At 64.9% G+C, this 56,749-nt stretch carries 51 protein-coding genes and 1 pseudogene (2 of these 52 only partly in view); 32 read left to right on the forward strand and 20 right to left on the reverse strand.

Features of this window, described 5'->3' with window-relative positions:
• The 3 genes from APT59_RS12230 to APT59_RS12240 all read right to left on the reverse strand — a co-directional run.
• On the reverse strand, positions 1 to 200 hold the start of the coding sequence (locus tag APT59_RS12230) for a CitMHS family transporter (protein WP_059315092.1). The gene continues 1,114 nt to the left of window position 1, outside the view; only the first 200 of its 1,314 coding nucleotides appear in the window; the start codon lies at positions 198 to 200; its stop codon lies off the left edge, out of view.
• A gap of 114 nt (positions 201 to 314) precedes the next feature.
• Positions 315 to 1,628: a C4-dicarboxylate transporter DctA gene (gene dctA / locus APT59_RS12235; RefSeq protein WP_059315093.1), complete on the reverse strand. Its 1,314-nt coding sequence runs from the start codon at positions 1,626 to 1,628 to the stop codon at positions 315 to 317.
• 57 nt (positions 1,629 to 1,685) lie between these two features.
• Positions 1,686 to 2,765, reverse strand: a complete 1,080-nt coding sequence (locus APT59_RS12240; RefSeq protein WP_082696343.1) for a 4-oxalomesaconate tautomerase — start codon at positions 2,763 to 2,765, stop codon at positions 1,686 to 1,688.
• A gap of 146 nt (positions 2,766 to 2,911) precedes the next feature.
• On the opposite strand from APT59_RS12240, the gene APT59_RS12245 reads away from it, so the two are divergent.
• From APT59_RS12245 to APT59_RS12265, 5 genes are all read left to right on the forward strand, one after another.
• A complete protein-coding gene (locus APT59_RS12245; protein WP_059315095.1) occupies positions 2,912 to 3,811 on the forward strand; it encodes a LysR family transcriptional regulator in 900 nt (299 codons plus the stop codon).
• A 120-nt stretch (positions 3,812 to 3,931) separates the two neighbouring features.
• On the forward strand, positions 3,932 to 4,873 hold the full coding sequence (locus APT59_RS12250) for a hypothetical protein (protein WP_059315096.1): 942 nt from the start codon (positions 3,932 to 3,934) through the stop codon (positions 4,871 to 4,873).
• On the forward strand, positions 4,866 to 6,929 hold the full coding sequence (locus APT59_RS12255; RefSeq protein WP_082696344.1) for a cbb3-type cytochrome c oxidase subunit I: 2,064 nt from the start codon (positions 4,866 to 4,868) through the stop codon (positions 6,927 to 6,929). Before APT59_RS12250 ends, APT59_RS12255 begins: the two co-directional genes overlap by 8 nt.
• Positions 6,926 to 7,555, forward strand: a complete 630-nt coding sequence (locus APT59_RS12260; protein ID WP_059315097.1) for a cytochrome c oxidase subunit 3 — start codon at positions 6,926 to 6,928, stop codon at positions 7,553 to 7,555. Before APT59_RS12255 ends, APT59_RS12260 begins: the two co-directional genes overlap by 4 nt.
• Positions 7,552 to 7,860, forward strand: coding sequence for a cytochrome o ubiquinol oxidase subunit IV (locus APT59_RS12265; RefSeq protein WP_059315098.1), 309 nt, complete (start codon positions 7,552 to 7,554; stop codon positions 7,858 to 7,860). The genes APT59_RS12260 and APT59_RS12265 overlap by 4 nt, the downstream gene beginning before the upstream one ends.
• A gap of 53 nt (positions 7,861 to 7,913) precedes the next feature.
• On the opposite strand, the gene APT59_RS12270 is transcribed toward APT59_RS12265, so the two are convergent.
• Both APT59_RS12270 and APT59_RS12275 read right to left on the reverse strand, forming a co-directional pair.
• Positions 7,914 to 9,209 carry a PQQ-dependent sugar dehydrogenase gene (locus tag APT59_RS12270; protein ID WP_059315099.1) on the reverse strand — a complete coding sequence of 432 codons (1,296 nt, stop codon included), beginning with the start codon at positions 9,207 to 9,209 and terminating at the stop codon, positions 7,914 to 7,916.
• Positions 9,206 to 9,634 (reverse strand): DUF2231 domain-containing protein, encoded by a 429-nt coding sequence (locus APT59_RS12275; protein WP_059315100.1) that lies wholly within the window; start codon positions 9,632 to 9,634, stop codon positions 9,206 to 9,208. The genes APT59_RS12270 and APT59_RS12275 overlap by 4 nt, the downstream gene beginning before the upstream one ends.
• A gap of 263 nt (positions 9,635 to 9,897) precedes the next feature.
• Between APT59_RS12275 and APT59_RS12280 the strand changes: the two genes are divergently transcribed.
• Positions 9,898 to 11,022: an MFS transporter gene (locus APT59_RS12280; RefSeq protein WP_059315101.1), complete on the forward strand. Its 1,125-nt coding sequence runs from the start codon at positions 9,898 to 9,900 to the stop codon at positions 11,020 to 11,022.
• A gap of 47 nt (positions 11,023 to 11,069) precedes the next feature.
• Here the strand turns inward: APT59_RS12280 and APT59_RS12285 are convergent, their stop codons facing one another.
• From APT59_RS12285 to APT59_RS12320, 8 genes are all read right to left on the reverse strand, one after another.
• Entirely contained in the window at positions 11,070 to 12,395 is a 1,326-nt protein-coding gene (locus APT59_RS12285) for a M20/M25/M40 family metallo-hydrolase (RefSeq protein WP_059315102.1), read from the reverse strand.
• 149 nt (positions 12,396 to 12,544) lie between these two features.
• Entirely contained in the window at positions 12,545 to 14,626 is a 2,082-nt protein-coding gene (locus tag APT59_RS12290; RefSeq protein ID WP_059315103.1) for a 3-hydroxyacyl-CoA dehydrogenase NAD-binding domain-containing protein, read from the reverse strand.
• 18 nt (positions 14,627 to 14,644) lie between these two features.
• Entirely contained in the window at positions 14,645 to 15,895 is a 1,251-nt protein-coding gene (locus tag APT59_RS12295; RefSeq protein ID WP_059315104.1) for an OprD family porin, read from the reverse strand.
• 64 nt (positions 15,896 to 15,959) lie between these two features.
• Complete coding sequence (locus APT59_RS12300) at positions 15,960 to 16,958, reverse strand: ABC transporter substrate-binding protein (RefSeq protein ID WP_059315105.1); 999 nt, start codon at positions 16,956 to 16,958, stop codon at positions 15,960 to 15,962.
• Between the two features lie 42 nt (positions 16,959 to 17,000).
• Complete coding sequence (locus APT59_RS12305; RefSeq protein ID WP_059315106.1) at positions 17,001 to 17,768, reverse strand: ABC transporter permease; 768 nt, start codon at positions 17,766 to 17,768, stop codon at positions 17,001 to 17,003.
• Between the two features lie 26 nt (positions 17,769 to 17,794).
• Positions 17,795 to 18,622 (reverse strand): ABC transporter ATP-binding protein, encoded by an 828-nt coding sequence (locus APT59_RS12310; RefSeq protein WP_017641234.1) that lies wholly within the window; start codon positions 18,620 to 18,622, stop codon positions 17,795 to 17,797.
• Positions 18,623 to 18,839: 217 nt separating this feature from the next.
• Complete coding sequence (locus tag APT59_RS12315) at positions 18,840 to 20,927, reverse strand: acetate--CoA ligase family protein (RefSeq protein WP_059315107.1); 2,088 nt, start codon at positions 20,925 to 20,927, stop codon at positions 18,840 to 18,842.
• Complete coding sequence (locus APT59_RS12320; RefSeq protein ID WP_059315108.1) at positions 20,924 to 21,736, reverse strand: enoyl-CoA hydratase/isomerase family protein; 813 nt, start codon at positions 21,734 to 21,736, stop codon at positions 20,924 to 20,926. The genes APT59_RS12315 and APT59_RS12320 overlap by 4 nt, the downstream gene beginning before the upstream one ends.
• A gap of 84 nt (positions 21,737 to 21,820) precedes the next feature.
• Here APT59_RS12320 and APT59_RS12325 point away from each other — a divergent pair, with 84 nt between their 5' ends.
• The 3 genes from APT59_RS12325 (at position 21,821) to APT59_RS12330 (ending at position 24,170) form a co-directional block, all read left to right on the forward strand.
• Positions 21,821 to 22,654, forward strand: coding sequence for an IclR family transcriptional regulator (locus tag APT59_RS12325; protein WP_059315109.1), 834 nt, complete (start codon positions 21,821 to 21,823; stop codon positions 22,652 to 22,654).
• An 84-nt stretch (positions 22,655 to 22,738) separates the two neighbouring features.
• Positions 22,739 to 23,179 carry a hypothetical protein gene (locus APT59_RS22445; protein ID WP_156428954.1) on the forward strand — a complete coding sequence of 147 codons (441 nt, stop codon included), beginning with the start codon at positions 22,739 to 22,741 and terminating at the stop codon, positions 23,177 to 23,179.
• A 367-nt stretch (positions 23,180 to 23,546) separates the two neighbouring features.
• Entirely contained in the window at positions 23,547 to 24,170 is a 624-nt protein-coding gene (locus APT59_RS12330) for a VOC family protein (RefSeq protein WP_059315110.1), read from the forward strand.
• Between the two features lie 54 nt (positions 24,171 to 24,224).
• Here the strand turns inward: APT59_RS12330 and APT59_RS12335 are convergent, their stop codons facing one another.
• Positions 24,225 to 25,151: a LysR family transcriptional regulator gene (locus tag APT59_RS12335; protein WP_059315111.1), complete on the reverse strand. Its 927-nt coding sequence runs from the start codon at positions 25,149 to 25,151 to the stop codon at positions 24,225 to 24,227.
• A gap of 160 nt (positions 25,152 to 25,311) precedes the next feature.
• On the opposite strand from APT59_RS12335, the gene APT59_RS12340 reads away from it, so the two are divergent.
• From APT59_RS12340 to APT59_RS22450, 9 genes and pseudogenes are all read left to right on the forward strand, one after another.
• Positions 25,312 to 26,661 carry a cation:dicarboxylate symporter family transporter gene (locus APT59_RS12340; protein WP_059315112.1) on the forward strand — a complete coding sequence of 450 codons (1,350 nt, stop codon included), beginning with the start codon at positions 25,312 to 25,314 and terminating at the stop codon, positions 26,659 to 26,661.
• Positions 26,662 to 26,673: 12 nt separating this feature from the next.
• Positions 26,674 to 27,234, forward strand: a complete 561-nt coding sequence (locus tag APT59_RS12345) for a carboxymuconolactone decarboxylase family protein (RefSeq protein WP_059315113.1) — start codon at positions 26,674 to 26,676, stop codon at positions 27,232 to 27,234.
• Positions 27,235 to 27,244: 10 nt separating this feature from the next.
• Positions 27,245 to 28,063 (forward strand): SDR family NAD(P)-dependent oxidoreductase, encoded by an 819-nt coding sequence (locus tag APT59_RS12350; protein ID WP_059315114.1) that lies wholly within the window; start codon positions 27,245 to 27,247, stop codon positions 28,061 to 28,063.
• 57 nt (positions 28,064 to 28,120) lie between these two features.
• Positions 28,121 to 28,210 (forward strand): annotated as a pseudogene (locus tag APT59_RS22970) (twin-arginine translocation signal domain-containing protein); the annotation flags it as partial.
• 24 nt (positions 28,211 to 28,234) lie between these two features.
• Positions 28,235 to 29,062, forward strand: coding sequence for an amidohydrolase family protein (locus tag APT59_RS12355; protein ID WP_059316894.1), 828 nt, complete (start codon positions 28,235 to 28,237; stop codon positions 29,060 to 29,062).
• Positions 29,063 to 29,088: 26 nt separating this feature from the next.
• The gene (locus APT59_RS12360) at positions 29,089 to 30,024 is read left to right on the forward strand and encodes an SMP-30/gluconolactonase/LRE family protein (protein WP_059315115.1); all 936 of its coding nucleotides are present in this window, start codon (positions 29,089 to 29,091) and stop codon (positions 30,022 to 30,024) included.
• Positions 30,025 to 30,049: 25 nt separating this feature from the next.
• Positions 30,050 to 30,847, forward strand: coding sequence for a substrate-binding domain-containing protein (locus tag APT59_RS12365; RefSeq protein ID WP_059315116.1), 798 nt, complete (start codon positions 30,050 to 30,052; stop codon positions 30,845 to 30,847).
• Positions 30,844 to 31,743, forward strand: a complete 900-nt coding sequence (locus APT59_RS12370) for an alpha/beta fold hydrolase (RefSeq protein WP_059315117.1) — start codon at positions 30,844 to 30,846, stop codon at positions 31,741 to 31,743. Before APT59_RS12365 ends, APT59_RS12370 begins: the two co-directional genes overlap by 4 nt.
• Before the next feature lie 1,482 nt (positions 31,744 to 33,225).
• Entirely contained in the window at positions 33,226 to 34,050 is an 825-nt protein-coding gene (locus APT59_RS22450; RefSeq protein WP_167348564.1) for a hypothetical protein, read from the forward strand.
• A 66-nt stretch (positions 34,051 to 34,116) separates the two neighbouring features.
• Here the strand turns inward: APT59_RS22450 and APT59_RS22975 are convergent, their stop codons facing one another.
• Positions 34,117 to 34,533 (reverse strand): DUF2845 domain-containing protein, encoded by a 417-nt coding sequence (locus APT59_RS22975; RefSeq protein WP_082696346.1) that lies wholly within the window; start codon positions 34,531 to 34,533, stop codon positions 34,117 to 34,119.
• Between the two features lie 284 nt (positions 34,534 to 34,817).
• On the opposite strand from APT59_RS22975, the gene APT59_RS22455 reads away from it, so the two are divergent.
• Positions 34,818 to 35,456 (forward strand): hypothetical protein, encoded by a 639-nt coding sequence (locus tag APT59_RS22455; protein WP_156428956.1) that lies wholly within the window; start codon positions 34,818 to 34,820, stop codon positions 35,454 to 35,456.
• Here the strand turns inward: APT59_RS22455 and APT59_RS22735 are convergent.
• Together APT59_RS22735 and APT59_RS12380 are read right to left on the reverse strand one after the other, a co-directional pair.
• Entirely contained in the window at positions 35,442 to 37,124 is a 1,683-nt protein-coding gene (locus tag APT59_RS22735; protein ID WP_237140514.1) for a hypothetical protein, read from the reverse strand. The genes APT59_RS22455 and APT59_RS22735 overlap by 15 nt on opposite strands.
• 431 nt (positions 37,125 to 37,555) lie before the next feature.
• A complete protein-coding gene (locus APT59_RS12380) occupies positions 37,556 to 38,431 on the reverse strand; it encodes an alpha/beta fold hydrolase (protein WP_059315118.1) in 876 nt (291 codons plus the stop codon).
• 228 nt (positions 38,432 to 38,659) lie between these two features.
• On the opposite strand from APT59_RS12380, the gene APT59_RS12385 reads away from it, so the two are divergent.
• On the forward strand, positions 38,660 to 40,003 hold the full coding sequence (locus APT59_RS12385; protein ID WP_059315119.1) for an MFS transporter: 1,344 nt from the start codon (positions 38,660 to 38,662) through the stop codon (positions 40,001 to 40,003).
• Positions 40,004 to 40,078: 75 nt separating this feature from the next.
• Here the strand turns inward: APT59_RS12385 and APT59_RS12390 are convergent, their stop codons facing one another.
• Both APT59_RS12390 and APT59_RS12395 read right to left on the reverse strand, forming a co-directional pair.
• Positions 40,079 to 41,293 (reverse strand): HD-GYP domain-containing protein, encoded by a 1,215-nt coding sequence (locus tag APT59_RS12390; protein WP_059315120.1) that lies wholly within the window; start codon positions 41,291 to 41,293, stop codon positions 40,079 to 40,081.
• Positions 41,294 to 41,644: 351 nt separating this feature from the next.
• Positions 41,645 to 43,273 carry a methyl-accepting chemotaxis protein gene (locus APT59_RS12395; protein WP_059315121.1) on the reverse strand — a complete coding sequence of 543 codons (1,629 nt, stop codon included), beginning with the start codon at positions 43,271 to 43,273 and terminating at the stop codon, positions 41,645 to 41,647.
• A gap of 276 nt (positions 43,274 to 43,549) precedes the next feature.
• Between APT59_RS12395 and APT59_RS12400 the strand changes: the two genes are divergently transcribed.
• The 12 genes from APT59_RS12400 (at position 43,550) to APT59_RS12455 (ending at position 55,091) form a co-directional block, all read left to right on the forward strand.
• The gene (locus APT59_RS12400) at positions 43,550 to 44,551 is read left to right on the forward strand and encodes a substrate-binding domain-containing protein (protein ID WP_059315122.1); all 1,002 of its coding nucleotides are present in this window, start codon (positions 43,550 to 43,552) and stop codon (positions 44,549 to 44,551) included.
• Positions 44,548 to 45,561 carry an ABC transporter substrate-binding protein gene (locus APT59_RS12405; RefSeq protein ID WP_059315123.1) on the forward strand — a complete coding sequence of 338 codons (1,014 nt, stop codon included), beginning with the start codon at positions 44,548 to 44,550 and terminating at the stop codon, positions 45,559 to 45,561. Before APT59_RS12400 ends, APT59_RS12405 begins: the two co-directional genes overlap by 4 nt.
• Position 45,562: 1 nt before the next feature.
• Positions 45,563 to 46,420 carry an ABC transporter permease gene (locus APT59_RS12410; RefSeq protein ID WP_059315124.1) on the forward strand — a complete coding sequence of 286 codons (858 nt, stop codon included), beginning with the start codon at positions 45,563 to 45,565 and terminating at the stop codon, positions 46,418 to 46,420.
• Positions 46,417 to 47,211: an ABC transporter permease gene (locus APT59_RS12415; RefSeq protein WP_059315125.1), complete on the forward strand. Its 795-nt coding sequence runs from the start codon at positions 46,417 to 46,419 to the stop codon at positions 47,209 to 47,211. The genes APT59_RS12410 and APT59_RS12415 overlap by 4 nt, the downstream gene beginning before the upstream one ends.
• A complete protein-coding gene (locus APT59_RS12420; protein ID WP_059315126.1) occupies positions 47,208 to 48,239 on the forward strand; it encodes an ABC transporter ATP-binding protein in 1,032 nt (343 codons plus the stop codon). The genes APT59_RS12415 and APT59_RS12420 overlap by 4 nt, the downstream gene beginning before the upstream one ends.
• A 12-nt stretch (positions 48,240 to 48,251) precedes the next feature.
• Positions 48,252 to 49,079 carry a phosphodiesterase gene (locus APT59_RS12425; RefSeq protein WP_059315127.1) on the forward strand — a complete coding sequence of 276 codons (828 nt, stop codon included), beginning with the start codon at positions 48,252 to 48,254 and terminating at the stop codon, positions 49,077 to 49,079.
• Positions 49,080 to 49,263: 184 nt separating this feature from the next.
• Positions 49,264 to 49,950, forward strand: coding sequence for a GntR family transcriptional regulator (locus APT59_RS12430; protein ID WP_059315128.1), 687 nt, complete (start codon positions 49,264 to 49,266; stop codon positions 49,948 to 49,950).
• A 40-nt stretch (positions 49,951 to 49,990) separates the two neighbouring features.
• Positions 49,991 to 50,797 carry an ABC transporter substrate-binding protein gene (locus APT59_RS12435; RefSeq protein WP_059315129.1) on the forward strand — a complete coding sequence of 269 codons (807 nt, stop codon included), beginning with the start codon at positions 49,991 to 49,993 and terminating at the stop codon, positions 50,795 to 50,797.
• Positions 50,798 to 50,809: 12 nt separating this feature from the next.
• On the forward strand, positions 50,810 to 51,577 hold the full coding sequence (locus APT59_RS12440; RefSeq protein ID WP_059315130.1) for an amino acid ABC transporter permease: 768 nt from the start codon (positions 50,810 to 50,812) through the stop codon (positions 51,575 to 51,577).
• A 2-nt stretch (positions 51,578 to 51,579) separates the two neighbouring features.
• A complete protein-coding gene (locus APT59_RS12445) occupies positions 51,580 to 52,356 on the forward strand; it encodes an amino acid ABC transporter ATP-binding protein (protein WP_059315131.1) in 777 nt (258 codons plus the stop codon).
• A 13-nt stretch (positions 52,357 to 52,369) separates the two neighbouring features.
• Positions 52,370 to 53,458 carry a polyamine ABC transporter substrate-binding protein gene (locus APT59_RS12450; protein WP_059315132.1) on the forward strand — a complete coding sequence of 363 codons (1,089 nt, stop codon included), beginning with the start codon at positions 52,370 to 52,372 and terminating at the stop codon, positions 53,456 to 53,458.
• Positions 53,459 to 53,474: 16 nt separating this feature from the next.
• Entirely contained in the window at positions 53,475 to 55,091 is a 1,617-nt protein-coding gene (locus APT59_RS12455) for a gamma-glutamyltransferase family protein (RefSeq protein ID WP_059315133.1), read from the forward strand.
• Between the two features lie 40 nt (positions 55,092 to 55,131).
• On the opposite strand, the gene APT59_RS12460 is transcribed toward APT59_RS12455, so the two are convergent.
• Positions 55,132 to 56,749, reverse strand: the 3' portion of a protein-coding gene (locus APT59_RS12460; RefSeq protein WP_059315134.1) for an OsmC domain/YcaO domain-containing protein. The gene runs 584 nt beyond the window's last position; the window shows 1,618 of its 2,202 coding nt (coding positions 585–2,202); the start codon falls outside the window, past its right edge — the gene reads right to left on this strand; it ends in the stop codon at positions 55,132 to 55,134.

Here is a 56,749-nt window from a genome sequence, read left to right on the forward strand (position 1 = left end):
ATGGCGAACAGCAGCAGCGCCGCCGAGGGCGCCACCATCTTGAGGCCGTCGAGCATCATCTTGCCGGTGGTGGGGGCGAAGCCACCGATGAGGGCGAAAACGATGGGCACCACGGTGAGCGCCACGATGGGCGACAAACGTTTGCTCATGATCAGGTAGGTGAAGGTCACCACCATGATCAGACCGAGAAGCGCGAGCATAGGCATATCCCTTGTTCTTGTTGTGTGCCTGGCCAAACGCAGGCCAGCCGATCCCCTCCTCCGGCCAGCTGACGACGCGGAGGTGGGGCTACAGCAGGAGAGGCGTTGGCGCGATCAGGCGTGGGGACGGACGTCCGGTACGGTCCACTCGACGGCGTCGGGCATTGCCTGGGGTTCGGCCTTGCCGCTGGCCAGGGCGCGTAACAGCCGCTCCCGATCGCAGGCACCTTCGGACAGCGAGATCACCACGGTGGCCACGGCGTTACTCGCCAGGCTGGTCAGCGCGCGGGCTTCGGACATGAATCTGTCGATCCCGATGAGCAGCGCGAGTCCCGCCAGGGGGATGTCATGGATCACGGTGAGGGTCGAGGCCAGGGCGACGAAGCCGCTGCCGGTCACGCCGGCTGCGCCCTTGGAGGACAGCAGCATGATCGCCAGCATGGTCAGGGTCTGGCCGATGGTCAGGTCGATGTTGCAGGCCTGGGCGATGAAGACGGCGGCCAGCGACAGGTAGATGGCGGTGCCGTCCAGGTTGAAGGAATAGCCAGTGGGCAGCACCAGACCGACCACGCCCTTCTTGCAGCCCAGACCTTCGAGCTTCTGCAGCATGCGCGGCAGCACCGGCTCAGTGGACGAGGTGCCCAGCACCACCAGGAATTCCTCCCGGAAGTAACGCAGGAGTTTCCACAGGCTGAAGCCCCGCGAGCGGCACAGGGCGCCCAGCACCACGAAGACGAAGAAGGCGCAGGCGATATAGAGGGTGGCGATCAACTTGGCCAGGGAGCCCAGCGAGGTGATGCCGTACTGGCCGACGGTAAAGGCCAGGGCGCCGAAGGCGCCGATCGGGGCGAAGCGCATCAGGTAGCCGAAGATCCTGAAGACCATCTGGGAGGCCGACTCCAGCACGTTCAGCACCGGCCGGCCGCGGTCCCCCATGGAGGACAGGGCGAAACCGCAGAGCACGGCGATGAACAGCACCGGCAGTACCTCACCCTTGTTGAACGCCCCCATGAAGGTGTCCGGGATGATGTGCATGAAGAAGTCCACCACGCTGAGCTTGGCCGCCGACGCCGTGTACTGGGCGATGCTGGCGGTGCTCAGGGTCGCGGGATCGATGTTCATGCCCACACCGGGCTGGAACAGATAGACCGCGCCGAGGCCGATGAACAGGCTGATGACGGTGAGCACCAGGAACAGCAGGAGCGTCTTGCCCATCAGCCGACCCAGGCTGCTCTTGTCGGTCATGCCGGCGATGCCGGTGACGATGGTGCAGAACACCACCGGGGCGATCATCATCTTGATCAGCTTGATGAAGGCGTCACCCAGAGGCTTGAGCGCAACGGCCTGTTGCGCCCAGAAGTGACCGACCAGCACCCCGAGGACCACGGCGCAGAGGATCTGGAAGTACAGCGATTTGGCAAGTTTCATGGGGCATCACCGTTTATTGAAGTTGTGCGGATGCGCTGGTGGTTGGGGGATATCGCGTTAGCCGGCGAGCCTCCGCGCGACGGGCGCGTAGACATGGCCGGCGAACAGGCGGCGCGCGGTCCGGACGACCGAGGCCTGGATGGTAGTGCCGTCAGCGCCGCCGCGCGACAGCACCACGTCGATACCGCCGCTGGGATGCTCCAGGCGAACGTCGGTGAGGGTTTCGGCGCCGGCTCCGAGCAGCGCCATCACCACCGTTTCCGGGGTGACGCAGGCGGTGGCCAGGCCGATGGAGCCGGTGATGGCCAGCGCCCGGTGGCAGCTGTGCGGCATGAAGTAGCGGACCTGCAGGGTGCCGCTGTGCTGAGGCAGGGAAATCAGCACCGGCTTGGGGATCACCTTGCCGCTGACATCGCCCAGGCCCATGGCCCGGCCGGCCTGCAGCCGCAGGGCTTCCAGCCGCGCCAGCAGCCCGGTGTCGGCGTCCAGCTCGGCCGGGCGCTCGCTGCCGGTCACACCCAGGTGGCGGGCGTCGACGATCATCATCGGCATGGCCATATCGATGCAGGTCACCGGCACCCCGTCGAAGACATCGGTGGCCTGGCCCGTGGGAAACAGCTTGCCGGTCTTGCTGCCCACGGCGTCGAGAAAGGTCAGTTGGACCGGTGCCGCGGTGCCGGGCACGCCGTCGATGGCGGTATCGCCTTCGTAGCGCACCACGCCGCCGGGCGTGTGCACCAGGGCGTCGACGAAGCTGTCGGTGTTGAGGTTGCGGATACGCACCAGGGTCTTGCCGTCTCTGGCGGCGACCAGGCCCTGCTCCACGGCGAAAGGACCCACGGCGCAGAGCATGTTGCCGCAGTTAGGCGCGGTATCGACACGGCGGTCGGCGACCATCACCTGAACGAAGAGGTAATCCACGTCGGCATCGGCATGGCTGGACGGGCTGATGATGGCGACCTTGCTGGTCTGGGGACTGCCACCCCCGATGCCGTCGATTTCCAGCTCGTGGCCGGCGCCCATGAGGTCGATCAGCATCTCGTCGCGTAGCGCGGGATCGCTGGGCAGGTCGCTGGCGTGGAAGAAGGGCCCCTTGGAGGTGCCACCGCGCATGAGAACGCAGGGAATACGTTGCATGACTGCTGTCTCTTGTTGATCAATAGCGTTTATTGATGTTCTAGGGGCAAGATTGGCAGCCGCAGATAAATCTATCCAATGCAAATATCGTCGCTATTATTCCACTTGGATAATCAATAAAGCCGGATTCGAGAGACAGGTAATTCATGGACTACGAGCTGCAAGACATTCGATCTTTCGTGAAGATCGCCGAACTGGGCAGCTTCCATGAAGCGGCCGATGCCCTGCACCTGTCGCAGCCAGCCCTGAGTCGGCGCATCAAGAAGCTGGAAGACGGTCTGGGCACGCCCCTGCTCGAACGCACCACTCGTCGCGTCGGCCTCACCAGTGTCGGACGGGATTTCCTGCCCAAGGCGCGCCGGCTGCTGGATGATTTCGAAGATTCCATCCTCAGCATCCGCGAACTGGCCGAACGCCAGACCGGCCAGGTCACCCTGGCCTGCATCCCCACCGCGGCCTTCTACTTCCTGCCCTCGGTGATCCGCCAATACAACGCGCAATACCCCAAGATCCGCATCCGCCTACTGGACCTCAGTGCCAACGATGGTCTGGAAGCCGTGCTGCGTGGCGAGGCGGACTTCGGCATCAACATGCTCAGCGGCCAGCACCCGGACATCGAGTTCGTGCCTCTGGTGCAGGAGCAGTTCGTGCTGGCCTGCCGGCGCGACCACGAACTGGCCGGGCGCCCGTCGATCAGCTGGGGCGAACTGGTCGAGCACCGGCTGATCGGCGTAGGTCGCCTGAGCGGCAACCGGGTGCTACTCGACCATGCCCTCTCCGCCCGTGGCATCCGTCCCAAGTGGTTCTATGAGGTACAGCACCTGTCCACCTCCCTGGGCATGGTGGAAGCCGGGCTGGGCGTCTCGGCCATGCCCAGCCTGGCCATGCCAGCCGCCGACCACCCGACGCTGGTCAGCGTGCCCCTTACCGATCCGGAGGTAACCCGGACCCTGGGCCTGGTGTCCCGGCGCGGCGCCTCCCTGTCCCCCGCCGCGGAAAAATTCGTCGCCATCCTGCTTGGCCAGTGGAAGACCGAACAGCCCTAGCGCGGGTCCTGTATGCCATCGCGTCCCGAGCCGAGGCGGCCAAGCGCCAGTATCCAGTGAACGCCGCCCCTGATCGGATGGTCTGTTGGCTGCAATAACTGGTTACGGTCGAGTCCGCTCATGTCCCTCGCGCGATTACCGCGTCCCGCTCTGCGCCTGCCGACCCTCAAGGGTGGGCAGCCCCTGCCATTCCGGTTGGCTGCCACTCTGGTCGTGGCCACCCTGCTGGCCGGCTGCTCGCCCCTCCAGCATGGTTTCCTCGTGCCCGCAGGGCTCGCCGCCAGTGGCGAGCGGGACCTGCTGCAGTGGATCGTCGGCCTGGCGCTGGTGGTAGTGCTGCCGGTGATCCTGCTGACCCCGCTCATCGTCTGGCGCTATCGCCACGGCAACGATCGCGCTGCCTACCGGCCGCGCTGGGAGTTCTCCTGGCTGCTGGACATCTTCGCCTGGGGCGTGCCGGCGCTGATCGTGGTAGCCCTGGCCTTCCTGGTCTGGACCCGGACCCATAGCCTGGACCCCTATCGCTCGCCAACGCCCAGCGTGGCGCCGCTGGAGGTCCAGGTGATCGGCCTGGACTGGAAGTGGCTGTTCCTCTACCCCGAGCAGGGCATCGCCAGTGTCAACGAACTGGTCCTGCCGGCGGGCCGTCCGGTACAGCTCAAGCTCACCAGCGATACGGTGATGCAGTCGCTGCTGTTGCCGCGCCTGGGCGGCCAGATCTATGCCATGGCCGGCATGCAGACGCAGCGCTATCTGCAGATTCCCGCGCCCGGCCAGTTCGAGGGACGCAATGCTCAGTACAGCGGTAAGGGCTTCCAGGACCAGCACTTCCCGATCCGGGTGTTGGGCGAGGCCGACTTTCAAGCCTGGATCCAAAGGGTGGGTCAGGCTCGCGAGGCGCTGGACTGCGCTCATTACCAGGTGCTGGCCCGCCCCGGCACCCTGGAGCAGGCCGCCGAGCTGCGCCTGACCCAACCCGCTCTCTTCGCCTGGGTGCTGGCGCGCTATCGCCAGGATCCGGTACCCGCCTGCGACACCTTCACCGGAGCCGCCCATGACTGACTCCTCGGCCCTCTGGCACCTGCTGTTCGGCCGCCTGGGCTACGACGCCCTGCCCTTCTACAGCTTGGTCGCCACCTGCGGCGCCAGCGTGGTGATCCTCGGCGCCCTCGCCACGGCCGGGGTGATCACCTGGCTCGGCAAATGGCGCTATCTCTGGCAGGAGTGGTTCACCAGCCTGGACCACAAGCGCATCGGCATCATGTATGTGGTGCTGGCCCTGGCGATGTTCAGCCGTGGCGTGGTGGAAGGGGTGATGATGCGCACCCAGCAGGCCCTGGCCATCGACGCGCCGGGCTATCTGCCGCCGGAACACTTCGGGCAGCTGTTCAGCACCCATGGCACCATCATGGTGTTCTTCGTCGCCATGCCCTTCCTGACGGGGCTGATCAACTTCGTCATGCCGCTGCAGATCGGCGCCCGCGACGTGCGCTTTCCGCTGCTCAATGCCATCAGCCTCTGGCTGACGGTAGCCGGCGCGGCGCTGGTGATGGTCTCACTGGTGCTGGGGCGCTTCTCCACTGGCGGCTGGAGCGGCTACCCGCCCTATACCGGCATCGAATACCAGCCCGGCGTCGGCCCGGACTACTGGATCTGGGCGCTGACCCTTAGCTCCCTGGGCAGCACCCTCACCGGCCTCAACTTCGCGGTGACTCTCTACAAGGAGCGGGCGCCGGGCATGCGCCTGTTCCACATGTCGCTGTTCAGCTGGACGGCGCTGTGCACCAGCATCCTGATGATCTTCGCCATGCCGCCGCTGACCGTGGCCACCCTGCTGCTGGCCCTGGACCGCTACCTGGACTTCCACTTCTTCACCAATACCCAGGGCGGCAACCTGATGAATTACATCAACCTGTTCTGGCTGTTCGGCCACCCGGAGGTGTACATCCTCATCCTGCCGGCCTTCGGGGTGTTTTCCGAGGTCTTCGCCACCTTTTCCACCAAGCGTCTCTATGGCTATCACTCGCTGGTCTGGGCCACCCTGGTGATCGCCGTGTTGTCCTTTACCGTCTGGCTGCACCACTTCTTCACCATGGGCCAGAGCCCCAGGATCAACGCCGCCTTCGGCATCGCCACCATGCTCATCGGCATTCCCACCGGGGTGAAGATCTACGACTGGATGGCAACCATGTTCCGCGGTCGCATCCGCCTGACCACGCCGCTGATCTACGCGGTGATGTTCATCATGCTGTTCGTGATCGGCGGCCTCACCGGCATCACCCTGGCCACACCGCCGGTGGACTACCAGGTGCACAACACCGTCTACCTGGTCGCCCACTTCCACAACATGCTGATCCCGGGAATGCTGTTCGGCATGCTGGCCGGCTACCACTTCTGGTTTCCCAAGGCCTTCGGCTTCCGCCTCGACGAACGCTGGGGCCGCATCGCCGCGCTGAATTTCGGCCTGGGCTTCATCCTCGCCTTCATGCCCCTGTATGTGCTGGGCGTCTCCGGTCTGCCGCGGCGCAGCCAAGCCATCCACAACCCCGATTTCGCCCCGCTGCTGTGGGTCGCCGAACTCGGCGCGGTGGTGCTGCTGGCCGCCCTGGGCAGCCTGGTGATTCAGCTGGTGGTGAGCATTCGTCGCCGCGACAGTGCGCGGGTGCCGGCGGGTGATCCCTGGAACGGCCGCACCCTGGAATGGGCGGTCGCCGCGCCGCCGCCGGAGTACAACTTCGCCGTGCCGCTGCCGATCAACGACCGGGATCCCTTCACCTGGCTCAAGGAACAAGGCCTGGCCTACGACCGGCCGCGGACCTATGCCGATCTGGTGCTTCCCAAGAACAGTGCCGTCCCGGCCATCGTCGGCGCGGCGGGCTTCGCCTGTGCCTTCGGCCTGGTGTGGCACATCGGCTGGATGGCCGTACTGGGGCTGCTGGTGGCCTGGGGGGCGGTCATCGCCCGCAGCTTCCAGCGCGATACCGAGCGACTGATCTCGGCGGCGGACGTTCGGCGCGAACATGAAGCCTGGCTGGATGAGGTCGCCGCGACCCGCCCGGTCACGCGCGACGAGGAAACCAGCCCGGGCAATCGTGGCCTGGCGGAGATGGGGCCATGAGTTCGCGTGACATGAACCACGCTGGTCTCAACGTCGGCGCCACCGATCACGCGACCCACGCCGAGGCTGAGTACTCGCTGTTCGGTTTCTGGATTTTCCTGATGAGCGACGCCCTGGTGTTCGCGCTGCTGTTCGCCATCTATGCGACGCTGCAGCACGCCACCGCCGGGGGGCCAGTCGCTCGCGACGTCTTCGAACTGGGCAGCGTGACCCTGCAGACCCTGGTGCTGCTGGCCAGCAGCTTCACCTATGGCCTCGCCTCGCTGGCGATGAAATACCACGAGGGCCGCCTGCGTCCCCTGGTGACCTGGCTGCTGGTGACCCTGGCGCTGGGCCTGGTCTTTCTCGGCCTGGAGCTGCACGACTTCCTGGGTATGGCGGACAAAGGTGCCCTGCCCCAGCGCAGTGCCTTCCTGTCGGCGTTCTTCGCCCTGGTGGGCATGCACGGGGTGCACGTCGCCTGTGGCTGCCTGTGGCTGGTGGTGATGCTGGTGCAACTGAGGGTGTTCGGCCTGGATACGTCCGTGAAGACCCGGCTGATGCGCCTGGGGCTGTTCTGGCACTTTCTCGATATCGTCTGGGTCGCCATCCTGTCGGTGGTCTACCTGCAGGGGCTGTTGCCATGAAGCGTGACGACTATCGCCGCGAATTGGCGAGCTATGTGACTGGCCTGACGCTGGCCGTGCTGTTGAGCCTGATACCCATCGCCCTCATCCAGTTTCCCAGCCTGCCGCGCGGAACCACCCTTGGCGTCATCTTTGGCCTGGGCTTGCTGCAGATCCTGGTGCACCTGCGTTGCTTCCTGCATATCAGCCTGGGTCGTTCGCACCGCCACGACCTCTATCTGCTGCTGTTCACCAGCCTGATCCTGGTGCTGATGGTGGTGGGCAGCCTGGTGGTGCTGGGGGATCTGCATCACCGCATGGGTTGAGCGCAGTTGCCGCCCCTCCAGGGGCGGCAACGCGATCGTCTCTCGGCAGGGCCTTACTGGGTGCGAGTCACGCGCCAGATGGTGTTGGCCAGGTCGTCGGCGATGATGACGCCACCCCGCTGATCCACCGCCACCCCGACCGGTCGGCCACGGGTCTTGCCGTCTTCGCCATAGAAGCCGGTGGCGAAATCGACAGGCTCGCCGGCGGGACGGCCATCCTTGAAGGGCACGAACACCACCCGGTAACCCACCGGCTTGTCGCGGTTCCAGCTGCCGTGTTCGCCAACGAAGACACCGTCGGTGAACTGCCCGCCCACCGCCGCGGTGGAAAAGCTCAGGCCCAGGGCGGCAACGTGAGAGCCCAGGCTGTAATCGGGCTTGATGGCCGCCGCCACCTTGGCTGGATCCTGCGGCTTGACCCGCGGATCGGCGTTCTGGCCCCAGTAGCTGTAAGGCCAGCCATAGAAGCCGCCCTCACGAATCGAGGTCAGGTAGTCGGGCACCAGGTCCGGGCCGAGTTCGTCACGCTCGTTGGCCACTGCCCAGAGCTGGCCGTTGCCGGGCTGCATGGCCAGCGCCGTGGGATTGCGCACCCCGGTGGCATAGGCCTTGTGGGCGCCACTCTCGGCATCGATCTGCCAGATCTCCGCGCGATTCACCTCGACGTCCAGGCCACGTTCGCCGACGTTGCTGTTGGAGCCGATGCCGACATAGAGGTAGCGGCCATCAGGACTCGCGGCGAGCGACTTGGTCCAGTGGTGATTGATCGCCGCCGGCAGGTCCACCACCTTGGTCGGCGCGGCACCGGCCTGGGTCTGGCCGTCCTGGTAGGGAAAGCTCACCAGGGCATCCTGGTTGGCCACATAGATGCGGCCATTCGCGAAGGCCAGGCCGTAGGGGGCGTTGAGATTCTCCGCGAATACCGTCTTGAGTTCGTAGGTGCCGTCGCCGTCGGCGTCGCGCAGCAGGGTCAGGCGATTGCCACCCTTCACCTGGGTGTTGCCCTTGGCCTTGATGTAGCCGGCGATGACGTCCTTGGGCTTGAGCTTGGGCGCATTGCCGCCCCGGCCTTCGGCTACCAGGATGTCGCCGTTGGGCAGCACCAGCATCTGCCGGGGAATGCGCAGGTCGGTGGCGATGGCGGTGATCTTGTAGCCTTGGGGAACGGCAGGCGTGCGGTCGCCCCAGGCCGCCGGCTCGGCGATCTTCATGCTCGGCAGGAGGCCGCGCTGGGGTTCAGGCAGCTTGGGATCGGGACCTCGGGCCTGGGTATCGGCGCCACCCTCGCCACCGCACGCGGCGAGCAACATGGCCAGACTGAGGGCGCTCAGGGCTCTTGGCGTGCTCATCGGGTCACCTCCGAACGCAGATTGGACAGGCCGATCCAGGCAGCCGCCAGGCTCAGCACCGTGACGACCACCGAGAGGATCAGCCCGTTAGGCATCACCGCCCAGGCATCCTTGGCGTGTTCGAAGGCATTGACCAGCCCGAGCACCCAGGCCAGCAACAGCAGGAGGAAGTAGATCGCCGGCCGGCCACCCTTGCGTTCGGCGCGGATCAGATTGACCAGCGCGAACAGCAGCGCCAGCCCCGACAGCAGCAGGGCGCCAGCGATCAGCCAGGCCGCGAAGTTGGCCCACTGGATGTGATAGGTCTGGTAATAGGCGATATCGCTGAGCAGACCGCCGATAAACAGCGGCACAGAGCCGCCCAACAGCAGCGCATGCAGCGGGCCGGGCCGGACGGGATGGTAATGATGGGCAGCTACGGTCACTGACGACTCCTTTTCATGACGGGACGCCGTGGGCCGAATGGCCACCACGACGGGAAGGACGCACTGAAAAGGATTGCTGGCGCGCGAGGTTAGTTCAGCCGTATCGCTTGGCGGACACCTCTTGAAAAAGAAGAGATAATGACAGGCTCGTTGCAGCCGCAGCGTCTACCAGGCGCCTGCGCGGACGGGCCGTCCCTGCAATCCGCTGTCCAGCCGCCGACCATCGGGCTGGATGTCACCTCGTCTACAGGAATTCCTCGCGCATGACCTCTTCCCGGTCCGTCGACCAGGCCTCCCGGCGCGCGGCCATCGCCCTCGCCTTCTGCCTGCCCAGCGACGTGCTGCTCTACCTCGTCCTGCCCATGTACGCCTCGGTCTTCGGCATCACCCTGATCGAAGCCGGCATCCTGCTGGCCGCCAACCGGGTGATCCGCATCGTCGGCTATCGCTACGTGGTGCAGCTCTATGCCCGTTTCGGCGATCGGCGCAGCCTGGTGGTGGCCGCCGCGGTGGCCGCGCTCTGCGCCCTGGGCAATGCCAACCTCTCGGGCTTCTGGGCGTTGCTGGGACTCCGCCTGGCCTGGGGCCTGAGTTTCGCCACCTTCAACCTGTCTACCCAGGTGCTGGCCACCGCCGATCCGGCCGGTGCTGCCCGGCGCACCGGTACGTCCCGGTCGCTGATCGCCATCGGTCCCATGCTCGCCCTATCCGCGGGTGCCTGGCTCACCCTGCAATACGGGCCGCGCGCGGTGCTGCTGCTCTGCAGCGGCCTCTGCCTGATCGGCCTGCTGCTGGCGCTGGGGCTGCCCAGCGCCGGGCACCAGTTACCGGCACCCGGGCGCCGCCTGCGCTGGCCGGATCGCATCGTCACCTGGTCCTTCATCGAAGGAGTGACCCTGGACGGTCTGTTCATCTTTGGCCTGTCGGCCTTTTCCCAGGCGGTGCTGGGCGGCGACGCGGTGCTGGTGGCCGGGCTGCTGATGGCGCTGCGTTATGTGTCCGACATGCTGCTCAGCCCGCTCGGCGGCCGGGCGGCGGATCGCTATGGCGCAGCGCCCATGCTGGTGGCCTGCTCGACGTTGACGGCGCTATCGCTGACCGCCTTCGGCTTCCATTGGCTGATCCTCGGCGCCGGCGGGGTGCTCATCCTGCGCGCCCTGCAGATCCCCCTGGTGGTGACCCTGGTCGCCACCCGCCATCCGGGTCAGGCACGGCTACCGGCGCTAGCGTCCAACGCCATGTGGCGCGACGTGGGTGCCAGCGTGGGGCCGCTGCTGGCGGGCGTGCTCATCCCGCTGGTGCCTTCGACCCTGCTGTACCCGCTGTCCGGCCTGGCCATCCTGGTCAGCTCCCTGGCGTGCCTGAAATTGAAACCGGCTTCCGAGTAGCTATCCCCACCCTGGCGTCTATTGCGGACGCCAGGGTCTGCCTGCCGCTACTTGCCGTGGGCCTGCAGCACCGGCTCGCTGACGCCCTTGACGCCCACCAGGGTCAGGCTGGTCAGCAGCACGTTCTGCGGGCCCTGGTAGGCGTCCACCGGCTTGTACCACTCCGCCAGCGAGTGGGCACTGCCGCCCTCCCCGCCGCCGCTGATGGTCATGGCCGGCACACCCAGGGACATGGCGGTGTTGGAGTCGGTGCTGCCACCGCTCAAGGTGACCTTGGCGCCATTGGTTACCGCCGCGATGGAGCGCTGCGCCGTCTGTACCATGGGCGAATCCTCCGCCGTGCCACCGGCTGGACGATCACCGATCAGCTTGATGTCGACCGAGATCTGATCGGTGTCCCAGCGCTTGTTCTCCTCCTTCACCGCGTCCTGCACCAGGGCCAGGATCTCCTTCTCTTCGGCCAGCAGCGCGGCCTCCTCGTTGGATCTCATGTCCAGGGTCAGGCGCGCTTCGCCGGCGATGGCGTTGACCGAGGTGCCGCCCTGCACCGTGCCCACGGTAAAGGTGGTCTTGGGCTCCTTGGGCGGACGCACCTCGGCGATCTTGGCAATGGCGCGACCCATGGCGTGGATGGCGCTGGGTCGACCGAATTCGGCGAAGCTGTGGCCACCCGGGCCCTTGAAGGTCATCTCGTAGCGGTGGCTGCCGGTGCCGCGATTGACGATCCGCCGCACGTCGATGCCGTCCACCGAGATGAAGCCATCAATGCCCTGGCGATCCTTGAACAGGGCCTTCACCCCGCGCAGGTTGCCCAGCTCCTCCTCGCCCACGGTGCCGACGAACACCAGATCACCCACCGTCTCGATGCCGCTCTTGTTCAGGGCGTCGATCACCGACAGCAGCGCCGCCAGGCCCCGGGCGTCATCGCCGATACCGGGGCCGTAGGTCTTGCCGTCCTTTTCCTTGAGGGTCAGGTCGGTGCCCTCGGGGAACACCGTATCCAGGTGCGCCGAGACCACCAGCTGCGGACCCTGGCCGCTGCCCTTGCGGGTGGCGATCACATAGCCTTCCGGGGCGATGCTGGCGTCCTTCAGGCCCAGCTCCTGGAAACGCTTGAGGTAATACTCGGCGCGCACCTTTTCCTTGAACGGCGGCGAGGGAATCTGGGCGATGTGCTTCTGTTCCGTGAAGGTGCGACCATCATCGGCGCGCAGCGCGTCCAGCGCCTTGGTGACCCGGGCATCGCCCTGCACCGAGGACAGGGCGCCCTCGACGGTGGGTGCCGCAGCCAGGGGTAGCGACAGGGTGGCGGTCGCCGCCGTAATAATCATTGCGGAAAAGCGATTGGCCAAAGCCGAACGAGCAAAAGACATCTGACACTCCCATTGCCTGAATTGGTATTCCGATCGGGCGAAATCGTCTGACGAATACACCCTTGCCTGACCCTAGGGGTGCGCGAACGAAAGGTCAAAGAACGGGGCGCTATCGGATATGTAGCGTCGCTCAGGGTGCTGCTTTCGACTCATAGGTCCAGAAATGTCCGGCCTTCGGCCGCCAGCTGCCTGAGCCGCGGCGAGATTCGCGTCCCGCGCTCGGCCAGGGCGGCGGACCAGCCTTCCAGGGTGGTGACGATCCGCTCCAGCCCACACTCGTCGGCGTGGTACAGCAGCCCGCCGCGATAGCGCGGAAAGCCGTAGCCGTGCAGCCAGACCAGATCGATGTCCACTGCTTGCTCGACGATGCCCTCCTCCAGCAGCCAGGCCGCCTCGTTGATCATCACGAACAGGCAGCGTTCGAGGATCTCCGTATCACTGTAGCTGCGTGGGGTGACGCCCCGGCGCTCACGGTGGGCGGCGAGCAGCTCTGCGACCAGGGGATCCGCCTGGCCCCGGCGCTGACCCGGTTCATAGCGGTAGTAGCCGGCGCCGGACTTCTGGCCAAGACGACCGAGGGCGTGCAGCTGCTCGATCAGGTCGCAGGCCCGCTCGGCAGGGCTGAGGGATTCACCCCGCCCCTGGCGATTGCGCCAGGCGATGTCGATCCCGGCCAGGTCACGCAGCTCGAAGGGACCCATGGGAAAGCCGAATTCACGCAGCACCTGGTCGACCTGTTCGGGGGCGGCGCCCTCTTCCACCAGCAGGGTCGCCTCGCGCTCACGCACCGCGAGCAGGCGATTGCCGACGAAGCCATGGCAGTTGCCCACCGCCACCGTGGTCTTGCCCAGACGCTCGCCCAGTTGCAGGGTACTGGCCAGGACGGCGGGCGCGACCGCGCGGGTCCGAACCACCTCCAGGAGCGTCATCACCTGGGCCGGGCTGAAGAAGTGCATGCCGATCACCGCCTCCGGTCGGCCGGTCACTCCGGCGATGGCATCGATGTCGAGATAGGAGGTGTTGGTGGCCAGGATGGCGCCGGGCTTGGCCAAGCGATCGAGCTGGCGAAAGACCTCCTGCTTGACCGCCAGATCCTCGAACACCGCCTCGATGATCAGATCGGCGTCGGCTACCGCGTCCAGGGTCGCTTCACAGCGGATCAGGGCGGCGCGCGCGTTGGCCTGATCGGCCGTCAGGCGGCCCTTGGCCAGGGCCCCGGAGAAATAGCTGTCGATAGTGGCGCGGCCTCGCTCCAAGGCCTGGGGCTGGGTATCGATCAGGACGGTGGCCAAGCCGGCGTTGGCCAGGCAAAGGGCGATACCGCTGCCCATCAGCCCCGCGCCGATCACCGCCACCTGCCGCAACGCTACGGGAGGCGCCGCCTTGGCCAGGGCGCGGTTACGACCCGCCAGGGCGCGCTCGGCGAAGAACACATGGCGCAGGGCTCGGGCCTGGGCGGACTCGCGCCGGGCAACGAACAGCTCACGCTCGCGCTGCAGGGCGGCGGACAGCGGCAGCTGCCAGGCACCGCACAAGGCATCCAGCGCCAGCACGGGTGCCTCCTGGCCCGGCAGCTTGCGCAGCAAGGTATGCGCCTGGACCTCGAAGGCGTCGGGGTCGAACGGAGATACCGTCTGCGCCGCCGTCGGCCGTGGCGACAAGGGGGGATGTTCACGCAGAAAGCCCTGGGCCAGGGCCAGCGGCGCACCCTCGCCCAGACCATCGATCAGCCCCGCGCCAAGCGCCGCGCTGGCATCCAGGCGCGTGCCGCCCACGATCATGTCCAGCGCCAGGGGTGCGCCAACCAGGCGCGGCAGGCGCTGGGTGCCGCCCGCGCCCGGGATCAAGCCCAGGCTGACTTCCGGCAAGGCGAAGGTGGTGCCGGTCGCCGCGACCCGGTAATGACAGGCCAATGCCAGTTCCAGCCCACCGCCCAATACCGTGCCATGCAGCGCGGCGAGCACCGGCTTGGGCGAGGCTTCGAGGGCCGCCAGCACCTCCGGCAGATGGGGCTCCTGCAGCGGCAGGTCGAATTCGCGGATGTCGGCGCCGGCGACGAAGGTCCGTCCGGCGCAGGTGATCACCAGGGTCTGGATCCCGTCATCGGCCAAGCCCTCCTGCAGCCGTGCCAGGAGCCCCGCACGCACCTCGCGGGACAGGGCATTGACCGGTGGATGGTCCAGGGTGATGACGCCCAGGGCGTCGATCCGTTGCAGGGTTACGGTGGTCATATGAGGTCTCCCGAAGGGTCAGAGCAGCGACAGCGGATAGCTGGCGATGACGCGGACGTCATTGGCGTCCCGCGAGAAATCGGAACGGTAGGTGGCGCTGCGCAGGCGCAGGTTCAGGCCCTTGAGCGAGCCGCCCTGCAGCACGTATTGCAGCTCCACATCCAGTTCTCGCTCGCCGCCGGACGCGCCTCCGCGCAGTTCGGCCTGGCTGCCGCGTACGAAGCGCGTCATGAAGTTCAGGCCAGGAATACCCAGTCGACCCAGGTCGTAGTCGTAGCGTGCCTGCCAGGAACGCTCATTGGTCTCGGCGAAGTCGCCCACCTGGACGAAGTTGACCAGATAGGGATCGGTGCCATTGACGTAGGGAAAGGCCGTTGAGCCCGACATCTTCTGATAGCCCAGGCCCAGGGAGTGGCCGGCGCGCTTGTAGGTACCCAGGGCGCTGAAGGCGCGGTTGTCGATCCGCCCGCCGCGGGCGCTGCCCTCGTCGTCGCTGTCGAACAGCCGCACCTCGGTGAGGAAGGCGCCCCAGTCGCCCTTGCGGCGGTCGGTCAGGCCGAGAAAGCGCTGGCGATAGACATCCTCCAGTACGGCGTACTGGGCGCTTACATCGGTGGTGGTGCCGAAGCGATAGAGGGCGCCGACGACATTGAAATCTCCCCCTTCCAGGGAACCGCTGAAACGGCGATTCTTGTTGTTCAGCGAAAGGCCGTCGGCCCCGGAGCTGTCGCGATAAACCGTGCGCTGGATGTTGGCGCCGGTCAGGGTCAGACCCTTGATCTCCTTGAATTCGAACTGGCTGCCCTCGAAGGTCTGGGGCAGCAGGCGGCCATTGTTGGTGACCAGGGTCGGCCAGCGCGGTAGCAGGGTGCCGATCCGCAACTCACTCTTGGAGAGGCGCGCCTTGAAGGTCGCCCCGGCCTTGGCGTACTCGCCGGGTGCGCGGCCCTCGTCGTCTACCGGCAGCAGACCGGTGCCGGTGCGGCCACGGCCTGAATCGAGCTTCAACCCCACCAGGCCCAGGGCGTCCAGGCCGAAGCCAAGGGCGCCCTGGGTAAAGCCGGATTCGTACTTGAGGATGAACCCCTGGCCCCACTCCTCGCGCTTGGACTGGCCGCCGCCGTCGCGAAAGTCGCGATTCATATAGAAGTTGCGCAGCTCCAGGGTGGCCTTGCTGTCTTCGAGGAAACCCTCGGCATAGGTGAGGGGCGACAGCAGGGCAATACCCAGCCCTGCCGCCAGGATCGGCTTGTCATGATGCCTGTGCATAGGAGGTCTCTACCGAACCCTGGCCACCCACGGCGCGCCAGGGGGATGGAAGGAAGCGCGCGGGTCAGCGCACCTGCGTCAGGTAATCGCCGGCGGTACCGGGGATTTGGGTGTTCTGGATCTGACCCAGGAAAGTGATGGCGCGCTGGACGTCTTCATCGGTGAGATAGGGCGTCGCGGGGAAGGACTTGCGGTTGTTCTTCCAGGCGGCGGCATAGACCTCGTCGTTGACACCCTCGAAGCGGGTGCGCACGGCCTTGGCGGCCTCGTCCGGATGCTGGCTGATCAGCTGGGTGGCATCACTGAGCGCGGCGAGAAAGGCCTTGACCGTGTCCGGGTGCTCTTGCGACCACTCGCGGCGAGCGCTCAGGGCGATGGAAGGATAGCCGTCCAGGGCCTTCACCTGGCCCTCGGACATGTCCAGCAGGGTGAAGCCCTTCTGCTCGATCACCGCGCTGTCCGACGCCGGCGACGACAGCGCGAAGCCGTCGATGCGGCCCTGGGCGAAGGCGGCCAGCATGGCGCCGCCGTTGTTCAGGTACAGCAGGGTGAAGTCCTTCTCCGACTGCAGCTTGGCTTCCTGGCCGAGGAAGCGCACCAGGAAGTCGGCGCTGCCGCCAGTACCGCTGACCGCCAGGCGCAGCCCCTTGAAGGCGGCCAGGCGCTGCTCGACGGTGGAGTTGGCGTTCAGCCCCAGGCGGTCGGCCACCTCCTGGCGGATCACCACGTTGCTCGCATACTGGCCGACCATGCGCCCCAGCAGGGTCACGTCGGCGCCCTTCACCTTGGCGTTGATGGCGTTCTGGATGGCGCAGGAACAGAACTCCACCGAGCGGCTGACCAGCCCGGAGGCGGCGGCGCCGCCACCCTTGAACTTGACCAGGCTGACGTCCAGCCCGTGCTTCTTGAACAGCCCGGCATCCAGCGCCACGAACAGCGGCATGTGCACGAAACCTTCGGTACCTATGGCCACCTTGACCGCTTCATCGGCCTGCACGGCGGGGGTAGCGGTGAGCAGCGCGGCACTCAGGCCGAGGGCGGAAAACAGACGCTTGAACGACATGGCAAAGACCTCTCTTCTTCTTGTAATGGGTAGTAGGGGCGATCAGATCGAGAGTTCGCGGGCGTCCTGTTCCTTCTTCCAGGGCATCAGCGCGGTTTCCAGCTTGCGCACCGCCGCCTGCAGCAGCAGCGCCAGGAAGATGATCGCCAGCAGCGCGGCGAAGACCCCGGCGGTGTCCAGCTGGCCGGCGGCGTCCTGCAGCAGGTAGCCCAGGCCCCGGTTGGCCGCCATGATCTCGCCGACGATGGCACCGATCAGCGCATAGGGCACCGACAGCTTGAGCCCGGTGAACACCCACTGGATGGCCGAGGGCAGCACCACCTTGCCGATCAGGTGATGTTCCTTGGCGCCCATCAGCCGCAGGATCTCCAACTGCTCGCGCTCCACGGCGCGCACGCCGCTGTAGGTGTTGAGGAACACCAGGAAGAACACGATGGTGGCGGTCAGGATGATCTTCATCTCGATGCCGATGCCGAACCACATGATGAACAGCGGCGCCAGGGCCACCTTGGGCAGGCTGTAGATGGAGATCAGGATGGGGTCGAGCAGCTTGGCCAGGGTCTCGTTGCGGCCCAGCAGCAGGCCGACACTGATCCCGGCGCAGGCGCCGCAGAAGAAGCCGGCCAGGGTCTCGACGACGGTGATCCAGCCATGGGCGAACAGCCGGCCGCTGGAGACCAGCTCGACGAAGCGGCCGCCGATCTCGCTGGGCGAGCTGACGAAGAAGGGATCCACCAGCGGTCCCGAGGCGAACTGCCAGGACAGCAGGATGACGGCAAAGATGGCGACGCGGCCGAGAAAGATGTTCATAGCAGGATTCTCCAGGGGTGGGCCGCTCAGGCGTCTTGGCTCGGGGTGATGAATTCCCAGAGATCACCGCAGAGCTGGTGATACCGCGGGTCCTTGCGCAGCTGCAGGATGTTGCGTTCGTCGCCCAGGGGGATGGGCACGTCGCGGACGATGGTGCCGGGGCGACCGGAGAAGATCAGGCAGCGATCGCCCAGGGCCACCGCCTCGTCCAGGTCGTGGGTAACGAACAGCACGGTCTTCTTCAGCTGGCGACTGAGCTTGAATAACTCGGTCTGCATGCGCATGCGCAGCTGGGCATCGAGCGCCGCGAAGGGCTCGTCCATCAGCAGGGTCTCGGGATCGTAGGCCAGCAGCCGGGCCAGGGCGGCACGCTTGCGCATGCCCCCGGATAGCTGGCTGGGATAGGCCTTCTCGTGCCCTTCCAGGCCGACCAGGGCCAGCAGGTCGCGGATGCGTGCCTGGCGTTCGGCCTTGCCTACGCCACGGATCTCCAGGGGCACGGCGATGTTGCCGGCCACGTCGCGCCAGGGCAGCAGGTGATCGCTCTGGGTCATGTAGCCGGTGCGGCCGTTGATGCCCTTCACCGGCTGGCCACCGTAGAGCACCTGGCCTTCAGTGGGGGCGAACAGGCCGGCCACCATGTTGAGCAGGGTCGACTTGCCGCAGCCGGAAGGACCGACGATGGTCACCACCTGGCCTTGCTGGATGTCGACAGTAATGCTGTGCGAAGCCTGTTTCGCCACGCCCTTGACGGTAAAGGCCTTGGCGACGTTGCGAAAGGAAATCACGGTGGGCGCCGGGGCGATGCCACCGATCGGCTCGCGAGGGCTGGCGTTCTTCAGTACGGCGGACATGGCATTACTCCCGGTTCGAGGACGTGGCGTCGGGTTCAGGACTCATGAACGACGCGACGGCGCCTGACGGTAGGAATGCACACCATGGGAAGTTGATCTGGAAGCTGTTCATAGTGACCTACTTATTGTTATGAGTCAGAAATGAAGCGTTCTTGGATTATGCAAGGGTGAACCTGAGCGGCAATGGCGCTGTTCTACCCTGTGGAACAGTGACGCTTCAGCTCAGCACCGTCAGACCGTCGAGGGCGACCACGCCCTGCCCTTGCGGCCTGACCAGCAGCGGATTGATTTCGGCTTCCTGCAGGCGCTCGCCCAGACGCAGGGCCATGTCGGAGAACGCCACGATGCAATGCGCCGCCGCATCGACGTCGGCCTTGGGTCGGCCGCGATAGCCGTCCAGCAAGGGGTAGGTACGCAATTCGGCGAGCATTTCCCGGGCATCCTCCAGGGTCACCGGCAGCAGGCGCAGCGTGGTGTCCTGGAACAGTTCGGCCGTCACCCCGCCCATGCCGAGCAGCAGCGCCGGGCCCAGTTGCGGATCACGGGTGAAACCGAGGATCAGCTCCTCGCCGCCGCTGACCATTTCCTGCACCAGGAAGGCCTCGGGTTCGAAGCCGACCTGGGTGGTCACCTCGTCGCGCATGCGCTCCAGACGCGCACCGATCCCGTCGGGTCGCTGGCGCAGGGCCACGCCGCCCACCTCGCTCTTGTGCGGGATGCGCGCCGAGAGCACCTTGAGTACCACCTCGCCACCCAGTTCGCGAGCCGCCGCTTCGGCCTGACGCGCGTCACCCACTACCCGCTCGCGGGTGACCGGAATGCCAAAGGTCTCGTAGAGCTGCTTGCTGCGCGCCTCGTCCAGTGGACCCGGTTGCAGACCGGGCAAGGTGACCCCTGCCGTATCCGCGACGGTACCGACCTGGGTCTGCCGCTGGCGAGCGAAGCTGCCCTGCAGGGCCAGGGCCTTGAGGGCACCGGCACAGCTTTCAGGGGCACTGAAGGCTACGCCGCCCGAGCCGTTGATACGCTGCGCCGCTGCCGGCGCATGGGGACTGATATAGGCCAGGACCGGCTTGGTCGAATGGGCCAGGCTGTCACGGATGGCATCGGCCATCAGGTGCGGCTGGGCCACGCCGGAAGAGCCCACCACGCTGATCACCGCGTCGTAGTCGGGGCTGTCCAGCAGGATGCTGATGGCGCCGCGCATCACCTCGGGTTGCAGGCCCGCCAGGGTCAGGTCGATGGGGTTGCGGTCGAGCACCGCCTGGTCGCCGACGTCCAGGGCCCGCAGCCGCGCCGCCGTCTCCGCGCCGGGCGGCGGGGTCTGGTAGCCGTTGACGCCCAGATTGTCGGCGATCAGGGTGCCGGCGCCACCGGTGGAGGTGAGGATGGCCACCCGGGTGCCCTGCATCACCCGGCCACTGGCCAGGGCGAAGGGAATGTCCAGCAGGTCGGCGAAGGTCTCCGCGCGGATCACCCCAAGCTGACGGAAATAAGCCGAATAGAGATCGTCCGAGCCGGCCAGGGCGCCAGTATGGGAGGCCGCGGCGCTGGCGCCGGCTTCCGAACGGCCGACCTTGAACACCACCACCGGCTTGCCGGCGGCGCGGGCCCGGCCCACGGCGCGGGTGAACCTGGCGGTGTCGCGCAGCCCTTCGAGGTAGAGGGCGATCACCGCGGTCGCCGGATCGTCAGCCAGGTGGTCGACGAAGTCGGCGACATCCAGATCCACCTCGTTGCTGGTGGAGATCAGCTTGGAAAAGCCGATGCCGGCCGCCACGCCGCGAGAGAGCAAGGCGCCAAGGATGCCGCCGCTCTGGGAGACCAGGGCCACCTTGCCCGGCAGCAGGGCGTCCATGTCCAGGGCGCCACTGGCGGACAGGGTGATGCGCTCGCTGACGTTGACCAGGCCGATGGTATTGGGGCCGAGGATACGCATGCCGCCGCGCGCGGCCTGGAGTTCCGCCTGGCGGCGGATGCCGCTCTCCCCCGTTTCGCCATAGCCGCCGGCCAGCACGATGGCCGCCGCACAGCCCAGCGCCGCCAGTTCGGCCACCGCCTGATTGGCGCGTTCGGCACCCAGCAGGATGACGGCCACGTCCGGCACCTCGGGCAACTCGGCGATGGAGGGATAGCAACGCAGGCCGTCGATCTCCTCGTAGCGCGGATTGACCGGGTAGAGGCGTCCTTGGAAACCATGCTTGCGCAGGAAGGCGATGGGTCGGCCGGAGGTCTTGCGGGCGTCGCCCGAGGCGCCGATAACGGCGACGCTGGCCGGGCTGAGCAGACGGTCGAGGGCGCTCATCGCTGGCCACCCGTGCTCTTGCGCGCCAGGAAGGCGGCGACCGACTCCTGATGCTCGCTGGAGGTGTAGCAGATACCCTGGGCCTGGCTGCCCATGGCCGAGATCTGGCCCTGGGTCAGCTCGAAGGTATTGTTGAGGATCGACTTGCTCAGGCCCAGTGCCGTGGCGGAACCGGCGGACAGTTGCAGCGCCCAGTCCTGGGCCGCTGGCAGCAAGGCGTCGTGGGGCACCACCCGGTCGATCATGTTGATGCGCTCGGCTTCGCCCGGCGCGACGGTACGACCGGTGAAGATCAATTCCTTGGCCCGGCTCAGGCCGACCCGCCGTGGCAGGAAATAAAGGCCACCGCCGTCAGGGATGAGGCCTCGGGCGATGTAGCTCATAGCGAAGGACGCCTGCTCGGACGCGATGATGAAGTCGCAGCTCAATGCCATGTCGCAGCCCAGCCCGGTGGCGGCGCCGTTGACCGCGGCGATGGTCGGCTTGGGCAGGTTGTGCAGCAGCGAAACGGCGTGGTGAACCCGTTGCTGGCGCTTCCAGCCGTTGAAGGCCACCGAACCGGCCGGCGCACTCATGCGCGCCTGCATGCCCTTGATGTCGCCACCGGCGCAGAAGCCCTTGCCGGTACCGGTCAGGATCAGCGCCTTGATCTCGCTGTCGGCGGCGATACGCTCCAGGTGCTCGATCAGCAGCGTTCGCATGTCGTCACTGATGGCGTTGCGCGCTTCAGGACGGTTGAGCGTCAGGGTGGCGATGCCCTGGGTCACCGTCAGCTCGATGGGGGTCGACGATTCGGGAGCTGTCGTCATGGGAGGCCTCTCTCTTATTCTTGGGTTGATTGGCTGCCCGGATCTGCGCCAGGCTTGAAATCAATCTGCGCGAGGAGACCTGTCATGACAACGCAGCCATTCCACCAGGTGGAACACGCCATCGCCGAGCCGAACGCCGCCGACATGCCTGGCCAGGGCAAGGCGCCGGCCAACCGCTCGCTGGAGCGTGGCCTGGATGTCCTGCGGGCCTTTCGTCCGGGCACCGAATACCTCACCAATGGTGACCTCAGCGACCTCCTCGGCCTGGCCAAGTCCACCGTCAGCCGCCTGACCCAGACCCTGGTGCGCACCGGCTTTCTGGACTACGACGGCGGCCGCAGCGCCTATCGCCTGGCGCCGACCTTTCTCGGCCTGGCCCATGCCATGCACCAGGGCAGCAGCCTCTTGCAGGCCGCCTCGCCGCTGATGATCAAGGTGGCGCGGGAACACCAGGTCAACGTAAGCCTGGCGGCGGCGGACCGCGACGAGATGATCTACCTGGAGTCGATTCGCCTGAGTCAACGCAAGACCCCGCGCAACGTCCTGGTCGGCCAGCGCCTACCGATGGACATCACCTCCCTGGGTCGCGCCTGCCTCGCCGGCCTGGGCGAAGCCCAGCGCGAGACGCTGATCGCCACCTTCTGCGCCCGCCGCTGCGAGGCACGCCGGGCGCCGCTGGAACAGGAGATCCGCGCCGCCATCGCCAGCGTCCGCAGCAAGGGCTACTGCCTGGCTGCCTGGCAACCCGAAGTGGTCGCCATCGCCACCCCCCTCGGCCTCCCCGGCTACCGCACCCATGCCCTCAACATCAGCCTGGCCACCCCGCTGTCGGAAGCGGAGATCGAGGAACGCTATGCCGGGGTGCTGCTGGAATTGGCCAGGGAGATCAGGGCGGCCTGTGGGGTGGTGGCTGGATGACGGCCATTTCCTTGAAGAACTATGATGGCCGGCATAGCCAGCCATCTATTAAAGCCAGTTACTAGGGTATAAAACTTGGGCCATTTGAAAACTACAATTTTAGCTCTGCTTTGTTCTACACCCTTCTTAATCCATGCTACTGAACAGTCACCTGACATAAGAGACAGCGTCGAGGCTCGGCTCCTCGACTGTATCAAATCAAATTTTTCCAAAAGCTGCTGGCTGCAAACCTTCCAGGGAAAGATAGTTCCATGGTTAAAAGAAAAAGAAAAGCCAGTATTGATCGAAGGAGAGAAACATTGGCAAAACTGGCTTGACGGAAGGAAAGTCTTTGGTGTGTATAAAGTCGAAGCCGTAGAAAAAGCACAAATATTTGACTCGAGATCCTATATTGTAGAAAGGGATGATGGAGAAGTAGCCGGCCTAATTGTTGGCTTCAGAAGAGCCACTGGCAACTGGTACGTAAGTGATCTCAAAAGCGATAACACAAAGGCGTTCCTCGATAAGATAATATCTACCCCCTGATTCAGCAACATGATTGGCTCCGCTACACCAGTCATGTCTTACTGACGAACACCCATTTGCGTTATGCAAAACTAAAAAATTATTGCACTGCTGTTTCAAACCACTGATCTTGCAATGCCACGACCTCTCTACCAACTCAGGCAGCAGTGCAAAATGGTCCTCTACGCCTTCAACAGAAGGCTCACCGCTACATCTATTAAAAGGCGAGTTAAAGGAAGGTGATGTTGCGATAGCCATGGGCGATCCCGAGGGCGTATGAAGTGGCAGGTTAAGCCATCCCAACCTTTGTGCGTTGAAGTTCTTAGCAGACTACGAGCGCTACACTTAATACCCGACATCGAATCTTTCCATATGAGGAGTCGCGCTTATGAGAGCTTCCAGCCTGGATCATCTGGTCGTCGTGGCCCCGACGCTTGCCGCAGGCGCGCTGTACGTCGAAGAACGACTCGGGGTAGCGATGCAGCCAGGCGGCAAGCATCCGCGCATGGGTACCCATAACCTCTTGCTGCGCCTGGGCGACTGCTATCTGGAGGTCATCGCCCCGGACCCCGACGCTCCGGCGCCGACCAGACCCCGATGGTTTGGCCTGGATGATCTGGAGCCTCGGACTGCCCCCTGCCTGGCGCACTGGGTCGCGCGGACCCAGCGGCTGGATCGCACGGACGCTAGCCTCACGCAGACCTTCGGCACCATCGAATCGATGAGCAGAGGCACGCTATCCTGGCAGATATCGATCCACGCCGATGGGCACTTGCCGCTGGGAGGGATGCTACCCAGCCTGATCGACTGGGGCGACGCCCAGCCTCCCGCCCTGCACCTGATCGACAGGGGCTGTCGGTTACAGCGGCTGGAGATCGCCCATCCCGATCCCGCTTCGATAAGGCAGCAGCTGGACGCCATCGGATTCTCCGGTCCGATAGCGTGTATGGCCGCTGCGCACCCTGGCTTGCTGGCTTGTATCGAGACGCCCAACGGACTCAAGACCCTTTGATGTGCGGCCAGCCTTTAGTCATGGCGAGCAAGGCACCTTGGCCACCCAGCCTGCTCAATGGCCAAGCCAGTGGGCCGCTTCTTTCCAGGGCCCCACGGTGACCAGCTCCTCCAGGGTTTCCAGCACGATCTTTTCCCAGCTCAGGGCCAGGCGGCTGCTGCGGCGTTCCTTGAGCCGCGCCAGGGCCACCGTCGAGCGGATGCCTGGTCGCTCGATCTCGTGGCCGACCAGTTCGCCGCGGTCGATGTCCTGCTGCACGGCGGCGTGGGCGAGGATCGAATAGCCCTGCCCTGCGGCGACCAGCTTCTTGGTCAGGCCGACACTGTCCACCTCCAGGATCACGTTCAGGCGCACCGTGTTCTGCGCTGCCACCTGCTCCACCAGGCGTCTGTTGCTGTGCGGCAGCCCGGGCAGGATCAGCGGCACCTCGCCCAGCGCCGACAGCCGCTGCGAGCGACTGGCTTCGCCCGGCGGCCCTACCAGCACCATCCGCTCGCTGAACAGCGGCCGCACCTCGAAGGCTTCCAGCAACGGCTGGTTGTAGACCACGGCCACCTCGATGCGCCCCTGCAGCAGCCACTCCTGCAGCGAGGTGCTCAAGCCCTCCAGGGCATGCAGTGAGGCCTTGGGCCAACGCTGACGAAACTTCTGGATCAACTGGGGACCGACCAGCGAACCGATCGCCGGTGGCAGGCCTACCGCCAGGTGGCCCCGCTCCTCCTCGGCACTGCTGCGCACATGGTCGGCGGTTTCCTCCAGATACCGCAGCATCACCTCGGCACGCTCTACCAGCCGTGCTCCCGCGGCGGTCAGTTCCACCCCCTTGCCGTGGCGGGTGAAAAGCTCGACCCCCAGTTGCTCTTCGAGCTTGGCGATCTGCCGGCTGAGCGCGGGTTGAGCGACATAGAGTTCTCGCGCAGCGCGGCTGAAGCCGCCGCACTGAGCGACTTTGACGAAGGAGCGAAGCTCGCGAATATCCATGGCAACCCCATGCTTTCAAAGCATAGCTTTTGATGAAAATAAGGTTTTTGTCCACCTAAAGCGACTTATCTATGCTCGCATCAAATAGCTCGTAGGGGGAATTGGCTATCCCTACAGGCCAATCACAAGAACAACGACGCCCGCAGGGCGAGGACACGCCATGACTCTGTTGAAGAAACTGCACGTGCAGGTGCTGATCGCTCTGGTCGCCGCCATCATCGTCGGCTTCGCCGCCCCGGGTTGGGCGGTCGCGATGAAGCCGCTGGGCCAGGCATTCATTGCCCTCCTGAAGATGATGCTCGCCCCCATCGTCTTCGTGACCCTGGTCCACGGCCTCACCCATGTCCAGGACATGCGCAAGCTGGGTCGCCTGGGGATGAAGTCCCTGGCGTACTTCGAGGTGGTCAGCACCGTCGCCATGCTGGTCGGCTTCGTCCTGGTCAATCTCGTGCAGCCCGGCAACGGCCTGCACGCCACCAACCTCGCCGAATCCACCGCTGCCATCAAGGCGACGTCGAGCGCGGGCGAGATCTCGGTAACCGGCTATCTGCTCAGCCTCATCCCGCACACCCTGGTCGATGCCTTCGCCAAGGGCGACATCATCCAGGTGCTGCTCATCTCGCTGCTGGCGGGCATCGCCATCAACCGCACCTGTGGCCCCGAATCCATCGCGGTACGCGCCCTCGACGAAGCCCAGACCATCCTGTTCAAGATGCTCGGCTTCATCATGAAGCTCGCGCCGCTGGGCGCCTTCGGAGCCATGGCCGCCGCCATCGGCAGTTACGGCGGCGCCACCCTGCTCTATCTGCTCAAGCTGATCGCGGTCTACTACGCCGCCTCGCTGTTCTTCGTCTTCGGCGTGCTGGGCAGCATCAGCTGGTCGATCGGCCTGCCGTTCATGGCGGTGTTGCGCCTGATCCGCGACGAGATCCTGCTGGTGTTCGGCACCGCCTCCGGCGAGGTGGCCTTCCCGCGCCTGATCGAGAAACTCAAGCGCAGCGGCTGTGACGAGGTGGTGGTGGGCTTCGTGCTGCCGGCCGGTTACAGCTTCAACCTGGATGGCACCGCCATCTACATGGCCATCGCCGTTGGCTTCATCGCCCAGGCCACCGACACCCCCTTCTCGCTCTGGCAGCAACTGGGTTTGCTCGCGGTCCTGAGCATCACCTCCAAGGGCGGCACCACGGTGGCTGGCGGCGCCTTCATCAAGCTGGCGGCCACCCTGCAGTCGGTGCACGTCCTGCCACTGAGCGGTCTGGGCCTGCTGTTCGGCATCGATCGCATCATGGCCACCGCCACGGCCTTGACCAACATCGTCGGCAACACCGTCGCGGTGTTCGCCATCGCCCGCTGGGAGGGCAGCTTCGACCGTGACGCCTTCACCCGCGCCACGGGCAAAACGCCCGGCCGCAGCCTGCTGCGCCCCTCCGCCGCGGCTATCCGAGAAGCCCAGGCAGAAGCTCAGGCCGAAGCCGTCGCTACCTCCTCCTCTTCCACCCTGCGCTCCTGACAGGACACCACCATGCATCGTCTCGCCCCCGTCGACCCGCAGCACCTCAACGCCGCGCAACAGGAGATCTACGACCGCATCGCCAGCGGTCCCCGTAAAGGCGTCCGCGGCCCCCTGGCCATCTGGCTGCACCGCCCGGAACTGGCGGCCTGCGCCCAGGCCCTGGGCCGCTACTGCCGCTACGACAGCTGCCTGGAACCGCGTCTGTCCGAGCTGGCCATCCTGCTGCTCGGCCGCCACTGGCTCGCCGAATACGAATGGGCCGCGCACAAACCCTTCGCCCTGGAGGCCGGGCTGGATCCAGACGTCATCGAGGCAATCCGCCTTGGCGAGGAGCCCGCATTCCAGCGTCGCGATGAGCATCTCGTTTACCGCTTCGTTCGCGAGCTGCACGAGCAGCGCCAGGTGGGCGATGACCTCTACCAGGCCTTCGTCGCCGAGCTGGGCAACGACGCGGCGGTCGACTTGGTCGGCATCGCCGGCTACTACACGCTGATTTCCATGACCATCAAGGTGTTCGAGGTTCCGCCACCCGTCGGCGTCGCCCCCGAATTGCCCGCCACCCTTGCCTGAGGAACCTTTTATGACCGACCAACTTCCCCGCAGTGACCGCCTCCAGGGCAAGGTCGCCATCGTCACCGGTGCCGGTTGCGTCGCCGCCGGCTGGGGCAACGGCCGAGCGGTGGCCACCCTCTTCGCCCTGGCCGGCGCCAAGGTGTTTGCCGTGGACCGCGACCTCGGCGCGCTCGAAGAAACCCTGGCGCGCATTCGCGAAGCCGGTGGCGAGGTGACCCCTCATGCCTGCGACGTCACCGACAGCGACGCGGTGGCGGCCATGGTAGAGGCCTGTCAGGCCACCTATGGCCAGGTCGACATCCTGGTCAACAACGTCGGCGGTTCGGCCGCCGGCGGTGCCGTCGCCCTGGCCGAGGAGCGCTTCGATGCCCAGATCGCCCTTAATCTCAAGAGCGTCTACCTGACCTGCAAGCACGTCCTGCCACTGATGGAAGCCCAGGGCAGCGGCGCCATCGTCAACACCGCTTCCACCTCGGGCATTCGCTGGACCGGCTCGGCCCAGGTGGCCTATGCCGCCAGCAAGGCCGGCGTGATTCAGCTTTCACGGGTGACGGCGGTGGAATACGCGCCCAAGGGCATCCGGGTGAACACCGTGGTGCCCGGCCAGTTGCACACGCCTATGGTCGAAGCGCGCCTGGCCGGCCAGCGTACCGGCGGCGACGTCAGCAAGCTGCTCGATACGCGCCTGGCGCGCATCCCCCTGGGCTTCATGGGTGATGGCCGCGATACCGCTTTCGCCGCGCTGTACCTGGCCAGCGACGAGGCGCGCTTCGTCACCGGGACCGAGATCGTGGTCGACGGCGGCATGACCGCGCGCTGCGACTAGTTCGCCCAGGGCGGCGCCGGCCGCCCGGTTCTTTCTTTTCCAACCCTGGAGCGCCCGATGGCCGATGCCCACGTTCCCCCTACGCGCCGCCGCTTTCTGAAGCAGGCAACCCTTGCCGCTGCCGCCCTGGGGCTGGGCGCCGCCCCCCTCGTCCAGACCCATGGAGCCACCATGAACGCTTCCCCTGCCCTGACCGGCCTCTGGGATTGTCACACCCATATCTATGGCCCCTGGGCACGCTTTCCCTTGCCGGCCAACGCCGCCTACACCCCGGCGCCGGCGCCCTTCAGCGAACTGCTGGCCCTGCATCGCCGCCTGGGCATCAGCCACGGCGTACTGGTCCAGGCCGCACCCTATGGCACCGATCACAGCGCCATCCTGGCCGCCATCGCGGAAAGCGACGGCCACTACCGCGGCGTCGGCCTGATCGACCAGGACACCAGCGACGCCCAGCTGCAGGCACTGCACGACGGCGGTCTACGCGGTATCCGCTTCAATCTGATGGGGCACCTGCCGGGCGCCCGCGACCCCCAGCAGCTACGCCGGCTCGCCGAGCGCGTTGCCCCACTGGGCTGGCACGTGCTCATCCATGGCGAACTGCCCACCCTGCTGCCGTTCCTGGAACAGTGGCGCACCCTGCAGGTGCCGCTGGTGATCGACCACATGGCCCGCCCCGACCTCACCCAGCCGCTGGACGAGGCAGGCTTTGCCGCGCTGCGCAAGGAACTGCGGCGTCCGGATCGCTGGATCAAGCTGTCCGGTATCGACCGGGCCATGCAGGGTCAGCCCGGCCCCTGGCCCCAGGCCCTGGATCGCGTGCGGCAACTCCTCGAATGCGCGCCGGAGCGTGCCCTCTGGGGCAGCGACTGGCCGCACCCGAACATCAAGGGTCCGGTTCCCGACGATGGCCAGCTGCTGGACTTCGTGCTGCAGGTCTGCGACAGCCGGGCGCTGCAACAGGCCGTGCTGATCGACAACCCGCGTCGGCTATACGCCTAGCCCACCTGCTTCCCCGAGGAGAGCCCATGGACGCCATCGAATGGCAACCGAGTCGCCGGGTACCCGACCCGGCAGTACGCGAACTGGATTCGCGCTTCGCCCAGTACCGTCTGGCCCATGCCAAGGTAGAGCGCCTGGCAACGGGCATGCGCTGGGCCGAAGGTCCGGTCTGGTTCGGCGATGGCCGTTACCTGCTGTTCACCGACCTGCCCAACGACCGCATCCTTAGGTGGGACGAAGCCACCGAAACCCTCGGCGTCTTCCGCCAGCCCGCTCACCAGGCCAACGGCCTGACCCGTGATCGCCAGGGCCGACTGCTGGCCTGCGAGCACGGCGGGCGCCGCATCACCCGCACCGAGTACGACGGCAGCCTGACGGTGCTGGCCGACCAATTTGCCGGTAAGCCCCTGAACTCGCCCAACGACATCGTGGTGAAGGGCGACGACAGCATCTGGTTCACCGATCCGCCCTTCGGCCTGGTCAGCGACTACATGGGGCGCCAGGGCACGGCGGAGTTACCCGGCAATTTGTATCGCCTGGATCCGGACGGCCAGCTGCACTGTGTCGCCGAAGACCTCGAAGGCCCCAATGGCCTGGCCTTCTCGCCGGATGAACGCACCCTCTATCTGGTCGAATCTCGCGCACGCCCGCGCCGGATCGTGGCCTATGACGTCGATGACCAGAACCATCTGACCGGTCGACGCGAACTCATCGATGCCGGCAGTGGGCTACCCGACGGCCTACGTGTGGACGTGGACGGCAATCTCTGGTGTGGCTGGGGCGCTGCCGAGCCAGGACTGGATGGTGTCCGTGTCTTCGCTCCGGACGGCACCGCCATCGGCCACATCGACCTGCCTGAACGCTGCGCCAACCTCTGCTTTGGCGGCCCACGGCGCAATCGCCTGCTGATGGCCTCCACCACCTCGCTCTACGCGCTGTTCGTCAATACCCGCGGCCTGTAGCGGCCGCACCTGCCTGGAAGCCACCATGAAAAAAACAAGATCCGCTTCGCTCCTCGTGACCACCGGCCTGGCCGGTCTGGTGAGCCTCGCCCCGACCGTCGACGCCGCTGAACTGAAGATCATCGCCAGCGGCGCGCTCAAGGGCGCCATGGCGCAGTTGCAGCCAGCTTATGAGAAGGCCACTGGCAACACCCTGACCATCGCCTGGGGCCCCTCGATGGGCACTTCACCGGAATCCATTCCTGAACGCATCAAGCACAGGGAACCCATGGACCTGGCCATCATGGCCGACGAGACCCTTGCCCTGCTCGGCCCCACGGGCGTCTTCGACATGGCGAGTCGCCGCGAAATCGCCGAATCCCGTATTGGCGTAGGGGTGCCCAAGGGCCGCGCTCACCCTGATGTGAGCACGGTGGCGGCCTTGCGTACGGCGCTCTTGCAGGCGCCCCGGATCGCCTACTCCCAGGGGGCCAGCGGCGTCTTCGTGCGAAACGAGCTGTTCCAGCGCCTGGGCATCAGCGAGCAGGTCAAGGGCAAGACGCTCGAGATTCAGGGCAAGGAGCTGGTGGGTACCGCCCTCGCCCGGGGCGATGCCGACATCGGCATGCAGCAGGTCAGCGAGCTCAAGGTGACTCCTGGCGTCGACTATCTCGGCCCGCTGCCGGAAGAGGTGCAAAAGGTCAGCCGCTTCTGCGCTGCGATAGCGAGTAACACTCCTCACACTCAGGTCGCCAGCGAATTCGTGGCCTTCCTGGGCAGTCCCGCTGCCCGTCATCTGCTGGTCGAAAGCGGCCTCGAACCCATCGCTGGAGCTCACCCATGAATATCCCTGCTTCCCTGCTGTTGGCCGGCTCCCTGACATTGGCCAGTGCCCTGGCCTACGCGGTACCGGTATCGCCACCTCTGACCCAGACGCTGGTAAAGCACGATAACGTTCAGATCGAGGTCAATGCCCAAGGTAAAGGTCCCGTGATCGTGATGCTGCCCTCTCTCGGCCGCTCGGGGCGCGACTACGATCAGGTGGCCGCCTACCTGGTCGAGCAGGGTTTCCGCATCGTACGGCCCGAGCCCCGGGGCATAGGCCGTAGCCGGGGCCCCATGGACAGTCTTTCGGTTCACGACTTCGCCCACGATGTCGCCGCCGTGGTTGAGCACGAACACCAAGGTCCAGTGGTGGTGGTCGGCCATGCCTGGGGCAACTTCCCGGCGCGGCAGCTCGCGGTGGATCGTCCGGACCTGGTTCGCGGCGTGGTCCTGGCCGCCGCCTCGGCCGGCAAGGTGCCACCCGGTTCGACCGAAAAGCCGATCAACGCCGAGATGCGCCAGGCCATCGACGGCGCCGGGGACCCGTCGCTGTCCGAAGCACAGCGCCTGGTCTATCTGCGCAAGGCCTTCTTCGCCCCGGGCAACGATCCGCGCCTCTGGCTGAATGGCTGGCATGAAGCCACCCACGAAGCCGAATCCCATGCGCGCAACACCACTCCCGTGGACGACTATTTCGCCGCTGGCAAGGCGCCCATCCTCGACCTCCAGGGTGAGGCCGATGCGGTGGCGCCCCGTCGCTTCTCGGGTGTGCTCAAGAGCATGCTGGGTGATCGAGTACAGGTGGAAGTGCTGAAGAACGCCGGCCACGCCATGGCCCCGGAACAGCCTAAGGCCATGGCTGACGCCATCGGTGCCTTTGCCCGCACCTGCTACGAGCAGCCTCCACACAGTTGACGTGCAGTGGCGCATAGGGCTGGCTGTCGGTTTGCGAAATAGATGCGACCCCTGGCCAACGAGTCTGCAATAGGGAGCTCCAGATCTTCAAAATAGCTGCGACTGCTGGTAGCAATCAATGCGACGGCCCAAGGACTTGCTTGTAATAGCTACGGCTGTCGGTGGATTCTTGCTTGAAGAATCCACCGATGGCCTTTTATGCAGTAGGAAAGGCTTAAGGTCTGCTCTCGACCCAAAGCTGCCGTTGGCGTAGGGCAGCTAGCGTCCACGTCCGGACGGCTGATGAGGCCTGTACCCAATGCCCCCACCGACTTGAATAATCGGCGACAAGGTAGGGATTCCAAATTCCTACAATCACCTGGACGCCCTGCATCTATCGTACTGGTAGAACCATGCCCCAAATATTAAGTTGCCTACCATCGGTCAGCGGCGCGGCGACAAGCTCCGATGCAGCGTTAACCGGTTCGTGTGAACCTTCGCTGATTCGTAGAGCTCAAGGGTATCCAATATAGGAGATCGTACGCGTGCACGTGATTAGGCAGCGACGAGCCGCCGGCTGAGGGACTGCGCGATAGCCTTCACTGATGAACCGATTGATCAGACAGGCATCGTTTTTTTGGACGCTCCGAGTAGATCCAGATCGGCTTTACTATGAGCCAACTATAGCTACGCAGCTCAATAGTTATTGATATTTCCCCTCTACTGTATATGCCGGAAATCGCCTAGGCAACGACATCCTACCCGAGTAGAAAGCACAAGCTCAGGCCCAAATGGCATAAATTAGCAACAGCAGTTTTATTGCCTTCTAAATCCTGACAGAACGCGGCACAAAGCTATAGCGAAGCGTTGCGCGATCTCAGCGAACGGTAGCTGAGATCGCGCAACCAGCGTTAGAAATTTAATAATTTTCAAATTCGATAGTGTTCGAGATTGCGAAAAACGTATTGCCTAACGATATCCAAATAGACTGACTGTGATTGTCAACGTTCGTTAACTTCGCAAAATCGGTTAGCGATCTCAGCACCTCCGTTGCTTATCGCAATACTAGCAATCTCACATTGCCATCTTATAAGGCTATTGACTTTCAGGAGCGCTAAGCTATGGTTGCTACGCGGACCTTTCAGAGTGAAGCCCGCGAATTAATGGATAAACGCGAGGTGTAAACATGAAACTAACCATGATATGCGAAGGCTTGGCGGCAAATCCACCACGTGTAACAGCTATAGATGTAGCAAACTTTAGTCAAATATTGAATGCAGCTGGCCCTAACACCCAAATCACTCTTTCAAACGCTCAAGGCGGCCTATTGCAGAATTAGCGCCAGTCATTCAGTCCGCTGGCAGCAGAAACCTTAGTCTTCAAATAGACGGATTGAGAGCCTCGGAAAGTCAAGCCGTACAAATAATCAATTCCTCCGTCGGCCCTAACACCTCAGTCGACATCTCTTCCATCAACAGCTTTACTCAGCAGAGCATATTAAATGTGGTCAGTGCGGCTGCAGGTAAGAAAGTTTCAGTAAAGGCCAATTGTGCTACTGCATCTGAAGCCCAGGCTGTATTTATCGCAAACGCTATAAAGGACACACCTATTGGACTAGGCTTTCTCGCTTTAAACGCTCTTCCAAGCCAAAGTATCCCCGCCGTTTTTGATGCGGTAGGATCCAAGGAGATATCCGCAGAACTCAATGCACTTACCAGCACTATCGATCAGGCAAAGAATGTAATTAATAATGCAACCCCTGCCACAAAACTTTCCTTAGTAAATGCCGAAGCTTGGGGCTACGCTGGGATTGCGCAAATCGTCCAAGCGGTAGGGGCTAGAGAATTTATTATCAGCATAAATGCTGAAAGCATGACGATAAACGATCTGAATAACTTAATACAAATAACTAACCCCAATACATCTCTAAGCCTTAGCATGGCCCATGCGATTGCTGTCGGAAACATTTCTAATCTTATAAATTTATCTGCAGGCAAGAAGCTTTCTTTTAGCATGAGCGGCCAAACATCTACTCAAGATCAACTCAGGGCTGCGGTCACCAATGCTAACGGAAGCACCTCGACCTCAATAGATACTGCGCACGCAGTTATGTTAAATGTAATGCTTGATTTAATTTCCACATCAAATAACAAGGAGCTTGCACTTACCTACAACGGATCACAATTGGTAGTCACGCCTACGGATGGAAATTACGTGGTCCGAGCTCTACAAGTTGCAAAACCAACAACCTCAATTACCGTAAACTCTATCGGTGTGACGAATTTCAGCTTGCAGCATACACTGGAAATAGTTCGAGCCGCGGGATAGTAGATTGTGCGCCTCTGAAGATCGTTGAAAATTTTCAGAGGCGCTTTATTCTTCCATTTTTCAACACTAAGGATTTTGCGGGTAAACGTCGTCATTATCACCTGAGCCCGTTGGACGATATGTTACGATATTAGCAACATTATCGCCAGAAAATCTAATTTGAGATACGCTTCCATTCCTAGGCCCATAATAGAATAGTACGACTACAGCGCTTCTAAACCTTGGATTATTCGATGAGTTATTTCCTACCATAACTTTTCTTTTAAAATCTGGCGAGCCGCACTTTTCTACTACCTCTGACAACGTATCTCCAACAGAGACTAAACCTGTCGAACACCGCATGCTTGCATTACTGCTGAGCGAGATCGAGATAAGTAATACACCAAATAGCCACAAAAAACTGCTCATTACTCTCATAAGTCCTCCGGCAGATACTCTGAAGTCGCTTAGTCTCCAGTGTAGTAGCTTTATAGCTTTTGTCATACATGGTTCGTGTTAGGCAATGATGAGAGATTCCCGACCTATGGTCCCATTAGGAGTTTGGGATGGCTGTTTATCCTGTGCACTACTCGATGCCGAAAGGCGTGTATCCAGAAGTGGCGCCTACCAGAAATTTCAACCGCCGGGCGGCTTATCGTTTCCTCGAGACCGCGCGTCGAGGAATGGCAGTGGCGAAACGTTGGCTGCGTTTACCCTGGTACCTATAGGTCAGTCACTGGCACGTCCATCGCCTGATCTCTCTTGACACGAAGAAAAGGACTTTGAACATGGCCAGCAGTACCGAGCCAGATGACGCGCCGGAATGGCTCGTGCAGAAGTCACGCAGGGCGCGGCTGATCGCCTTTGCCGTATGCCTTGCGATCGGAAGCCTGGCGACACTCGCCGTCATCGAACTCGCCGGCCGGGCAATGCCCGGACCCATGGCCTCCCTGAATGCCGAAGGCCCTGCTCGTCGCCTCGACGCTCCCCATCCCTCTGACGTGAAGCGTGTCGATACCGCCCGCGGAACGGTACGCCGCGCTGTGCCTTCCGCGACGGAAATACTGCCGGCGATCGAGGCCAATTCACCTCAGAACATCCATCAGCCGGCAACGCCCGCCAGCAAGCAAACGGTGTTCACGGACCAGAACTGGACGCCGCGCGGCGCTGCTAACGTGGTGCGCTTCAGCGAAGCACCCCGCGGCCAGGCGCTCGAACCGGCGCCACCTCAGCCAACGAAGGTAACAGTGGTATCCGAGACGCCAAGTATGAAGGATCGGGCCTGCTGGCCAAACACGGCCGGGAGTCTGGAGCGCCGCAACTGCCGGTCCGCAGTTGGCCGATTGCAACCCGTCGCCACTGGCTGCTATCGGCCAAAAGCGGTCACCGAGTATTTGCAAAAGGTGGGTGATTCACCTGGTAGTTGAGAACCGCTCTAGTAGGCTGCTCAGCCAGGCTGGCCGGGAGGCATTCTGTTCTTTAGTGCCGAAGAAGGCATCCAGAATGTAGCGGTTCTGTTCCAAGCCAGCGATGGAGGCATTGGAGCGCTGCGACGTACCGGTTACCTGATCCAGCGTGATACCCGCAGCCGCGCCTTTATCCGTTACTGTCCAGACGCCGTTAACGTTGGTGATATCCGGTTCGAATGGCTTAAGCTTCACGCTTTCCGAGGCGGTCAGCACGATGTTGTCTTTGATGCTTGCAACTGGCGTGTAGCTGGCAAAGCGGCTGTCGAGCGAGGATTGTGAGCTACCTTCGTTGGAAAACTTCGTCACCATCTGTTCGAGGAAACCGAGGTCGCTTGTGTTGGTCAAAGCGCCGTAACCCGGATCAAGAATATGGCTCAGGAAACCTTGGTCGATGCGGGTGCTGCTGATCGCTGAGCCGTTCAGAATGCGAGCTGCAGTCGCGCTGTCCTGCTCATTGAAGTTTACTGCCAGTTGGCGCCCCTGCACGTCGTAGTTGGTGCCGTTGTTGAAATTCGAACTCAGTCGGCCGCTGTCGTGCTGGCGATATTCGCCGAGCTCTCCGGCAAGTTGATCAACATGCCTCAGATCGGCCCCTTGTGCTTGGGCATAAGCATACATATCTGCGGCGAGCGCACGATCCTCACGGGTGAGGAACTCATAGGCACTGCGGCTAATGTTACTGGTGCTCATGCCCTGGGCACCGTTGGCCACTGTTGGTTCTTTTCCACCAAATAAGCGTGAGACCATAAGGTCGTAACCTGCGCTGCTATTAGTTTTGGTGACTGATAACGCCGGGGTAGTTGCACTGGCGGCTTGCACGGCGGATGTCGCTTGCTGGGCGGCAGATGACGTTGCGCGATCCGCTTCCTTGCGAGTCTCTGGGCCTGCAAAGACCATTTTCTCAATCAGGCTAGTGACGCTACTGCCCTTGCCCTCGGCTATGTGCATCGTGTCGTCAGAGTCGAGGTCGATTTTCTCCTGTAGGTCAGCAGCGTAATCCTCGGGATATTGCGACTTCTCGATGGCTGGCAGGCTCTCGTAGTGATCGAGCACTGCGCTGAAAAAGTTGGTCAGCTTGCCGGAGCGGTTGTATTCATCCATAGCCTGGACAACTACTTTTTGCCTCCAAGCCGATTCTTGATCAAAAGCTTCCACGTAGGCGGCACGGCGCTCATTGACAGTGAAGGTGTCGCGCTCGTCATAGGTAATCAGAGCAAGCTGATCTCGAGACATACCCTTGAAAGGATTGCTTCCAGAACCGTTGACGAAACTGGTGGCCTGCTTGGCTCGCGCCTGTAGCTCTGGGTCGTCGGTGTCAGGAACCTCGGCATCGTGTTTCGCCTCATTCAAGTGATAACTATCACCGGTGATCCTGTCGAGCAGCGCGGTTGCTTTCTGGCCCAACGCCTTGTGTTCAAGGTTCGAGTCGCGTGATCCAGCTCGCGTAGCCGCTTCGCTCAGTTGACGGGCCAGGTTCGAGACAATGCTGGCATTGCCGCCGGCGCTGCTCATGGGGAGGGCACCGGCCTTGTCGTTAGCAGGGACGCTCTGGGCCTGTTTAGCTGCACTGGTGCTGCTAGCATGACTGCTGCTAGACAGGGATGTGTAGGTGTTGATGCCAACCATGGCGTTTGCTCCCCTGGGGATTTCGCTGAGACGTGTTTATCCAACTAGATCGACTGTTACCCTGAATCGCCCCTAGTTTCGTGGATGCTCTTAAGCCCTAAGAGTAGTCTATGCAGGTCACTGCGAAAGGCGGCCAGGCATAGGTTGAGGCTGTCTGCTAGTGCGTAATAATTCAGAGCAGTTCGTGACAGGTAGCTTTTGGCCGCTAGCTGCCCTACGCCAAAGGCAGCTATGGGTCGGTAGCGGTCGCTTTTCGACGTCCTCTTCTGGCCGATTGCTGTCATTGCTATTTCCGGTTTTGGTATTTCCCGAATGTCGCAACAATTTCGGGAACCGACACTGGCTGCAGCCTTATCCGCCCGCTCAACTATCGCCAATTTCCTTTCTTCCGACGTGGCAGGGGCTTTCCTGCCACGTCGCTCAGCTTTGGCTTAAAGCCCATACACCCGCTTGGCAAAACCGGCGATGGCGGACGCCATCGCCTTGGGCTGCTCAGGCGCCATGGCATGGCCCGCATTGGCAATGACCTGGTGTTCGACCCGCGCCCCGAGCATGCCTTTGAGGATATTCGGGATGACCACGGCGTCATGCTCACCTTGCAAGTCGAGGATGGGCACCTGGCTTCCGGCGGACCAGTAGCTGTCCACCGGCGTATGGTCGCGGGCATAGCCCTCGGCGTCATGGGTCTGCCCATACCAGCCGGTCAGCCAGGGCCGCGGATCGTTGCCTGGCGCGAAGAACGCCTGCTTGAGATAGGTCAGCCGCTGCGCCTCCGGAAGTGCATAGTTGCCGGAGCCATTGATCGCCTCTTTGAGCCGGCCATAGGGCTTTTCCTTGGAATCCGGCGGCAGCTTGCCAATCGAGGCGGCGGCCAGGACGATGCCCTTGACCAGATCCGGGCGATCCACCGCCAGTACCCGCGCGGGTTGGCTGCCCCAGGCGTGACCCACCACCACCGCCGGGCCGCTTTTCACCTCGTCGAGCACCTGGGCCACGTCGGCGGCGAAGTCGTGGAGCGTCAGCTCGGCCATGGGCGCCTTGCTGCCATTGACGCCCCGCGGCTCAGGGCGCAGGACCCGATAGCCATCGGCGGCAAGTTGTGCGGCGACCTCGTCGTAATCATGGGCACCCCGGCCAAGGGACGGCAGGATGACGATGACCTTGCCCTCACCCTGATCGAGGACCTGGATGCTGATATCGCCCTTCACGCTCTGAAAGCTTCGTACGGGGTCCGCCGCAAGGGCCGCCAGGCTGAGCGTCAGGGCGCCGAGCGTGAGGCAGCCGGTGGTGAAACGCTGTTTGATCATTGCATCTGTTCCTTGTTGTTTTCGGATGTCACGCAGCAGGCGTGATCCCCGAACGTGATGCAAAGCCTCACGCGGAACAAATGCTTTATCCGGATGGATTCCCATAGTGTTCCGGCATGGACAGGCACATGCCGAAACGCTATGAGGAGCCATGTCGAAAAGGTTTTGGCGGGCAAACGAAGGGCCGCCCTAAGCTGGCGCGACCCCTACAAGAACAAGGTCCGCCCTATGCCAACTCCATCCGTGCACGAGGCGCCAGGCCTCGATCCGGTCGTGCAGCGAGCCTGCCGCAAGGCCGCCTTGCGCCTGGTGCCGCTGCTGGCCCTCGCCTACTTCTTCAACTACCTCGACCGCACCAATGTCGGCTTCGCCTCCCTGACCATGAACGACGATCTGGGGCTCACCGCCGCCCAGTTCGGCTTTGCCGCCGGGATCTTCTACCTTGGCTATTGCCTGTTCGAGGTGCCCAGCAACCTGGCGCTCTATCGCTTCGGCGCCCGGCGCTGGTTGGCGCGGATCATGATCACCTGGGGGCTGTGCGCGGCGGCCACGGCCCTTGCCCAGGGTCCGACGAGCTATGCGGTGATTCGCCTCCTGGCCGGCATCGCCGAGGCAGGCTTCTTTCCCGGCGTGATCTTCTTTCTGTCGCTATGGTTTCCGGTGCAGTACCGCACCCGGGTGATGGCCTGGTTTCTCTTCGCCATCCCGCTGTCCTCGGTGCTGGGCGGCCCCCTGTCCGCCGCCATGCTCCAGCTGGACGGCCTCTGGGGCTACGCCGGCTGGCAATGGCTGCTGGTGCTGCAAGGGCTGCCGGCCTGCTTCCTGGGCGTGCTCTGCCTGAAGATGCTGGCCGATCAGCCCGCCCAGGCTGCCTGGCTCAGTGCGGAAGAACGCCAGGCCCTGCAAGGCGCGCTGGACGCCGAACAGGCCAGCAAGGGCACCCACAGCTTTCGGCAGTCGCTCAAGGACGGCCGCGTCTGGCTGCTGGCGGCCATCCTCTTCAGCTACATCATCGGCATCCTGGGCATCGGCGTCTGGCTGCCGCAGATCCTCAAGAGCCATCACCTCACCACCCTGCAGATCGGCTGGATCTCCGCGGTGCCCTACATCATCGCCAGCGGTGCCATGCTGATCTGGGCGCGGATCCTGGCCGGCAAGCGGCGCTACATCCTGCACCTTGCCCTCACCTGCGGCACGGGCGCGGCGGGCTTTCTGTTTTCGGTGGTGTTCAACGAACTGCTACCGGCCCTGATCGGACTCACCGTCGCGCTGATCGGCCTGTGCTCGGTGCGCACCTGCTTCTACAGCATTCCAGCGACCTTTCTCAGCAGACAGGCCGCGGCGGGCGGCATCGCCTTCATCAACGCCACCGGCAGCCTGGGTGGCCTGGTCGGTCCCTACGCCGTGGGTTGGCTCAAGGATGCGACCGGCTCCTTCACCGCCGGCCTGCTGGGCATGGGCTGCATGCTGTGCCTGGCCACGGCGCTGACCGGCGTGCTGGGTCTGGTAGCGCGTCGCGACCGGATCAGAAGCACGGCCATCGATTCCGCCCCTGCGCCCACCGCCGCGTGAGGAAAGCCGGATGGCGCTGAACCTGGCCCCGGCCCAGAGCCCGAAGAGCGCGACTCCTGCGCGCTCGTTGCCCACTCAGGCCGGCACCACCAGGCCCTTGTCCCGGTAGCTGTCGATGTCGATCCCGTAGGCACCCGAGGGCTTTACCGAGCGGACAATGATCAGACGATCAGCGGCATCCAGCGGATTGCGCGCCAGATCGAGCACCTGTTCCGGCCGTGGCTGCTTGTCGGCGTCAAGGACGAGCAGGACCCGCGGCTTGAGTTTGCTGCCGGCTTCGAAGCCGATGATGATCCCGACCTCCCCGGTGCTCAGTTCGACGATTTCGCCGGGTGGGTAGACGCCAATCAACTGGATGAAGGCGAGGACGACCGTTTCGTCGAATTGCGTGCCCTTGGCTTCGAAGAGAATACGCAGGGCTTCCAGGCTCGACCGCCCTTCGCTGTAGGCCCTGTCACTGGTGATGGCATCGTAGGCATCCACCACGGCGATGATCTTGGCCTTGAAGGGGATGCGCTGCGCCGGCAGCTTTCGGGGATAGCCCAAGCCATCCATGCGCTCGTGGTGGGTATAGGCGACATCGACGGCCGCGGGCGGCACCTCGCGGTTGGCCATCAGCAGCTGCCAGCCGTAGGTGGTATGGGCTTGCATGATGAGGAATTCCTCATCGGTCAAGCGACCCGGCTTGTTGAGGATCTCGTCGGGAACCTTGATCTTGCCAACGTCGTGCAGTATGCCGCACATGCCGAGCTCTTCGAGCTCCAGCGGCAACATGCCCAGTTCCTTGCCCAGGGCGATGGCATAGAGGGCTACGCGCAGGCAATGCTCCGCCGTGTATTCGTCACGGTGCTTGATGCGCGCCAACCAGAGGCTGGCTGCCGGGTGCTTGAGGACACTCTCGACGCACTCGCCGATCGCCTGGCGCACTTCGCCGACATCGAGCTCCTTGCCGAACCTGACGGCATCCAGCATACGCCTCGACACCGCCTGGGCTTCGCGCCACATGGGCTCGGCGACATTGACCGCCTCCCGATAGTCGATGGCATAGGTCTTCGCCTGGGCACCTGCCGCCTGGGCGGTCGAGAGCGGGGTCAGCGACCTGTTCTGACGCCGGTCCACCCAGACGAACTCGCAGGTTTCCTGCAGGGTGCGGATGTCCTGCACGCTCTGGATGGGAAATCCCTGGAACAGAAAGGGCGTGCCTTCCCATGGGCGATCCAGTTCGCAGACGTACATGCCCAGTTGCAGCTGGGTGACAGGTACTCTGATGCTGTATTGGGGCAGCGCCATGGTTTCTCTACGAGAGCGTCGGGTGCGGATCAATAGGTATTACAATAACCATTGATACCAAAAAGCCATCATCTATGGAAGTGAGCGGACGGCTTGAGCCGATGAGCCGGCAGAAATGAGTCGCCAGAGGCATATCATCGGATAGCCGCAGGCCAGGATGACGCACTGCTACCCAGGGTGGAGCCGGCATCTCTCACCTCCGATACCCACCGTGATGCCCGGGCCAGCCGCTTCATGGCCTACCTCCTCGCGGAACAGCAGCCCGCTTCAGGCAGTACGGCCACTCGCGCCAGACCAGGGATGCCCTCTCACGCGGTCAGGCGCGCAGCCCAGCTGCGCGCCCGTCCGCACTCATGCCAACTTGAAACGACGCACCAGGGTCTGCAGCTCCCCGGCCAGTTCGGACAGTTGCTCGCTGGCGCCCACCGTTTCGCGGTTGCCGTCGCTGGTCTGCACCGACAGGTCGCGGATGCTGATGAGGTTGCGGTCGACCTCGCGGGAGACGTGGGCCTGCTCTTCGGAGGCGGTGGCGATCTGCAGGTTGCGCTCGTCGATCAGGCGCACGGCCTGGAGGATGTCGTTCAGCGCCCGGCCGGCTTCCTGGGCCACCTCGTAGGTGGCCTGGGCCTGGTTGGTGCTGAGCTGCATGGAGTCCACGGCTTCCGCGGAGCCCTTCTGGATCGCCTGGATCATCTGCTCGATCTCGCGGGTCGACGTCTGGGTACGGTGCGCCAGAGCGCGGACCTCATCGGCGACGACGGCGAAGCCACGGCCCTGCTCGCCGGCCCGCGCCGCCTCGATGGCCGCGTTGAGCGCCAGCAGGTTGGTCTGCTCGGCGATGGAGCCGATCACGCTCAGCACCTGGCTGATGTCCTGTGCTTGCCCGGCCAGGCCTTCGACCTGCACCGACGTCGACTGCACCTGCTGGGTGAGGCGCTGCATGGCGTCGAGCGCCTGGCCGACCTTGGCATTGCCGTTTTCCGCGGCCGCACTGGAATCCCGCGCGGCCTGGGAGGTGGAGGAGGCATTGCGCGCCACCTCTTCGACCGCAGCGCTCATCTCGGTGACCGCGGTGGCGGCCTGGTCGATCTCGGCGTTCTGGCTGGACAGCGCACGGCTGGCCTGGTCGGTGACCGCGTTCATGGTGCGGGCGGTTTCGCTCAAGCGCCCGGAGGATCGGGAGATGCCGTGCAGGGTGTCCTTGAGGTTGTCCTGCATCTGCGCCAGGGCGCGCATGAGGCCAGCAGCCTCGTCCGCACCGCTTGGATCGATCTTGCCGGTGAGCTCGCCCTTGGCGATGGCGTTGGCCACGGCCAGGGAATCCCCGATGGGTTGGGCCAGGCTGCGGGTCAGGCGCCAGGCCAGCAGCAGGGTCACCACGACCGCCAGCAGCATGATGCCGACGGTGATGCGCACACTGTGCTCATAGATGCCCAACGCGGCCTGGCTGGCCTGGCGGGCGCCTTCGCTGTTGAATTCGCGCAGTGCGGTCAGTCGTTCCTGATAGCCCTCCGCGCGCAGGCGCTGGTCACCGTTGGCCAGCTTGAGCGCCTCGTTGCGGTCGGTACCGACCAAGGCGACGACGTGTTCCAGCCCTTCCAGATAGGCCTTCATCTGCAGGGCTGCCTGCTCGAAGTTGGTCCGCTCTTCAGGGGTCGAAACCAGGTGCTCCCGGTAGTAGGCCGTGCGGGCGTTCATCACGTCGCGATTCATCTGGATCTGCCGGGTCGCGATGGCCATGGCCGCGCTGTCTTCGCTGGCCAGCAGGCGGATGCTTTCCAGGCGGGTATGCAGCAGCGCGATCTGGATGTCGTCGGTGGTCTGGACGCTCGCGAGCCATTCGGCCTCCATCGCCTGTTCGGTCGCCCGCAAGGCATTGAGCTGGAACAGGGCGAACACCCCGAGCAGCATCACGAACAGGGTGACCGCACCAAAGCAGAGGGCGGCGCGGGGGGCAATGCGTAGCGAGCGAAGGTTCAAGACGGGCTCCTTGAGATCAGCGAAAGGCGATCCTCTAACGCCCTAAGATCGACTGACTATTTCCTTTCTTTAGCGCGATTTTTATTTATGCGCTGATTAAATCTGACTATCTGACTGACTATTCTGGTCGTGGCTTGATCCTGACCGAAACAAGGCGTCTGGTCCCTGCACACCGTTCTTGTTCGCGGCATCGAAACTTCATCTTCCTGTCATCGAAACGACATTCGTAGCCCTCACTGTCTGCCCTCGATGAGATCGATCTCAAACGAGGCAGGCATGACCGATCTGAAACAGGTAGCGCAGCAGGCAGGCGTCTCCCGGGCCACCGCGGCGCGGGCCTTCGCCACGCCCGAACAGGTGCGCGAGAGCACCCGGCAGCGTGTGCTGGATGCTGCGCGTAGCCTCAACTTCCGGCCCAACCTGCTGGGTCGCCAGCTGCGCCAGCAGAGCACCCGGCTGATCGGCGTGGTGGTACCCAGCCTGCTCAACCCGGTGTTCGCCGAGCAGCTGCAGGCCATGGAGCGCACCGCCCGTAGCCAGGGCTACTCCCTGGTGATCGCCACCACCGATTACCAGCCCGAGCGCGAGGCGGCGGTGGTGGAAGAACTCTTGCGCCAGCGTGTCGCCGGCCTGGTGCTGACGGTGGCCGATGCCGACCGCAGCCAGGTGCTGGCCGAGCTGAGCCGGGAGCAGACGCCCTTCATCCTCGCCTACCACGAGCCCCAGCGCCCCTATGCAGCGGTGGCGGTGGACAACTGCCAGGGCATGGCCATGGCCACCGAGCACCTGCTCGCCCTGGGTCACCAACGGATCGCCCTGGTCTCGGGGCCGGCCCAGCAATCGGATCGCAGCGAGCGGCGCTTCACCGGCTATTGCCAGGCGATGGACGCCGCCGCCCTGCCCCTGCTGCCGCGCCTGGAGCTGGCCAGCCATACCGACGCCGACTGGGCGGAGCTGGCCCCACTGCTGGAGCGCCATGCGCCGACCGCCCTGCTCTGCACCAACGACCTGCTGGCCATCAGCGTCATCGCCGAGCTGCAGCGGCATGGGCTATCCGTCCCCAACGACCTCTCGGTGGTGGGCTTCGATGGCATCGCCATGGGCGCCCGCCTGGAACCCAGCCTGTGCAGTGTCATGCAGCCGCTGCAGAGCCTGGGCGCCGTGCTCGTCACCGAATTGCTGGCGCTGATCGCCGGCAGTGCCACCCACCAGCAGTGCCTGCCCTGCCTCGTCCGTCCCGGCACCAGTGCCGGTCCTTTGAAGGAGCCTTGCCGATGAAATCCCGATTCCCCTTGCGTCGTCTCCTGGCCGGTGTGGCCCTGGCTTGCGGTCTGGCCAGCGCCCAGGCCGCCGAAACCGCCATCTGCTACAACTGCCCGCTGGAATGGGCCGACTGGGGCGCCCAGCTCAAGGCCATCGCCGCCGATACCGGCATCCAGGTGCCCCAGGACAACAAGAATTCCGGCCAGTCCCTGGCTCAGCTGGTGGCCGAACGCGAAGCCCCGGTGGCCGACGTCGTCTACTACGGGGTGACCTTTGGCATCCAGGCCGACAAGGCCGGGGTGCTGGAGCCCTATCGGCCCAAGCATTGGGACCAGGTCCCTGCTGGCCTCAAGGATCCCAAGGGCCAGTGGACCGCCATTCACTCCGGCACCCTCGGTTTCATGGTCAATACCCAGGCCCTGGGCGGCAAGCCGGTACCCCAGCGCTGGAGCGATCTGCTCAAGCCCGAGTACCGCGGCCTGGTCGGCTACCTGGATCCCTCCAGCGCCTTCGTCGGCTACGTCACCGCCGTGGCGGTGAACCAGGCCCTGGGCGGCACGCTCGACGACTTCGGCCCGGCGCTGGGCTTCTTCAAGAAGCTGGCGGCCAACGATCCCATCGTGCCCAAGCAGACCGCCTATGCGCGCCTGCTGTCCGGTGAGATCCCGATCCTGGTGGACTACGACTTCAACGCCTATCGCGCCCGCTACAAGGACAACGCCCCGGTGGCCTTCGTCATTCCCCAGGAAGGCAGCCTGACCGTGCCCTACACCATGAGCCTGGTGAAGGGCGCGCCGCACCGCGGCAATGGCGAGAAGGTGCTGGACTACGTGCTGTCGGACAAGGGCCAGGCGCTCTGGGCCCAGGCCTATCTGCGCCCGGTGCGGGACGTGCCGCTGCCGGACGAGGTCAAGGCGCGCTTCCTGCCCGCTGCCGACTATGCCCGCGCCGGCACCGTGGACTATGGCCACATGGCAGCGGTCCAGGAAGCCTTCGCCAAGCGCTACCAGGCCGAGGTGCGTTGAGATGCAGGGCCTCGCCATCTCCCTCGGGTGCCCTCGGGCGCCGCGTCGGCTACCCTGGCCGGCACTCGTCGCCCTGGCACCGGCGAGCGCCTTCCTGCTGGCGTTCTGGCTGTTGCCGCTGGCGCAGCTGCTGGTGCTCGGCGCCCGCCCGGACGCCGCGGGCAGCTCCGGCTACTGGCAGGTGCTGACCAGCGCCGGCTATCTATCCGGGCTCGCCCAGACGGTGGCCCTGGCCGCCGTCACCACCCTGGCTACCCTGGTGGTGGCCGGCATCACCGGCTGCTTCCTGGCGCGCCATGCCTTCGTCGGGCGCAGCCTGCTGGTGGCGCTGCTGACCTTTCCGCTGGCCTTTCCCGGCGTGGTGGTGGGCTTTTTGATCATCCTGCTGGGCGGCCGCCAGGGTCTGTTCGCCGGCCTTGGGCGCAGCCTGTTCGATGAACCCTGGGTGTTCGCCTATTCGCTGTTCGGGCTCTTTCTGGGCTATCTCTATTTTTCCATCCCGCGGGTGATCCTCACGGTGATGGCAGCCTGCGAAACCCTCGACACCAGTCTGGAAGAAGCGGCCCGCTCCCTGGGCGCCGGGCTCTTTGCCGTGGTGCGCGATGTGCTGATCCCCGGTCTGACCCCAGCCCTGCTGTCCAGCGGCGCGCTCTGCTTCGCCACCGCCATGGGCGCCTTCGGCACGGCCTTCACCCTCGGCACACGGCTCTCTGTGACGCCCATCGCCATCTACGACACCTTCACCAACTTCGCCAACTTCGGCGTGGCGGCAGCGCTCTCGGTGGTGCTCGGCCTCGTCACCTGGCTGGTCCTGCTGCTGGCTCGGCGCCTCGGCGGCACCCAGGGAGACTTGCGATGAATCGTCCCCTGCGTTTCTGGCTGCAACTGCTGTTCACCCTGCTGGTGGCCGCCTTCCTATTGGTGCCCGTGCTGCTCTCGGTGCTGGCCGGCCTTACCCGCAACTACTTCCAGGGCCTCGCCAGCGGCCTGACCCTCGACTGGGTGATCCAGGTCTGGCAGGCCTATGCCCCCACCGTCTGGCTGTCGCTGCAACTGGCGCTGGGCACGGCGGCCCTCGCGGTCATGCTCGGTGTCCCCGCGGCCTATGCCCTGGTACGGATGGACAACCGCTTCGCCCGCGCCTTCGAGGAATTGCTGGTGCTGCCGGTGGCCATGCCCGGCTTCGCCTCGGCCCTGGCGCTGCTGCTGACCTACGGGCACCTTGGCGGCTTTCGCCGCAGCCCGGTGATCATCCTGGTCGGCCACCTGCTGTTCACCCTGCCCTTCCTGATCCGCCCGGTGATGGCGGTGCTCAGGCGCAGCCAATTGCCGCAGCTGGAAGAAGCCGCGGCCAGCCTGGGCGCCGGTCCCTGGCGGCGCTTCTTCGGCGTGGTGGTGCCCAATGCCCGCGCCGGCATCCTCGCCGGCAGCCTCATGGTGATCACCCTCTCGCTGGGCGAATTCAACCTCACCTGGATGCTGCACACGCCCCTGACCAAGACCCTGCCGGTGGGCCTGGCCGACAGCTACGCCTCGGCGCGGCTGGAGGTGGGCTCCGCCTACACCCTGATCTTCCTCTTGCTGATCGTGCCGCTGCTGGTCGCCCTCCAGGCCCTCAGCGCCCGCCTCTCCCGTGGAGCCCTGCGATGACCCAAGGTACCGCCGTTCGCCTGCGCCACTGCGCCAAGACCTTTGCCGGAGGCCGCCAGGTGCTGCAGCCCCTGGACCTCGACATCCACCCGGGCGAGACCCTGGTGTTCCTTGGCCCGTCCGGCTGCGGCAAGACCACCACCCTGCGCCTGATCGCCGGCCTGGAGCAGCCCGATGCCGGCGGCCAGGTGCTGTTCGACGACCGTGACGTCACCGCCCTGCCCATCGAGCGCCGCGACGTCGGCATGGTGTTCCAGAACTACGCCCTGTTCCCCAACCTGGACGTGGCCGGCAACATCGCCTACGGCCTGAAGATCCGTGGCCTGACGCGCGCCGAGCGCGATGCCCGGGTCGCCGAATTGCTGGCCATGATGCAGCTGGAGGCCCTGGCCGACCGGCGCATCCAGCAGCTGTCCGGTGGCCAGCGCCAGCGCGTGGCCCTGGCCCGCGCACTGGCGCCACGGCCGCGGGTGCTCCTGTTCGACGAACCCCTGGCAGCCCTGGACGCCCAGTTGCGCGAGCAGCTGCGGGCCGACATCGGCGCCCTGTTGCGCGAGCTGGGTACCACGGCGGTCTATGTCACCCACGACCAGCAGGAGGCCCTGGCGCTGGGCGACCGCATCGTGGTGATGGGCGACGGGCGCATCGCCCAGATCGGCACGCCGGCGCAGATCTACCAGCGCCCGGCCAGTCGCTTCGTGGCCGGTTTCGTCGGCCAGCTCAATCGCTTCGAGGTGCGCAGCCAGACGGGCAACGAGGTGGCCGTCGCGGGCGGTCGCCTGCCCTGGACCGGTTCGGCCAGCACCCTGTTCTGCCGCCCGGAACACCTGGAGCCCAGCACAACGCCTGCGCACCTCGTCGGCATCCTGGTCGGTCAGTTCTTCCAGGGCGCCCATTCGCGGCTGCTGGTGGAAGTGGGCACCGGCCAGCCGCTGCTGGTCGACACCGCCCAGAACGTGCAGGCCCAGCCGGGCGACCTGCTGCACCTGAACGTGCACCCCGACGCCCTCTTCACCCTGGCGTCCTGATCGGAGAATCTCATGCACGAACCCTTCCTCCTGGCCCAGCTCAGCGACCTGCACATCAAGGCCGGCGGTCGGCTGTCCTACGGCGTGGTCGATACCCTCGGCGCGCTGCGCATCGCGGTGAGCCACCTCAACGCCCTGCAGCCGCGCCCGGATGCCCTGGTCATCACCGGCGACCTGGTGGACTTCGGCACCCCCGAGGAATACGCCACCCTGCGTGAAGTGCTGACCGAACTGGTCATGCCCTTCTTCGTCATCCCCGGCAACCACGACGACCGCGCCGCCCTGCGCGCCGCCTTCGCCGACCACCGTTATCTACCGACCCAGGGCACCTTGGACTGGCAGCAGGACTGCGGCCCGCTGCGGCTGATCGGCCTGGATACCCATATTCCCGGAGAGCACGGCGGTCGTCTCGATGCGTCTCAGCTGGCCTGGCTCGACGACCAGCTCAGCCAGGCGCCCGCGCAGCCGACCCTGGTGCTCCTGCATCACCCGCCCTTCCCGGTCGGCATCGGTCATATGGATCGCATCGGCCTGGACGGCGGCGCCGAGCTGGAAGCCGTCATCCGCCGTCATCCCCAGGTGGAGCGGCTGCTTTGCGGGCATCTGCACCGGCTGATCCAGCGCCGCTTCGGCGGCACCCTGGCCTGCGTCTGTCCCGGCGTGTCGCACCAGGTCGAGCTGGACCTGCGCGAGGCGGCGCCGTCGCGCTTCCGCCTGGAGCCGCCAGGGCTGCTGCTGCATCGCTGGGCGGACGAGGCCCTGGTGACCCACCATCTGCCGCTGGGCAACTACCCGGGGCCCTACCCCTTCTTCGCCGCCGATGGCCAGTTGCTGGACTGACGCCAGCGGCCGCCCCGTTTCGGGTCCTCGGGTAGCAAAGGGCCCCAGCGGCGACCCAGAGCGGTGCAAAAGGTAACGGCGGCCACCAGGCGCTCAGGCTCCCAACCCAGCACTGGCGCACCTTGCCCTCCCTGGCATGGCCCTTGCTCTGGCAGATTGGATACAAAAATCCAGGAAGCCAGCCATGCCGCTCTCCGCCCTGTCCCGCTCCGCCGCCCTGAGCGCCGAAGAAGAGGCCTATCGCCACCTGCTGCAGGCCATCTGCGCCGGGCGCTATCGCAACGGCGAGCGGCTGATCGCCGAGGACATTGCCACCACCCTGGGCATGAGTCGCATGCCGGTGCGCAGCGCCTTCCAGCGCCTGGCCGCCGAGGGCCTGGTGATCCTCCGGCCGCACCGCGGCGCGGTGGTCAGCGGGCTGGACCTGGACGACATGCGCGAGGTGTTCGAGATGCGTGGCGCCTTGGAAGGGCTGGCGATCCGCCTGGCCACGCCCCATGTCGGGCCGCGCGAGATGACCCGCCTGGAACGCCTACTGGAAGACCTGGACGACGAGCAGGAACCCGGCGCCTGGGTCGCCCAGCACCGCGCCTTCCACGAATACCTGTGCAGCCTGGCCGGCCGCCCGCGGCTGCTGCGCCAGATCAACGGCCTCTACGCCCTGATCGAGCCGCACATGCAGCTCTGGCTGCACGCCGACCGCCCCCAGTCGGCGCGTGACGAACACGCGCCCATCCTTGCCGCCCTGCGCGCCGGAGACGCCGTCGAGGCCGAACGGGTACTGCGCGAGCACATCGAGGGCACGGTGCCCGACCTGCTGACCTTTATCGAACGATCGGGCGACCAGACCCGACCTGAGCCCCCGCGTTGAGCCATCCGCCCAGCCAACCCTCGTCCTTCCGGAGAAGACCATGACCCGCCACCGGCTTTCCTGCAGTCTGCTCGCCCTGACCCTCGTCGCCGGCTTCACCCAGGCCGCACCCCAGATCCCCGACCGCCTGGCCAAGGCGTCCAAGATCACCTATTGCGGCGCCCTCGATACCCCGCCGATCGGCTTCTTCGACGAAGCCCAGAAGCCCAAGGGCCTGACCGTCGACCTTGGTGCCGAGATCGCCAAGCGCCTTGGCGACAAGAAGGTCGATTGGCGCGTGGTGCCCTTCTCGGGGCTGATCCCGGCGCTGCTCGCCGGTCAGTGCGATGTGCTCATCGACCAGCTGTTCGACAAGCCCGAGCGCCGCCAGGTGATCGACATCGTCAACTACATGTATTCCAGCCAGGCAGTGGTGGTGCCCAGCGGCAACAAGGCCGGCATCCACACCCTGGACGACCTCGCCGGCAAGAAGGTGGCGGTGCTCAATGGCTCCACCATCCGCACCCTGCTCGACGCCCACAACGAAGAGCTGAAGAAGGCCGGCAAGGCGCCCATGAAGCTGGTGGCCTACAACAGTGACACCGACGCCTTCCAGGCCCTGCGCCTGGGCCAGACCGACGCCTACGGCACCACCGTGGAAACCGCCGCCTACTACCAGGGCGTGGCGCCCGGCCAGTTCGAGACCGGCGTGCCGGCCTTTGCCCGCATCCTCACCGGCGTCGGCGTGCGCAAGGACGACAGCCAGCTCAGCGCGGCCCTCACCCAGATTCTCGCCGACATGAGGGCCGACGGCAGCTACGCCTCGCTCATGGCGAAGTGGCACCTGGAAGGCGACAAGCTCGATTAAAGGATGGCCATGATGAACTTCAGCTGGGATGTGTTCTGGCAGTACCTGTTGCACCCGAGCGACGTCTACCTCTACGGCCTCTGGCTGACCTGCGTCATCGCCATCGGCGCCATGCTGCTGGGCTGCGCGCTCGGCCTGCTGGCGGCGCTGGCACGGCTGTCGCGCTACCGGGCGCTGCAATACCCGGTGCGCGGCTATGTGTGGCTGATGCGCGGCACGCCACTCCTGGTGCAGATCGTCTTCCTCTACACGGCCCTGGCTGCCGGCGGCATCTTTCGCTTCGAGGACCTGGACCTGGGTTTTCTGGTGATCCCGGGCAACATCCAGGCCGCCATCATCGCCCTGGGTCTCAACGAAGGCGCCTACATGGCCGAGATCATCCGCGCCGGCATCGGCGCGGTGGATCGCGGCCAGTACGAGGCGGCCCGCTCCCTGGGCATGACGCCGGCCAAGCTGATGCGCCGCATCGTGCTGCCCCAGGCGCTGCGGGTGATCATTCCGCCGCTCGGCAACGAGTTCAACGTGATGCTCAAGAACACCACCCTGGTCAGCGTCATCGGGGTGCAGGAGCTGCTGCTCAGCACCCAGATGATCACCTCGGCGACCTTCCGCGTCTTCGAGCTGTACCTGGTGGTCGCCATCTACTTCCTGGTCCTCACGACCCTGTGGGGGCTCTTCCAGTCCTGGCTGGAGCGGCGCTTCGGCAAGGCCGACGGTCAACGACCCACCGCCACCGGCCGGCTGTTCAGCCTGCAGGGCTTCAAGCTACGGGGACGCTAGCCATGACGACCACGCAAGACGTTGTGATCCAGGCACTGGAGGTACACAAGGCCTTCGGCGAGCTGGACATCCTCAAGGGCGTGACCCTGGAGGTGCGCCGTGGCGAGGTGGTGGTGCTGATCGGCGCCTCCGGCTCGGGCAAGACCACCTTCATCCGCTGCCTCAATCAGCTGGAAGAGATCCAGGGCGGCACCATCCGCGTCAACGGCGAGCTGATGGGCTTTCGCGAACGTCCCGACGGCCGTCGGGTGCGGGATTCGGAGCGCAACATCGCCCGCCGCCGCCGCGACATCGGCATGGTGTTCCAGAGGTTCAACCTCTTCCCGCACATGACGGTGCTGGAAAACATCATCGAGGCGCCCATCCAGGTGCTGAGCGTGGCGCGGGCTGCCGCCGTGGAGCAGGCGCGCGCCCTGCTCGCCCGGGTGCGCCTATCCGACAAGGCCGATCACTATCCGGCGCAACTCTCCGGCGGCCAGCAGCAGCGTGTCGCCATCGCCCGCGCCCTGGCGATGAAACCCCAGGCCATGCTGTTCGACGAACCCACCAGCGCCCTCGACCCTGAAACCGTTGGCGAGGTGCTGCAGGTGATGAAGGAGCTGGCCGAAGACGGCATGACCATGGTGGTAGTGACCCACGAGATGGGTTTCGCCCGCGAGGTGGCCGACCGCGTGGTGGTGTTGCACCAGGGCGAGCTGATCGAAGAAGGCCCGCCGGCCCAGGTGTTCGGCAATCCCACCCATCCACGCACCCGCGAATTCCTCAGCCGCGTGCTCTAGACCGGAGACCTTCATGACTGTTCGTCCCCTGCTGGCCGCCCTCGCCCTCTGCCTGACGCCCCTGGCTCAGGCCGCCGAGTCCGAGGTGCGCTTCTACAACTGGTCGGACTACATAGGTCCGGACACCCTCAAGCAGTTCACCGAGGCCAGCGGCGTCCAGGTGCGCTACGACGTCTTCGACACCAACGAGATGCTCGAAGCCAAGCTGCTGTCCGGCCACTCCGGCTATGACCTGGTGGTGCCGTCCAACCAGTTCCTCACCAAGCAGATCAAGGCGGGCGCCTACCAGCCGCTGGATCGCAGCCGGCTGCCTAACTGGCAGCATCTGGATACACGGCTCATGCAGCGCCTGGAGGCGGCCGATCCCGGCAATCGCTACGCCGTGCCCTACCTCTGGGGCACCGTAGGCATTGGCTACAACGCCGCCAAGGTCCGCGCCGCCCTGGGCGATGGCGCCCCAGTGGATTCCTGGGACCTGCTGTTCAAGCCGGAGAACCTGGCCAAACTCAAGGGCTGCGGCGTGGCCCTGCTCGATGCGCCGCAAAAGGTCTTCGCCCAGACCCTGCACTACCTGGGCCTGGACCCCAACAGCCAGAACCCCGAGGACTACCGCAAGGCCTCCGCGCTGCTGCAGCAGCTCAAGCCGTCGGTGACCTATTTCAGCTCCAGCAAGTACATCACCGACCTGGCCAACGGCGACGTCTGCATGGCCATGGGCTATTCGGGCGACGTCATGCAGGCCCAGAGCCGCGCCAGGGAAGCCGGCAAGACCAGCGACGTGCGCTACGTGATCCCCAAGGAAGGTGCCAATCTCTGGTTCGACATGCTCGCCATCCCTAAGGACGCCAAGAATCCTAAGGGCGCCCTGGCACTGATCGACTACCTGCTGCGCCCCGAGGTGATCGCCCCGGTCAGCGACTATGTCGGCTATGCCAATCCCAACCGCGACGCCACCGCCCTGCTCGATGCCAAGGTGCGCGACAACCCGGGCATCTACCCGAGCGAGGCCATCGCCGAGCGCCTCTACGTCTCCGCCGACCTGCCGCCGCAGATCCAGCGGCTGATGACCCGCGAGTGGACCCGCATCAAGACCGGACAATGACCTCGAAGAGCCTGCCATGCTGAATTTCTCTGCCCACGACTACCCCTACGCCTCGCAACGCCAGAGCGTCTTCGCGCGCAATGGCATGGTCGCCACCTCCCAGCCGCTGGCCGCCGAAGCCGGCATCACCATGCTGCGCCAGGGCGGCAACGCCATCGACGCGGCCATCGCCACCGCCGCGGCCCTGACCGTGGTGGAACCTACCGGCAACGCCATTGGCGGCGATGCCTTCGCCCTGGTCTGGGTCAAGGACCAGCTGCACGGGCTGGACGCCAGCGGCCATGCCCCGGCCAGCCTCGACATCGCCACGGTCAAGGCCGCCGGCCACGAGCGCATGCCGGTGCACGGCTGGCTGCCGGTCACGGTGCCGGGCTGCCCCGCGGCCTGGGCCGAGCTGTCGCGCCGCTTCGGCAAGCTGCCCTTCGCCACCCTGTTCGAACCCGCCATCGCCCTGGCCCGGGACGGCTTCCCGGTGTCGCCGGTGGTCGCCCACCAGTGGCGTATCGCCCAGGCCGAGTACCAGGCCAGCCGGGACCAGACGCCCGAGCTGGAAGCCTGGTTCGACACCTTCCTCATCGACGGCCAGGCACCGGTCGCCGGCCAGCTGTTTCGCAACCCCGCCCAGGCCCGCACCCTGGAGGAACTGGCACAGACCCGCTGCGAGAGCTTCTACCGGGGCGCCATCGCCAAGCGCCTGGCGGACCATGCCGCGGCCAGCGGCGGCCAGCTGAGCGCAGCGGACCTGGCCGGCTACCAGCCGCGCTGGGTGGAGCCGATCAAGGTCGACTACCGCGGCTACCAGGTGTGGGAGATTCCGCCGAGTGGCCAGGGCCTGATCGCCCTCATGACCCTGAACATCCTCAAGGGTTACGACTTCGACCAGCGCGACAGCCAGCTCACCTGGCATCGTCAGCTGGAGGCCATGAAGAAGGCCTATGCCGACGGCCTGCACTACATCACCGATCCCGAGCACATGAGGGTCGCCGCCAGCGTCTTGCTGGACGAGGCCTACGCCGACCGCCGCCGCGCCGAGATCACCGACCAGGCCCAGCCGCCGCTGCATGGCGATCCCCAGGCCAGCGGCACCGTCTACATCGCCACCGCCGATGGCGAGGGCAACATGGTGTCCTTCATCCAGAGCGCCTACCACGGCTTCGGCTCTGGCGTGGTACTGCCCGACAGCGGCATCGGCCTGCAGAATCGCGGCTCGGAATTCAGCCTGGATACCGGGCACTCCAACGCGCTGGCGCCGGGCAAGCAGACCTTCCACACCATCATCCCCGGCTTCCTGACCAAGGGCGACGTGCCCATCGGTCCCTTTGGCGTCATGGGGGGCTACATGCAGCCCCAGGGGCATGTGCAGATGGTGATGAACCTGGTGGACTTCGGCCTGAATCCCCAGGCGGCGTTGGACGCGCCGCGCTGGCAATGGCTGGGGGACATGAAGGTCGGCATCGAACAGGCCGCTTCGCGGGCCCTGGCCAGCGGCCTGGCGCGGCGCGGTCACCAGATCGAGATCGCCCACGACTCCACCGATTTCGGCCGCGGCCAGATCATCGTCCGCGATCCGGAAACCGGCGTGCTCTGCGGCGGCACCGAGCCGCGCGCGGATTCCCATATCGCGGTCTGCTGACCGCCGGGAAAGCCCCGCCCGGGTCCGGGCGGGCTATCCGTTAGAGCGTAATCCCGGCCGCCCTGGCGCGCGCCGCGTGCAGCTTGCGATAGCTGTCGATCAGCCGCAGGTGCTTGTCGAGGCCTTCCAGCTTGAGGCTGGTGGGCGTCAGGCCATGGAAGCGTACCTCGCCCGAGACCGAGCCCAGGGCGGCGTCCAGGCGCTCGTCGCCGAACATCCGGCGGAAATTGACTTCGAAGTCGGCCAGTTCCAGTTCGTCGTCCAGCTCGACTTCCAGCACCGCATTGAGCGCCTGGTAGAACAGGCCGCGCTCCAGGGTGTTGTCGTTGAACTGCAGGAAGGTCTCCACCTCTTCCTTGGCGTCTTCGAATTGCTGCAGCGCCAGATGGATGAGCAGCTTGAGCTCCAGCACGGTCAGCTGGCCCCAGACGGTGTTCTCGTCGAACTCCACGCCGATCAGGGTGGCGATGCGGGTGTAGTCGTCCACCTGGGTATCGTCCAGGCGTTCGAGCAGGGATTCCAGGGCCGCATCGTCCAGCTGGTGCAGCGTGAGGATGTCTTCGCGCACCGCCAGCGCCTTGTTGGTGTTGTCCCAGATCAGGTCCTCGACCGGATAGATCTCCGAATAGCCCGGCACCAGGATGCGGCAGGCCGGCGCGCCCAGTTCCTCGTACACCGCCATGTAGGCTTCCAGATCCCGTTCGGCGAGGATGCCGAACAAGGTGGCGGCCTCCTGGGCGGTGGAATCTTCGCCCTCGTGGGAGAAATCCCAGTCGACGAAGTCATGGTCGGCCTTGGCGCTGAAGAAGCGCCAGGAGACCAGGCCGCTGGAGTCGATGAAGTGCTCGACGAAATTGTTCGGCTCCATCAGCGCCTGGCTCTCGAAGGTCGGCTGCGGGAGGTCGTTGAGGCCCTCGAAGCTGCGCCCCTGCAGCAGTTCGGTGAGGCTGCGCTCCAGGGCGATCTCCAGGCGTGGATGGGCGCCAAAGGAAGCGAACACCCCGCCGGTGCGCGGATTCATCAGGGTCACGCACATCACCGGGAATTCGCCGCCCAGGGAGGCATCCTTGACCAGCACCGGAAAGCCCTGGACCTCCAGGCCGCGGATGCCCTCGACGATGGCGGGATAGCGCGCCAGCACCGCCTCGGGCACGTCGGGCAACGCGAGTTCGCCTTCGAGGATCTCGCGCTTCACCGCCCGCTCGAAGATCTCCGACAGGCACTGCACCTGGGCTTCGGCCAGGGTGTTGCCCGCGCTCATGCCGTTGCTGAGGTAGAGGTTCTCGATCAGGTTCGAGGGGAAATACACCACCTCGCCATCGGACTGACGTACGAAGGGCAGCGCGCAGATGCCGCGTGCCACATTGCCGGAATTGGTGTCGTGCAGGTGCGAGGCGCGCAGTTCGCCTTCCGGGTCATAGATCTTGCGGCAATGGCGATCGAGGATTTCCCGGGGCAGCGCATCCTTGGGGCCCGGCTGGAACCAGCGCTCGTCGGGGTGGTGGACGAAGGCCGCGTTGCCGATGTCCTCGCCCCAGTACTGGTCGTTGTAGAAGAAATTGCAGTTGAGGCGTTCGATGAATTCGCCCAGCGCCGAGGCCAGGGCCGCTTCCTTGGTCGCGCCCTTGCCGTTGGTGAAGCACAGCGCCGACTGCACA

It is taken from the genome of Pseudomonas oryzihabitans (assembly GCF_001518815.1).
Lineage (GTDB): Bacteria > Pseudomonadota > Gammaproteobacteria > Pseudomonadales > Pseudomonadaceae > Chryseomonas > Chryseomonas oryzihabitans_E.

Bases quoted from the DNA above. Each gene is read 5' to 3' on its own strand.
- APT59_RS12255 (WP_082696344.1), top strand. From the start codon at position 4,866: ATGACTGACTCCTCGGCCCTCTGGCACCTGCTGTTCGGCCGCCTGGGC.
- APT59_RS12405 (WP_059315123.1), top strand. From the start codon at position 44,548: ATGAAATCCCGATTCCCCTTGCGTCGTCTCCTGGCCGGTGTGGCCCTG.
- APT59_RS12295 (WP_059315104.1), bottom strand. From the start codon at position 15,895: ATGCACAGGCATCATGACAAGCCGATCCTGGCGGCAGGGCTGGGTATT.
- dctA (WP_059315093.1), bottom strand. From the start codon at position 1,628: ATGAAACTTGCCAAATCGCTGTACTTCCAGATCCTCTGCGCCGTGGTC.
- APT59_RS12270 (WP_059315099.1), bottom strand. From the start codon at position 9,209: ATGAGCACGCCAAGAGCCCTGAGCGCCCTCAGTCTGGCCATGTTGCTC.
- APT59_RS12390 (WP_059315120.1), bottom strand. From the start codon at position 41,293: ATGGCGCTGCCCCAATACAGCATCAGAGTACCTGTCACCCAGCTGCAA.
- APT59_RS12350 (WP_059315114.1), top strand. From the start codon at position 27,245: ATGACCGACCAACTTCCCCGCAGTGACCGCCTCCAGGGCAAGGTCGCC.
- APT59_RS12400 (WP_059315122.1), top strand. From the start codon at position 43,550: ATGACCGATCTGAAACAGGTAGCGCAGCAGGCAGGCGTCTCCCGGGCC.
- APT59_RS12355 (WP_059316894.1), top strand. From the start codon at position 28,235: ATGAACGCTTCCCCTGCCCTGACCGGCCTCTGGGATTGTCACACCCAT.
- APT59_RS12410 (WP_059315124.1), top strand. From the start codon at position 45,563: ATGCAGGGCCTCGCCATCTCCCTCGGGTGCCCTCGGGCGCCGCGTCGG.
- APT59_RS12335 (WP_059315111.1), bottom strand. From the start codon at position 25,151: ATGGATATTCGCGAGCTTCGCTCCTTCGTCAAAGTCGCTCAGTGCGGC.
- APT59_RS12265 (WP_059315098.1), top strand. From the start codon at position 7,552: ATGAAGCGTGACGACTATCGCCGCGAATTGGCGAGCTATGTGACTGGC.
- APT59_RS12330 (WP_059315110.1), top strand. From the start codon at position 23,547: ATGAGAGCTTCCAGCCTGGATCATCTGGTCGTCGTGGCCCCGACGCTT.
- APT59_RS12320 (WP_059315108.1), bottom strand. From the start codon at position 21,736: ATGACGACAGCTCCCGAATCGTCGACCCCCATCGAGCTGACGGTGACC.
- APT59_RS12365 (WP_059315116.1), top strand. From the start codon at position 30,050: ATGAAAAAAACAAGATCCGCTTCGCTCCTCGTGACCACCGGCCTGGCC.
- APT59_RS22455 (WP_156428956.1), top strand. From the start codon at position 34,818: ATGGCCAGCAGTACCGAGCCAGATGACGCGCCGGAATGGCTCGTGCAG.
- APT59_RS12445 (WP_059315131.1), top strand. From the start codon at position 51,580: ATGACGACCACGCAAGACGTTGTGATCCAGGCACTGGAGGTACACAAG.
- APT59_RS12360 (WP_059315115.1), top strand. From the start codon at position 29,089: ATGGACGCCATCGAATGGCAACCGAGTCGCCGGGTACCCGACCCGGCA.
- APT59_RS22975 (WP_082696346.1), bottom strand. From the start codon at position 34,533: ATGACAAAAGCTATAAAGCTACTACACTGGAGACTAAGCGACTTCAGA.
- APT59_RS12310 (WP_017641234.1), bottom strand. From the start codon at position 18,622: ATGTCCGCCGTACTGAAGAACGCCAGCCCTCGCGAGCCGATCGGTGGC.
- APT59_RS12300 (WP_059315105.1), bottom strand. From the start codon at position 16,958: ATGTCGTTCAAGCGTCTGTTTTCCGCCCTCGGCCTGAGTGCCGCGCTG.
- APT59_RS12345 (WP_059315113.1), top strand. From the start codon at position 26,674: ATGCATCGTCTCGCCCCCGTCGACCCGCAGCACCTCAACGCCGCGCAA.
- APT59_RS12325 (WP_059315109.1), top strand. From the start codon at position 21,821: ATGACAACGCAGCCATTCCACCAGGTGGAACACGCCATCGCCGAGCCG.
- APT59_RS12250 (WP_059315096.1), top strand. From the start codon at position 3,932: ATGTCCCTCGCGCGATTACCGCGTCCCGCTCTGCGCCTGCCGACCCTC.
- APT59_RS12245 (WP_059315095.1), top strand. From the start codon at position 2,912: ATGGACTACGAGCTGCAAGACATTCGATCTTTCGTGAAGATCGCCGAA.
- APT59_RS12440 (WP_059315130.1), top strand. From the start codon at position 50,810: ATGAACTTCAGCTGGGATGTGTTCTGGCAGTACCTGTTGCACCCGAGC.
- APT59_RS12290 (WP_059315103.1), bottom strand. From the start codon at position 14,626: ATGACCACCGTAACCCTGCAACGGATCGACGCCCTGGGCGTCATCACC.
- APT59_RS12340 (WP_059315112.1), top strand. From the start codon at position 25,312: ATGACTCTGTTGAAGAAACTGCACGTGCAGGTGCTGATCGCTCTGGTC.
- APT59_RS12455 (WP_059315133.1), top strand. From the start codon at position 53,475: ATGCTGAATTTCTCTGCCCACGACTACCCCTACGCCTCGCAACGCCAG.
- APT59_RS12280 (WP_059315101.1), top strand. From the start codon at position 9,898: ATGACCTCTTCCCGGTCCGTCGACCAGGCCTCCCGGCGCGCGGCCATC.
- APT59_RS12380 (WP_059315118.1), bottom strand. From the start codon at position 38,431: ATGATCAAACAGCGTTTCACCACCGGCTGCCTCACGCTCGGCGCCCTG.
- APT59_RS12435 (WP_059315129.1), top strand. From the start codon at position 49,991: ATGACCCGCCACCGGCTTTCCTGCAGTCTGCTCGCCCTGACCCTCGTC.
- APT59_RS12425 (WP_059315127.1), top strand. From the start codon at position 48,252: ATGCACGAACCCTTCCTCCTGGCCCAGCTCAGCGACCTGCACATCAAG.
- APT59_RS12305 (WP_059315106.1), bottom strand. From the start codon at position 17,768: ATGAACATCTTTCTCGGCCGCGTCGCCATCTTTGCCGTCATCCTGCTG.
- APT59_RS12450 (WP_059315132.1), top strand. From the start codon at position 52,370: ATGACTGTTCGTCCCCTGCTGGCCGCCCTCGCCCTCTGCCTGACGCCC.
- APT59_RS12430 (WP_059315128.1), top strand. From the start codon at position 49,264: ATGCCGCTCTCCGCCCTGTCCCGCTCCGCCGCCCTGAGCGCCGAAGAA.
- APT59_RS12370 (WP_059315117.1), top strand. From the start codon at position 30,844: ATGAATATCCCTGCTTCCCTGCTGTTGGCCGGCTCCCTGACATTGGCC.
- APT59_RS12415 (WP_059315125.1), top strand. From the start codon at position 46,417: ATGAATCGTCCCCTGCGTTTCTGGCTGCAACTGCTGTTCACCCTGCTG.
- APT59_RS22735 (WP_237140514.1), bottom strand. From the start codon at position 37,124: ATGGTTGGCATCAACACCTACACATCCCTGTCTAGCAGCAGTCATGCT.
- APT59_RS12240 (WP_082696343.1), bottom strand. From the start codon at position 2,765: ATGCAACGTATTCCCTGCGTTCTCATGCGCGGTGGCACCTCCAAGGGG.
- APT59_RS12420 (WP_059315126.1), top strand. From the start codon at position 47,208: ATGACCCAAGGTACCGCCGTTCGCCTGCGCCACTGCGCCAAGACCTTT.
- APT59_RS12285 (WP_059315102.1), bottom strand. From the start codon at position 12,395: ATGTCTTTTGCTCGTTCGGCTTTGGCCAATCGCTTTTCCGCAATGATT.
- APT59_RS12315 (WP_059315107.1), bottom strand. From the start codon at position 20,927: ATGAGCGCCCTCGACCGTCTGCTCAGCCCGGCCAGCGTCGCCGTTATC.
- APT59_RS12385 (WP_059315119.1), top strand. From the start codon at position 38,660: ATGCCAACTCCATCCGTGCACGAGGCGCCAGGCCTCGATCCGGTCGTG.
- APT59_RS12260 (WP_059315097.1), top strand. From the start codon at position 6,926: ATGAGTTCGCGTGACATGAACCACGCTGGTCTCAACGTCGGCGCCACC.